This window comes from Sorangium sp. So ce204, from assembly GCF_051526795.1.
Taxonomy (GTDB): Bacteria; Myxococcota_A; Polyangia; order Polyangiales; family Polyangiaceae; genus Sorangium; species Sorangium cellulosum_B.
Genome location: NZ_CP150317.1, coordinates 9005425 through 9062097, shown reverse-complemented (window position 1 = coordinate 9062097; position 56673 = coordinate 9005425). Strand labels below are relative to the sequence as shown.

Genomic DNA, 56673 nt, shown 5'->3' with positions numbered 1-56673 from the left:
TAGGCCACCGCGCTCGCGCTCGCGTCCGACGCGAGGAGCCGCGCCTTGGCGGCCTCGATGAGGGCTCGGTGGATGTGGTCGCGCGCGCTCGTTCCCGTCTCCGCGCGGAGGAGATCGCTCAGGTAGTCGGGCGAGTACCCGAGCGCGCGCGCGCAGGATCGAACCGTGGGGAGCCCGCCTTCGACCTGCGCGGCCGACGCGAAGCACGCGTCGAGGTGGCGGTCGAGCCGCTCCGCCACGCCGCCCGCCCGCGCTCGGATCTCGAGCTGGCGCGCGTAGGCGCGCTGGCAGTACGTGAAGAGGAGCTGGAGCTGCGCCGAGAGCACGTCCGGCGCGAACGCGTCGGGAGGGACCGAGGACTCGCGCTCGATCTGCCGGACGAGGCCCGTGAACGTCTCTCGCTCCGGCCGTGTGAGGTGGAGCGCCTCGTGCGTCGCGTAGCCGAAGAACCGGTACTGGTGCATCGCGTCCGAGAGCGGCGTGTCGCGCAGCACGTCGGGGTGGAAGACGACGGTCCAGCCCTCCCCCTCGTGGGCGAGCTCGCTCTCGCCGCCGATCGGCGTGATCACCTGGCCCGGCGACGCGAAGACGATGATGCCCGCCTGCCCGTCGTGCACCTGCCGCCCGAACTCGGCGTGGCATTCGTCCCCGCGCTTCAGGCTGATCACGTAGAGCCCGGACTCGATGGGGCGCCCGAGGATCGGGATCTCGATGCGCAGCGGCTCCTGCCACGACGCGGCGATCACGGAGATCAGCGGATGCGCGGGCGGCGGGCGCCCGATGAGCCCGTGAATCTGCGCGATCGATTCGAGCCTCAGCGCGTCGCGTGTGCCCACGCGAATCGGGGTATCACGCGCCTACCTCGATCACAACGTTGCCCCGCTTGCGCCCCGTCTCGACGTACCTGTGCGCATCCGCGATGGCCTCGAGCGCGTAGCGCCTGTCGATGACCGGCCGGAGCGCGCCGCGCGCGACGAGCTCCGAGACCTCGGGGAGCGCTGTCTTCTTGTCGACGGACATCCCGAAGACGAGCTTCCTGCTCCCGAAGAGCCGGCTCCACGCGTCGCGCAGGTAGAGCTCGGCGCCCCCGACCGTGATCAGGTACCGGCCTCCCCGCGCGAGGCAGCGCCGCGCGCGCGCGAACGAGCTCGCGCCGACCGTGTCGAACACGACGTCGAACGCGTCGGCGCGCGCCGCGTAGTCGTCTCGCGTGTAGTCGACGACGTGGTGCGCGCCGAGCGAGCGCACGAGCTCGGCGTTTCGCCCGCTGCAGACCGCCGTCACCTCCGCGCCGAGGTGCCGCGCGACCTGGACGGCCGCCGTGCCGATGCTCCCGGACGCGCCGACGATCGCGATCCGCTCGGCGGTCCGGAGCCGCGCCCGGTCGCGGAGGAAGTAGAGCGCGGTGGTCGGTCCGTCGACGAGCGAGCACGCTTCTTCGTGGCTCAGGCCGGCGGGGGCGTGCGCGATCGACGCATCCTCGGACAGGCACACGTACTGCGCGTACCCGCCGGACCCGAACCCGGTGAAGCCGAACACGCGATCTCCGGGGCGGAACCGCGTGACGCGCCGGCCGGCGCGCTCCACGGTGCCGGCGACCTCGATCCCGAGCACCCGGAAGCGCCGCCGCGGCCGGAAGAAGCCGAGCACGACCCGCGCCATGAGCGTGTCGCCTCGCCGCATCATCTGGCACGCCGCCGTCGCCGTTGTCGCGTGCACCCGGATGCGCACCTGATCGTCCCGCGGCTCCGGCGCGGGCATCTCGCGCAGCTCGAGGACCGAGGGAGAACCGTATCGCTCGTAGACGGCTGCCTTCATCTGCATGAGGAGCAGAGTAAGGACGCGGCGGGAGTGCCCGAAAGCATCGGATCCGGGAAAAATGGATCCCTTTCCGGGATGTGCTCGGCGCGGGCGCGCCGGCGCGCTCCGAGAGCCGAGGCTGGTGCCCCCGCCTCACCCATGGTATCAGCCTCTGCGCAGCGCTCCGTCATGGTGTGTCCCATCGAGCTGGCGCTGCGCGAAAGGTCGTAGATGCGAAGAATTCACATCGCTCTGGGCGTGCGTTCACTGACAGATTCCATTGCGGATTACACGCGGCGCCTGGCGGCTCAGCCGCACGTGATCGTGCCTGACCAGTACGCGCTCTGGCGCACCGACACGGTGAACTTCTCCATCCGTCAGATCCCCGCGGGCGAAGCTCCGGCGTTGCGTCATCTGGGCTGGGAGGACGACGCCGCCAGCGCCTTCTCCGAGGCGCGGGATTGCAACGGGATCGTCTGGGAGGAGTTCGGTCCAGAGCAGCAGTTGCAAGAGATCCTCGGGCTCTGGCCTGACGCCCAGATCAAACGCTGACTTCGAGCTGACAACCAATCTTCCGGAAGGACCTCGACGGCTGGCGTCCTGAAGGACCCGCCTCGGCGGCCTGAGACCCCCCTCAGCGGCGCGCTCCTCGCTGGCCCCCCTCGCGCTGACACGCGGAGATGACGCCTGTCATGGGAGCGTGACAGCGAGGGTGTCATGAGCGCGTGACGGCGACGCGCAGCAACCCGGCCGCCGGTCGCGGCCGGCGTGCCGCGATCACGGCCTGATTGCGCCCGATCCGGCGTCTCGCCCCCGGAACAGGAGGCAGCGCCATCGCTGGACGCGCCGGGTGGCCGCGCGCGGCATGCGCGTTGCAAACGCCTTGTCAACGCCTTCAACGCCTTGTCAACGCCTTGTCGCGGTCGCGTCGGGGCAGCGATGGCCGTCATCCAACATCGAACTCGTGGAAAGGAAGCATGTCATGAAGAGCAATGCACTGCTGCTGGGATCGCTCGTCGTCGGTATCATGGGCGCAGGTTGCGCCGTGGGGTACGAGGCCGAGGAGGGCGAGGTGGGCGACGCCCAGCAAGCGTTCGTTTCCCGTGAGTGGGCGTATGCGTGGGCGCACCAGGCGACGGGCTCGTTCACCGCGAGCTCGAGCTACTCGCGGAACTCCTCCGGAGACGTGTCCGGGCAGGGCGTGAACAACACCGTCACGCAGCTCGGTGCGGGCCAGTACCGCGTGCGGTTTCCGGACGTGGGCGCGGCGCCGGGCGGTCATGTCCAGGTCACGGCCTACGGCGCGGGCGCCGAGCGCTGCAAGGTCAATTCCTGGGTCAGGAGCGGCGATGACGTGGATGTCCATGTCAACTGCTTCACCGCCGGCGGCGCGCCGGTCAACACCCTGTTCAGCGTCGCCTATGTCCACAAGTCGGGCACCGGATCCTCGGACGAGGCGTACGTCTGGGCGAACGACCCGACGGCGGCGGCGTACACGCCCAACGCGACGTACCAGTTCAACTCGAGCGGCGCGAACAACACGATAGCGCGCGAGGGGGTGGGTTACTATGCAGTGACCCTGCCGGGGCAGACCGCGGGCGGCGCGACGGTCGAGGTGACGGCCTACGGCCCGGGCAGCGATCACTGCAAGGTCGGCAGCTGGGGGCAGTCCGGCGACGACGCGGTGGTCCGCGTGCGCTGCTTCGACAGCTCGGGCGCCCCGTCGGATAGCCAGTTCACCCTCAACTTCGCGCGCTCGAGGCAGGTGAACGGCGGGCTCTCCTACAGCTACGCCTGGGCGAACAACGCCACGGCGGCGTCGTACACGCCGAGCCTCTCCTATCAGGAAGGCTACATCGCGGGGGACCTGGGCGAGGTGGAGGCCGACATCACCGCGGGGCGCACGTCCGCAGGCCGCTACTCCGTCAGCCTGCCCGGCATGTCGGCGACGGGCTCGAACGTGCAGATCACGGCGTACGGCTCCGGATCGGAGTACTGCAAGGTCGTCGGCTGGTCCGGCACCGAGACGAACACGAACGTCAACGTCGCCTGCTTCGATGCCAGCGGCGCGCCGACGGACACGCGCTTCGTGCTCGTGTACACGGACGACAAGTTCATCGTCCTGTGAGCTGCAGGGCGGGGGGCCTGCTCCGGCCCGCCTTGCCTCGCCGTCCCGCCCCGGGCAGGCTTGGCCCATGGGGCAGCCCGCCGAGAAGCAGCGCCGCGCCACGTACGCCGACCTCGAGGCCGTCCCGCCGAACAAGGTGGCGGAGCTCATTCGCGGCACCCTGCACGTGTTCCCCCGTCCGGCGCCGCGGCACGCGCGCGCCAGCTCGGGCCTGGGGGCCGAGCTGACCGGCCCGTTCGACCATGGCAAGGGCGGCCCGGGCGGGTGGTGGATGCTGGACGAGCCCGAGCTGCACTTCCCCGACCCGATGGCGCCTGGCGAGATCGACGCGCTCGTGCCCGACCTCGCCGGCTGGCGCCGCGAGCGCATGCCCGAGCTGCCCGAGACGGCGTACTTCGCGCTCGCCCCGGACTGGATCTGCGAGGTCCTGAGCCCGTCGACCGAGGACGTCGACCGCAAGGAGAAGATGCCGATCTACGCGCGCGAGGGCGTGCGGTACGCGTGGCTGGTCGACCCCATCGCGCGCACGCTCGAGGTGTTCTCTCTCGTGTCCGATCGAAGCTGGGAGCGCGGTCCGATCCACCGCGACGCCGCCCGCGTCCGCGTCGCCCCCTTCGAGGCGATCGGGCTCGACCTCTCGGTCCTCTGGGCGAAGTAGTAGCTCCTCGGTTGCCTGGCGACGGGAGGTTCCGTTCGACGCTCTCGGTACCGGCTCTCGTCGTGGTCGGTCAGCTGGGGCGGCGGCTCGGCGCCGACGTGGCGAAGGCCCCGGGCTCAGCGGCACCGAGACATCTCGGCCAGGAAACTGACTAAAATTAGACGTAATCCAAAGGATCAGCTCTGTATTCTGGCTAAATGAAGGCTCCGCTCAGAATTGAATCTCTCGGATCCAGGTGATCGAAAGCCATATCGAGAGAATCAACGCTGGGAACCAGTTCAACCTGCCCAGGATCCAGAGAGAACGCTCAGGAATCGAGCGAAACGGCCCGCCCGGGCCCTGTCGGGTCGGTGAGCCGTGGACGGACGGCACCGGATCCGGCCATGCCGCGCGGGAGGACCGGGGGCTCAGCGCTTCAGCTCAGGGCGCCGCCGCTCCCTGCTCGGCCGGCGCAGCCTGCTGCTCGGGGGCGGGCGGCTGCGCGGCGGCGCCCTCCTGCGCCGGCGCATCCATGGCGCAGCGGAAGCCGATCCAGGCGTGCGCCGTCACGGGCGCCGCGGCGGTGCGGTAGGTGGCGGAGAGCTTCTCGGGGCCGTCCAGGAAGCTGCCGCCGCGCACGACCTTGAGCGGGAAGGTCGGGTCGCCCTGCGGGTTCTCGCCGCCGGGCGGCGGGAAGACGAGGCCGTCCGAGACCCACTCGGACACGTTGCCGGCGAGATCGTAGACGCCCTCCGGGGTGCGATCGCTCGGGTGGGCGCCGGACGCGCAGGTCGCGACGTCGGCGCCGCGCGCGAGGCAGCCCTCGTTGCGATCGTAGCAGGCGCGCTCGCAGGCCGGCGCCTCGTCGCCCCACACGAACGCCCGGCCGGCGGCGCCGCGCGCGGCGACCTCCCACTCCGCCTCGGTGGGCAGCCGCCGGCCGCGGAAGCGGCAGTAGCTCTCGGCCTGGGAGTAGTCGACGCAGTTGATCGGGTGCCCGGTCGCGTTGCGGGGCTCGTTGCAGCGCCGCGTCCAGAGCTCGGCCTCCCGCTGCTCCTCGGGCGCCGCCGGCGCCTGCGCGCCGGGCAGGAGCTCGGGCGTCAGCGAGACGTGATCCGCGGTCGAGCACATGCGCTGCTGCATGCAGGCCCGGTAGGCGCGGACGGTCACCTCGTTGCGATCGATGTAAAACCCGCGGGTGAGCGTCACCTGGCGCGCCTCGCCCGCGGCGCCGATCGTGGTCGAGATGGGCCCGATGAAGACCATGTCCGCCGGCGGCGCCGCGGGCGCGGCGGGCTCGGCGGAAGGCGCCGCGGCGGAGGCGCTCGCGGTCGGCGCCGCGCTGGCGGGCGCCGGCACGCCCGCCGCGGCCGTCGCGGCGCGCCCGGCGGACGACGTCGCGGTGGCGCGCGCGGCCGGCGCCTTCGCCGGCTTCTTGTCGGGCGCCCGCGTCAGGACGTACGCCGTCGCGCCGGCGCCGCCGAGCACGAGCGCCGCCACGAACCAGGGAAGCGCCGCGCGCGCGGCGCTGCGGCGCTGCGGCGGCGCTGCGACCGGCGGCGCGGCGTGCAGCGGTCCGCCCGCCGCGGCCTGGGGGTGCGGGGCCGCGCCGGGGTGCGGGGCCGCGCCGGCCGCAGGGGGGCTGGCGGGCGCGACCGTCTCGATCATGGAGTCCTCGACCTGCGCGGTCCTGGAGCCCCCCGTCGCCAGCGCGCCGCCCCCGTCTCTCGCCCGAGGCGCCGCGCCGCCCGTCGCGCCGGCGGCCTGCGGCCCGCTCGCGCCGTGGCTCACCTTGACGATGGCAGGCCGCGCCGGGGCGGGCGCGTGCGCGTCGGCGAGCATCGTCGGCTCGCTCGGCCCGACGGCCACGCCGAGCCCCTGCGCGGCCGCGTACTCCGCGGTCGACTGCCCCGCCGCGTGCTCCCCGGAGGGACCGCCGCGACCCGCGAAGGACCCCGCGCGCTCGCCGTGCGCCGCGGCCGAGAGCGCGTCCCAGAACTCGCCTGCGCTCGTGAAGCGGTGCTTGGGCTCGATCGCGAGCGCCTTGTCGAGCACGCGCTCGATCGCCTCGGGCGCGTCCGGGAGCCCGCGCGCGCGCAGCGTGGGGCGCACCGCCGGATCGGCGGAGGCGACGTAGAGCTGCGTGGGGTCGTCCCCCTCGAGCGCGCGCCTGCCGCTCACGAGCTCGACGAAGATGAGCCCGAGCGCGAACACGTCGGTCCACGGGCCCGTCGCGCCGCGCGCCTTGTTGAACTGCTCGGGCGCGCCGTAGCGCGGCGTGAACGCGCTCGGCCCCTGCCGGGTCGCGGCGAGCGCCTCGGTGAACGTCGGGTGATCGGACAGCACCTTGGCGATGCCGAAATCGAGCACCTTCAGCGTCCGCGCCCCGCCGACGTGGGTGAGGAACAGGTTCGCCGGCTTCACGTCCCGGTGCGCGACCTTGTGCGCGTGCGCGACGGCGAGCGCGCGCGCGGCCGGGGTGAGCAGCTGGATCGCCTCGGCGATCGACATGCCGGCCTCGCCCCGCTCGCGCCGCTCCCGGAGGTATTGCCCGAGCGTCTGGCCCTCCAGCCACTCCAGCACCAGGTAGGGCACCCACACGCCGGCCTGGGTGGTGAACGCGCCGACGTCGAGCGCCTGCACGATGCCCGAGGTGGCCCGCGACAGCCGGTGCAGGATCCGCCCCTCGCCTCGCAGCGTCTCGAGCAGCGCGTCGCGCTCCGAGGCGTCGAGCGAGGCCGGCAGCTTCAGGCACTTGATCGCGATGAGCTCGCCGAAGCCCTCGTGCATCCCCCGGTAGACGACGCCGAACCCGCCGTCGCCGATGACGGCGGCGACGCGGTACTTCCCCTCGATGGTCTGCCCCGAGAGGCCAAACGGATCGTCGGACGGCTCCGCCATGCCCCGCTCCTAGCGCGTCGCCGTGCCCAGGCAAAGGGGCTTCCGCGCCGCCCGCCCCCGCAAGCTCGCGCGCGCTTGCATCGGCTCGCATCTGCTTGCATCTGCTTGCATCTGCTCGCATCTGCTTGCACCTGCTCGCATCTGCTTGCATCGGCTTGCATATGCTTGCATGCGCTCGCTCAGCCTGCGCCCGCGCAGCGCTCGGTTTCTACGCGGTTCACCTCCGGCTCGCGTCCGGCTTGCATCCGGCGGCCCGCGGCCCCATGCCGGCGCTCATGAAGACGCCGCGAGCGCTCGTGATCCTTGCCGAGGGAGCCGAGGAGATGGAAACGACGATCATCGTCGATGTCCTGCGCCGCGCCGAGGTCGAGGTCGTCCTCGCCGGGCTCGATGGCCCGGGCCCGGTGCGCTGCAGCCGAGGCGTGCGCCTCGTGCCGGACGCGGATCTCTCGGCGGTGACGGGCGACTTCGACGTGGTGGTCCTCCCGGGCGGCAAGGGCGGGGCCGACCGGCTGGCCAGCTCGCCGGCCGTCGGGGAGCGCCTTCACGCGCAGGCGCAGGCGGGCCGCATCGTCGCGGCGATCTGCGCCGCGCCGATCGCGCTCGCGGCGCACGGGCTCTTCCAGGGCCGCAGGATGGCGTGCCACCCGTCCGTGAACGACGTGGTGTCGGCGCACGGCGAGCTCCTCACGAGCCCGGTCGTCGAGGACGGGCTGCTCGTCACGAGCCAGGGGCCGGGCACAGCCATGGCGTTCGCGCTCGCGCTCGTCGCGCGGCTCCGGGGCGAGGAGATCGCCGCGAAGGTGCGCGCGCCGATGATGCTGACGGCCTGAGCGAGATCGGCGCTCGGCTGGCCGAGTTTCCTCTAGGCTACCCAGGACGTCGGATCTGCTTTCCGCGTTCACGGAGGTCGAGATGAAGCTTATTTCCAGGAGCGCAATTGTCACCGGGGGTGGTCAGGGGATCGGTCGCGAGATCGCGAGAGACCTCATGAGTCGCGGCAGCAACGTGCTGCTCTTCGGCCGGACGGCGGCGAAGGTCGAGGCGGCGGCCGAGGAGCTGAACCGCGCGGCCGACGGCGCGGCGCGCGCGCTGCCCTTCCTGGGCGACGCGTCCCGCGCCGAGGACGTGTCGCGCGCCGTCGAGGCGGCGACGTCGGCGTTCGGATTGCCGGGGATCCTCGTGAACAACGCGGGGATCGCCACGCTCGCGCTCCTGACGGACCTGCCGGAGGAGGATTTCGACAGCGTCCTCGACACCAACCTGAAGGGCCCCTTCCTCTTCATGAAGGCGGTCGCCCGCGGCCTCATCGCCGCGAAGCAGCCGGGCGCCTTCGTCAACATCAGCTCCATCAACCAGGTGCTGGCGACCGACGGCATGTCGCATTACTGCGCCTCCAAGGCGGCCCTCGCGCAGCTCACCAAGGTGGCCGCGTCCGAGCTCGGGCGCCACGGCATCCGGGTGAACGTGGTGGCGCCGGGGCTCATCCGGACGCCGCTCGTCGACGGCATCGGATTCACGGCGGGGCTCAGCGCCCAGAGGTTCCTCGAGCGCACGCCGCTCGGTCGGATCGGGGAGACGACCGACGTGGCGCCCGTGGTCTCGTTCCTCTGCAGCGAGGAGGCGCGCTGGATCACCGGCGATACGGTGTTCGTCGACGGCGGGAACAACCTCCACGGCCTGCACAGCTACTGGGACACGATGAACGCCAGCCGCTGAGACCCGCGCGTCTCCGAAGGGGGCTTCTCCGGACCGGCACCCTCGGGCTCTGGCGCCGTGATGGGCGGGGGCCTGCGCCCGTCCGGCGACCTACCGCCGCCCTTCCCCTTCGTTTGCCGGATCACTGTCGCCCGCGGATGGCCTTATACTCCGCCGCGTGCTGCCGCTGCTCGCCCTGACCGTCATCGTCGTGCTGTGCCTTGGCTACCGTTTTTACGGGCGGATCGTCGCGCGCAACTACGCGCTCGACGACGGCGCCGTGACGCCCGCGGTGAAGGTGAACGACGGCGAGGACTACGTCCCCACGAAGCCGTTCTACCTCTTCGGGCAGCACTTCAGCGCCATCGCCGCCGCCGGGCCGATCGCGGGCCCCATCCTCGCCGGCCAGGCGTTCGGGTGGCTCCCGTGCATCCTCTGGATCGCCATCGGCGTCGTGTTCATCGGCGCGGTGCACGACTTCTCCGCGCTCATCGCGAGCGTCCGCCACGAGGCGGAGAGCGTCGCCGAGATCGCGAAGCGGCACATCGGCCGGCGCGCCTGGCTGTCGATGATGATCTTCATCTGGCTCGCGCTGTCCTACGTGATCGTCGCCTTCACGGACATCACGGCGAGCACCTTCGTCGGCAAGACCGAGGAGTTCGAGGGCGGTACGTTCCAGTTCAACCCCGGCGGCGCCGTCGCCGCGGCGAGCGCCGCCTACCTCGGCCTCTCCATCGTCATGGGCGTCGTCGAGCGGTACCTCAAGCCGCCGCTCTGGCTCACCACGCTCCTCTTCGTGCCCGCAACGCTCGGCGTCGTCTGGCTCGGCACGAAGATCTCGACGGCGTTCGTCCTGCCGCTCGACAACCCGCAGCGCGCGTTCGGCCTCATCATCCTCGTCTACTGCCTCATCGCCTCGCTCCTGCCGGTCTGGCTGCTCCTCCAGCCGCGCGGCTACCTGGGTGGGTTCGTCCTCTACATCGCGCTCGCGGTCGGCGTGATCGGGATCTTCTTCGGGAACCTCCGTTACCCGGGGGAGTTCGAGCTGCGCCAGCCCGCGTTCACCACGTTCAACGCCGGCGGCGCGACCGGCATGCTCTTCCCGTTCCTGTTCGTCACCATCGCCTGCGGCGCCTGCTCGGGCTTCCACGGGCTCGTCTGCTCGGGGACGACGTCGAAGCAGATCTCGAAGGAGACGCACACCCACCCGGTGGGCTACGGCGCGATGCTGGCCGAGGCGTTCGTCGCGCTGATCGCGCTCGCGACGCTCGTCATCGTGGCGCAGGGGACGAAGCTGGGCGGGCCGGGCAAGATCTACGGCGACGGGATCGGCAAGTTCCTCACCGTCATCATCGGCAAGGAGCACTTCCTGTTCGCCGCGACGTTCGGCGCCATGGCGTTCTCCACCTTCGTGTTCGACACGCTCGACGTCTCGACGCGCCTCAGCCGCTACATCCTCCAGGAGCTCTTCAACTGGAAGGGGCGCGTGGTGTCCGCGGCCGCGACGGCGATCTCGCTGGCGCCGCCCACGCTGTTCATCATGACCGCGCGCCCGCCCGCGCCCGGCGTGCGGCCCGCGTACCTCGACTTCTGGACGCTGTTCGGCACGAGCAACCAGCTGCTCGCGGCGCTGACGCTCCTCGCGGTCACCGTCTGGCTGCACCGCGAGAAGCGGCGCATCTGGTACACGGCGATCCCGATGGTGTTCGTCATGACGATCACGGTGTGGGCCCTCATCCTCCAGGTGCGGACCGCGTTCGCCGCCGTGCGGACCGAGGGGCTCGCGCTGAACGCGACGACGCTGAACGGCGTCGTGGGGCTCGCGCTGATCGGGCTCGCGGTGTCGCTGATGGTCGAGGCGGTGAAGGCGCTGAAGAACGGCCCCGCCGCCGAGCCGGCGCCCGGGCCAGGGGCGCTGACGCGGTAGCGCTCACCCCGCCGCGGCGCGCTCCCGCAGGCGCGACTCGGCAAGCCGCTCGGCGGCGAGCTGGGGCGAGACGCCGTCGCTCGCCGCCATCTCGAGGACCCTGAGGACCGTGTCGTAGATCGCCTGGACGCGCCGGTGGACCTCGGCGCGGGACCAGCCGAAGAGATCCGCGCCGCCGCTCAGCACGCCGCCTGCGTTGGCCACGACGTCGGGGACGTAGACGACGCCGCGCGCGGCGAGCGCGTCGCCGTGGCGCGGCTCGAGGAGCTGGTTGTTGGCCGCGCCCGCGACGATCTCGGCCCTCAGCTCCTGCACGGCGCGGTCGTCGAGGACGCCGCCGAGCGCGCACGGGGCGAAGATGTCGGCCTGGGCCGAGGTGATCGCGCCCGGCGGCACCACCGTGGCGCCGAGCGCGGCGGCGACGTGGCGGGCGCGATCCGGGTCGACGTCCGCGACGAGCAGCCGCGCGCCCAACCGGTGGAGCTCGGCCGCGAGCCGGCCGCCGACGCTGCCGCAGCCCTGGAGCGCGACGGTCCGGCCCGCGAGCTCGTCGCTGCCCCACCGGTGGCGGGCCCCGGCCTGGATCGCGCGGAGCACGCCCCGCGCGGTCCACGGCGACGGGTCGCCGCCCTCGCCGGCGAGGCCCTTCACGTGGCGCGTCTCGCGCCGGATGAGCTCCATGTCCGCGGGGGTGGTGCCCACGTCCTCGCCCGTGATGAACCTGCCGCCGAGGCGCTCGATGAAGCGCCCGTGCGCGCGGAACAGCCGCTCCCGGTCGAGCGGCTCCGCGCCGCCGCGGAGGACGACCGCCTTGCCGCCGCCGACGTCCATCCCGGCGAGCGCGTTCTTGTAGGTCATGCCGCGCGACAGGCGCAGCGCGTCCACGAGCGCCTCCTCGTCGCTCGCGTACCCGAGGAGCCGCGTCCCGCCGAGCGCCGGGCCCAGCGCGGTGCTGTGGATCGCGATGATCGCGCGGTATCCGGCGGGCTCGTCCGCGCAGAACAGCACCTGCTCGTGCCCCATGGCGGCGATCGTCTCGAAAAAATTCATACTTCGCGCTGAGCTTACCAGGTGGAGCAGGCGAGCCCGCCACGCGCACGGCCGTGTCAGGCTGACGATCGAGATGAGCCGGACCGTGACGCTCGCGTCCGCGAGCACAGCCATCGCTCTCAGTGATCGTAAATTCGTACCGTGACCGCTAGCCCGTCATGGGCACGACCGAGATCGCTCTCGACGCCCCTCGGGTTCTCGAACGACCCGTTCTCGTCGAATACGAGACATACGAGATGTCGCACGTCTGTGTGCTTCTTGTACTTGTTTGCATCCACGATGAGTTGCTCTCCGAGGTCCTTGGTAGAGAGCGATTTGCCGGCGTGCTTTAGCTCGATTGCCAGCCGATAGCGAGGTAATACGAAGTCGATTCGTGAAGCGCTTCCCGCATAGCTGGGGGTCCACTCTTCTCTGCGTACGTCGTCGAAGAATAAGCGCAGTAGCGAGTGGATCAGATCCTGGGCGTCGTACTCGTCGTTGACCTCCAGTGTGTGTCGGTTGCCGTGACGGCGTTTCAGCTGCCGACGCACCTCGCGAAAGCGCTCCCCGACGGTGAGCACGACCTTGACGGAGTCCAGGCTGGAACCTGCGAAGTCTAACCTCTGGCCGGAGTGCTTGGTCTCCAGCGTTCCATCCAGCAAGAGCCGCGTGAGCCGCGCGATGAGCGACGTCTTCTCCGTTACAGATCTTCGAATGTCACCGTGCAAATCTTTCTTGAACCGATCGGCCTCCTCCGCCCCCGTTAGAAAGTGGCGAAAGTGGAATCCGTTCAGGAGGCCGATGCTCTTGAGCTTCGGATGATCGGCAAAGTCGTGGCCGTAGCCGAGCGTAACGACGTCATCGAGATCGATCTTCCGATGATCGGAGTGGTGCGACGGAGCTTCTTCGCTAAAGAGGTAGGCATAGCGGTTGGCGAGTGCACGGAAGCCGAAGTCGGCGGAATTCATGTTCCAGTGGACTAGCCTGGCGTCGGCATGTTTCTGCAAAAAGGAGAAATAGTTGTTTAGTACGTATTTCTCTCGTTCTGTGCTTTCGGAGGAGCGGTCTATTACAGAGTAGACGATGACTTCGCCGGAATTCACGCCTTCAAGTGCGATCGCGGATATGCTCGGCGGCTTGTCGCGAACCTCGTAAAAATCCTCGCAGGCGTAGTGGATCGCGTAGATGAGCGATCCTGTGTCTCGCAGGCTCCTCAGCTCGTTGATGATTGAGTCGAACGTGCGATCCATCGTTGTTTCCTGCGCTCTTACACTGCGATGAAGGTGCGCTCCGGTAGAAGGAGCGCCGTTAGCGGACCATCGGCCATGCCGCAGCCCGTATCGATGCAGATTAGATTGGTGCTTTGATAGGGCTCGCCGCGCGCCTGGGGGTAGTGCCCACATACGACGAGCGGCCTTGGAAATCTCTCGGCCATGAAGATGCGTGAGCCGGCGCCATGGGCGAGCGCATCTCGCGAACGGATTTCTGGGCGCTCCGGATCGAAGCCGGCGTGAGCAATCAAGACCTCCTCCTCTTCCCAGCACGCATTCAGTCGCTCAAAGAAATCTCTGTGCTCGGGCGGAAATGCGCGAATGAACGCATGGTGTACGTCGCCTCGCGTTTCGCCCAGATAGGAGTGCAGCGTCGAGACGCCGCCCAGCTTTGCGAAAGCCGCAAAGTCCCCGCCGCGGAGGTACCTCAACAGAGCGAGATCGTGATTGCCGGCCAAGAAGTGGTACCGCCTCGGCTCGCGCTTCGATCGACAGATGAGCTCCTCGACGACCTCGGCGCTGTGCGGAGCCCCGTCGACGTAGTCGCCGACAAATACCATGGTGCGCTCGGACGGCTCCAGCCGATCGAGCATCTCCCGAAGCCTGCGCGCGTCGCCATGCACGTCACCGATCACGGCCAGCGGCTTCACGGCGCGACCCAGTCTGAAGGCGCAAGAGCGTACTCGATCGTCCCGCCATCCATGAGCAGACGGACGGCGAGGTCGGACGCCATCGGGAAGCGACGGTGCCAGCTCACGGCCAGGGCCTCGAGGCTCCCGAAGGCGTTCTTCGCACGGCCGCCGAGATGTTCGTCGAGCAGGACGAGCGCCTGCTTCCAGCGCATCTCCGCTGTCGTAGGGGATTGAGAGCGCTCGAAGAGCGCGGGGATCCGTCCGTCGCCGAGTATTGACGCAACCTGCCGCATGGCGAACGCTGGGCGTCCCTGCGACGCGCAGCGCAAATAGAGCAGCGAGCGCAGGATGAAGAGCGCAACGCGCAGGAACGCCGTCGGGCAGCGGGCCCGCTGCTCCTGCGGGACGTCGAGCACGGCAGAAGCCGCGCGCACGCCCTCCAGCACTCGGGCATAGTCAGGCTCATGCCACGCTCCGAGAGCGCTCCGTAAGGCTCCGGTGCGATCTCGGAGCACACGCCCCTCCGTGCGCAAATGGAGAACGAACAAGCTGCCACGTGTGGCCAGCTCGCGCAGGTGCTCCTCGGTATACACCGTCACCGACAACCTGCCGCTCTCGATCGCGGCGCGCGGGCGCTCATCGAGAGCCAAGAGGTCAACATCGGAGACGCCCCCGGCGTCGCCTCGCGCGACGCTGCCATAGAGCATGACTGCGGGGAACGACTCACACAGTGCCCGCACGTCCGGCAGATCGTCGAGGGAGGAGAACGACGCGGAGCTCAGGGTAGCAGCTTGCATGCGGGCATGCTCCAAACGCGACTACGATACCCTTGGGCCTCTCGGCGCGCAAAGCCTTCGCGGGTCGGGCCTCTCCCTCCGGGCCTGTGCTGGATGGCCGGGCGACCGCGTCCGAAAATGGCCAGCCGCGCGCCGGTCGCCGGGCTAGTTCCCACGGAGCATGCAGCTCGACGACGACGTCTGCTACCGAGCGCTCCGCACCCGCGATGCGCGCTTCGACGGCCGATTCTTCACGGGGGTGCGATCGACGGGCATCTACTGCCGCCCCGTCTGCCCGGCGCGGACGCCGATGCGGGCGAGCTGCCGGTTCTTCGCGACCGCGGCCGCGGCGCAGGAAGCTGGCTTCCGTCCGTGCCTGCGCTGCCGCCCCGAGGCGTCACCGGGGACGCCGGCCTGGCTGGGCGCCTCGGCTACGGTCTCCCGCGCGCTCCGCCTCATCGCGGAGGGCGCGCTCGACGAGGCCGATGCTTCGGCCCTCGGGGCGCGCCTCGGCGTGGGGGAGCGCCACCTGCGGCGGCTCTTCCAACGGTACGTCGGCGCCTCCCCGCTCGCGGTGGCTCAGACCCGGCGCCTTCTGTTCGCGAAGAAGCTCCTCGACGAGACCGCGCTCTCCATGACGGAGGTGGCGCTCTCGTCGGGATTCTCGAGCGTCCGCCGCTTCAACGATGCGATCCGCGCGGCGTACGAGCGTGCGCCGCGTGAACTGCGCGCCGTGGCGACGCGGCGGGGTGGGGGAGCGGCGCGAGCGGATCGCAGCGTCCCGGAGATCGCGCTGCGCCTCCCGTTCCGCCCACCGTTCGACTGGGACGCCCTCGCGGGCTTCCTTGGTGCGCGCGCGATCCCCGGCGTGGAGGCGGCCGAGCACGGCGCATACCGCCGCACGGTGCGCGTCGCCGGCGGGCACGGCGTCGTCGAGGTGCGGCCTGCGCCCGGCGAGGCTTGCCTGGTCGCCCGGCTGTGGTTGCCTTGCACGGAGGGGCTCATCCGTGTGGTGGAGCGCCTGCGGCGGCTCTTCGATCTCGGCGCCGATCCGCAGGCGATCGCAGCGCGGTTGGGCGTTGATCCGCGGCTCGCCCCCCGGGTCCTCGCGATGCCGGGCGTGCGCGTGCCGGGCGCGTGGGACGGCTTCGAGCTCGCGGTGCGGGCGATCCTGGGCCAGCAGGTGAGCGTCCGCGCCGCGACGCAGCTCGCGGGGCGCCTCGTCGAGCGGCACGGCGAGCCGCTCGCTGTCCGCGGAGGCCTGCCCGAGGGCGCCGAGGGGCTCCGCTTCGTCTTCCCGGCGCCCGAGGCGCTCGCCGCGGCCGATCTGACGGATCTCGGCCTGCCGCGCGCCCGCGCCGCGACGATCACGGCGCTCGCGGCGCGCGTGGCCTCCGGCGAGGTCGCGCTCGACGCCTCGCGCGGCCTGGAGGAGACGGTGCGCGCGCTCTGCGCGGTCCCGGGCGTCGGCGCGTGGACCGCGCACTACATCGCGATGCGCGCGCTGCGCGAGCCGGACGCGTTCCCAGCCACGGATCTCGGCCTGCGGCGCGCGCTCGGCGGCGTCTCCGGCGCGGATCTCGCGGCCATGGCGGAGGCGTGGCGCCCGTGGCGGGCCTACGCCGCGGTGCTGTTGTGGACGGCGGACGCGCAGGGCGCGCGGCCCGCGGAGACGGAGGTGTCGAATGGATCTCTTGCTGGATGAGGTCGAGTCGCCGGTCGGGGTCATGCTGCTCGCGGCCGGCGGCGGCGCGGTCCACGGGCTCGATTTCGCGGACTGCGCGCCCCGCCTTCGCATGTTGCTGGAGGCGCGCTACGGCGCGGTCACGCTGCGCAGCGCCGCGGATCCGTACGGCCTGTCCGGCCGGCTGAGGGCCTACTGGCGCGGCGATCTCGGCGCGCTCTCAGGCATCCCGGTCGAGCCCGGCGGCACGCCGTTCCAGCGCCGCGTCTGGGCGGAGGTCCAGCGCATTCCTCCCGGCGCGACGCGCTCCTACGGCGAGGTCGCGGCGTCCCTCGGGCAGCCGTCGGCGTCCCGCGCGGTGGGCCTGGCGAACGGCAGGAACCCGGTCTGCCTGATCATCCCCTGCCACCGCGTCGTGGGCGCCCGCGGCGACCTCACGGGCTACGCGGGCGGCATCGAGCGCAAGCGGTGGCTGCTCGCGCACGAGGGCGCCTCAGGGGAAGCAGGAGAGCGGCTCGTCCGCCACTAGGAAGAAGCCGCACTCCGTCGTGTCGGAGCAGTCATAAAACGCGTCGAGCTCCTCGCCGCATTGGTCCTCGCACACTTTGTCGATGACCCCGCGGCAGCGCTCCACGACGCAGCAAGACGCCACGGCCAGGCTCCGCTGGCACATCCGCGACGTGCAGGCCTGGATCTGATGGTCGACGCAGCCGGCGCAGTCGAACGACACACCGCGGTACGAGCGGGGAGCCGTGGTGTCCGCATCGAAGCAGTCGTCGACACACGAGCTCACCGTGCACGCGTCGATGCACGGCTCCGTGTCGGCCGAGCACCGCGGGAGGTGGGTGTCCGGCAGCGCCTCGATCGGCTCCGCGCACGCCTTCACGGCGCACGTGCCGTCCTCCCCGCACTCGCTGAGGACGTCCCGGCAGCTCGCGCCGTCGCAGCAGGGCTCGCCGACCCCGCCGCACGCCGTGCAGACGCCGTCGATGCAGTCCCCCTCGCCGCAGGCCTCGCCGCACGCGCCGCAGTGGCGCTCGTCCTCGGCGAGGTCGACGCACGTGGACCCGCACAGCGCGAGGCCGTCCGCGCACGTGCACTGCCCGCCCACGCAGGTCGTGTCCGCGGGGCACGACGCCCCGCAGGCGCCGCAGTTCTCCGGATCGGACTGCACGTCGATGCAGTGGAACCCCGTGGCGGACTCGAGCGGACAGTAGCCCTGCCCGGCCGGGCACTCGCAGCGCCCGCTGACGCAGCGCGCGCCGTCGGCGCCGCAGAGGGCGCGGCCCTCGCCCTCGTCGGCCGTGCCGTCGCAGTTGTTGTCGGCGCCGTCGCACAGCTCGGCGAGCGTCGGGGCGTTGCGCGGATCGTCGTCGTCGCAGTCCGCGCCGCCGCAGATCAAGGGCAGCGCGTCGTCCCCGTCGCCGTCCAGCCCCTCGAAGACGCACTGCCGGAGCGACTCGTTGCAGCGCTCTTCCTGGGTGCACGGATCCGTGTCCGCGCAGTCGGCCGGCGTCGCGCACGCCTTGTCGTTGACGCAGGCGCCCCTCGCCCGATCACAGCGCCCGCCCGGACAGCGGGTGTCGTCCGCCTCCGACGCGCACCGGCCGCTGACGCAGCGGTCGATCGTACAGGGGACGCCGTCCGCGCAGTCCTGCGCGCTCTCGCAGGGATCGCCCGACCCTGGCCGCGGGGCGCCGCCGTCGCCGCCGTTGCAGCTCGCGAAGAGGAGCGCCGTCGACGCGACAAGCGAGGACAGACGAAAGAGGAAGGCGAACCGGCGTCTCAGCAGGGAGGTTTTCACGAGGGCGCTCCCGCGACGATAGGTTCGACCGCGACCTCCACTCAAGCCGAGCGCCGCTTTGCGACGGCGCGCCTCGAGGAGCGCCCCCGCCTACGGCTTCTTCGACCCCAGGAGCGCCGCGATCGTCGGATAGTCGCTGTCCTCGACGGCGCCCTGGATCACGCACGTCACCTGCCCGCTCGGCGCCGCGATGGCGTGGATCGGCAGCTCGGTCGTCTCCTTCACGCCGAGCGCCCGCAGCCACCCGGCCCGCTGGGGCCCGTCGGGCAGCCAGTACGAGGCGCGCACCCCCGTGCCCGGCTGCGCCTCCAGGAACCGCGACAGCTGCCGCTCGTCGTCGTCGATCGAGATGAACGCCAGGTCGACGAGCACGCCGGCCGCCCGCAGCTTCTGCTGCCACCCGAGCAGCCGAGGCATCTCCTCCAGGCACGGCTTGCACCACGCCGCCCAGAAGTTCACCCACACCCACTTGCCGACGCCGAACCCGATGTTCGCCGGCAGCTTCTCCGCGCCGCTGGCGGCGACCGCCGTGAGCCCGCCCGCCGAGGGCGCAGGCCGCGGAGACTGCCCCGCGCACAGGAGCCGCGGCGCGGCCGGCGCCGCCGCCGTGGCGCTCGCCGGCGCCGTGGCGCTCGCGGGCGCCGCGGCCCCCGGCGCCGTCACCGCGTTGCTCCGCCCCTGGCCGGGCGTCGGGGGCGGCGGCAGATCGGCCTTCCTGTCCGCGTCGCACCCGCCCGCGAGCCCCGCGGCCACGGCGAGGGCCGCGAAGGCGCCCCGGAGGGCGCCGCTCTTCCTCGCGGGGCTCACAGCTGACAGTCCACCCACGAGACGAACGCGCTCCGGTTGATGGCCTCGGCCGTACATGCCTTGTTCTTGCGCGAGACGTTCCATTGGCAGTATTCCGCGCCGAGCTGCGCGAACTCGTTCCCGAGCCACAGCATCCCGACCTTCTTGTCCAGGTCCTGCTCCTTGAACTTGTCGGAGATGTCGAAGAACGCGCTGTTCGCGCGCTTGTGCGACAGCGTCCGGTTGAACTCCGGCGTCCCCGTCTTCGACGCGCGAGCGACGATGAAGAAATAGCGGGCGCCGCGCCGATCGAGCCACATCTCCTCGATCATCTTCTTGGCGTCGTCGTCGAGCTTCTCCGAGCCGTCGTCGAACATCACGACCCCGCCGCGCTGCCTCAGCGGCGTGAAGAGCGCGTTGAAGTCGTCGTCGCTGATCGACGCGAGCGTCTTCACGTCGGCCGGCTGGCACCCGCGCCGCGCCTCCGCACCGACGAGGCCGCACGCGTTGAGCACCCGCTGCAGCACCGTCTTGAACGCGGGCGTGCAATACGGCGCCTCGGCGTCGTTGGCGATGGCCACGGCCGGCTTCACCGCCGCGGCCACACCCGTCTTCAGGCGCTGCGACGCGGCCTGCACCTCGCTGTGCACCGTCACCCCGGACGCGACAAGAAGCGCGCACCCGGCCACGATCCCGATGATCCCTGCGCCTCTCATGATCTCCTCACTTCGTCCGGAGCGCCGGCGCGAGCTGCCTTATCGCGTACGACATCCCGATGTCCGTATCTTCGTCGCAGAGCCGCGTCGTGCCCAGGAACATCTGTGGCGTCGAGACAGGGAGCTTGTTGTCCACGATGTAGCGGAGCATACGGTTCAGCCGCAGCGCCGTCTCCTTCGAGTCCATGCACGCGTCGAGCCCCGGCCAGCGCTGCCGGATCGCCGCCTGCACGTTGGCGGTGCCCGCGCCCGCCTTCGCGCCCTCGAGCAGCGTCTCCTGGTTGTCGTAGGCCCACTCGAGCACATCCATCGCCCGGTGATCGCTGCACAGGATGGCCTTCGAGAGGAGGCACGAGCCCGGGTGCACCGGCCGGTCGAGCATCCAGTTGCACTCGCTGTCCAGCGGGAAGAGCACCAGCGTCGTGTCGAGCTTCTCCCACACCCCCTCGGACACGAGCCGCTGGTGGAACGCCTTGCAGGTCGGGCAGAGCGGATCGACGAAGAGGGTCGCCGGCTGCACCGCGCCCGGGCGCGTCACGTGGAGCAGCGCCCCGTTCGGCTCGGTCGGCTTCTCGAGCTTGCCGCAGCCGGTCATGTAGCTCGCGTAGCTCGGCAGCGCGCTCGCGTAGAGCAGCGCCGGCGTCACCGTGCACACGGCGAGCGCGACGAGCCACCCCGGCAGGAGCAGCAGCGAGCCCACCCGGCGCGGGGGGCCGGCGGGCGCCGCGGCGGCGCCGCCCGGCCCGTCGACCCCGAGGGGCGCCCCGGGCACGGTGGGCCCCACCCCGACCGCGCCTGCCGACGAGGGCGCGCGCGGCGCCGCGCTGGACCAGGCCGCGGCGCGGGCCGCCCTGCGGTCCTCGAGGAACGCCCAGACGCCGCCGGCCGCGAGCAGCGCCGACGAGACGTACATGCCGACGCACGTCTTGCAGAACACCCCGAGGCGCACCGCCGAGATGGTCGCCATCAGGAGCGACACGGCGAGCGGCGTGAGGCCCGCGACGAACAGGAAGTGCGCCGCGCGCCGCGGCGCGTGCTGGGCCGAGAGCAGCACATAGAGCGCGAACGCCGCGAAGAACGCGAAAGCCCCGAGGGCGAACAGCGAGATGGGGATACCGCCCCAGAAGCTCTCGCGGAACAGGGCGGAGTAGGGGCTGTACATGGCCACGCGGCACGCGGTGTCGGCGCCCGCCTGCGCGCCGAGGCCCGGGACGAAGCTGCAGTGCAGGTCGTGGACCTGCCGGTCGAGGTGCCGGATGTAATCGAACGTCGATGAGGCGCTGAACGCGAGCCCCAGGAGCGACCCGCTGAGCGCGAGCGCCGCAGGCCCGCGAGGTCCACGACTGCCTGACATGGTCGAGTGGATTACGCGACGTCGGGCAACGCGTCAAATAAGGACGCCTGTGCGCGCGGGCGTCGCGCACGGGCGTCGCGCACGCGCACGCGCACGCGCACGTACACGAGCACGAGCACGAGCACGAGCACGAGCACGTGCTGCGCTGCGCTGAGCCCGCCGGCGGGCTTTGCCGAGCCCGCCGGCCCAGCGGCGCGCGGCACGAGGCGCTGGTCGGCGTTGCCCACGCGATCGGCCGCTGCTAGGAGCCGGCCCGGGGGATTCGGGATCCCAGAGCCAACCGATGACGACCTCTGCACCCGGCGCGGCGAGCGGCGGGCCCCTTCCTGTGAAGCTCGGTCCGTTCGATGCCGAGTTCCTCGCGGACCTCCCTTACGACCCCTCGGTGCTCTTCTTCGACGAGCTCCTCGAGGTGGACGCCGAGAAGAGCCTCGTGCGCTGTCGTATGCCGACCGACAGGCCGATGCCGCTCGTCGACGCGCAGCGGGCGCATCCGTTGCTGCACCCGCGCCACATTGCCGGCGGCATCATGGTGCACGCGACGGGGATGCTCGGCTTCGTGCACGCCTACCACCTGCTCGGGCTGCGCCACCGCGAGGGCTGGATCGGTTATGGCACCAACATTCACCGGGTGGTCTTTCGCAAGCTGGTCCAGCCGGGCGCGCCCATCGAGGCGACGTGCGTGGCGACGCGCTCCCGGCTCGGCGTCAAGCGGCACATGATCCGCTATTCGTTCGAGTTCCGTCACGAAGGCAGCGTCTGCTACGAGGGCGATCAGACCGCCGTGTGGATGCGCGTGCAGGACGTCCCAGCCACGGATTCCCGACCCGCGCTCGAGGACCCAGAGCGATCCCTTGCTTGACCCGCGCGTTCGTCTCGTCTACCGGCCCTCCCCATGCAGGATTTCGATGCAGGATCGATCGTCCCGTCCACACGCGATCTTCTCCAGGTGATCTCCACCCGCAGGAAGAACATGGCTCTTGTCGGGCTCGTTGGCTCGGAGGCGCCCGCGGAGGACGCGGCGCGGCTGCATGAGCTCAACATCTCCGCGCTCGCGTTCGCCGAGGCGGGGCCCGCCATGCAGGGGGCCGCGCGGGCGACGAGGACGGTGCCGTCGCTCTGCCTGTCGCGGGTGGGCGATCGCGACGGCGCGCTCGCGGCGCGCTACCACGAGGCGGACGGGGTCTGCATCGACGCGACGCTGCCGCTCGACGACTGGGACCGCCTCGCGAAGGGGGCGAGGACGATGCGTATGCTCCCGCTCGCGCTGGCGGAGAGCAAGGAGGGGGCCGAGGCCGCCGCGAAGGTCGGCGCGCGCGCGGTCCTGCTCCGGTGCGCGTCGGCGGACGCGGTGATCGAGGCCGTGGCGTCGCTCCCGAGGGCGCTCACCGTCGTCGCCGAGGTGCCCTCGGCCGACGCCGACGCGCTCCGCCGCCTCGTGGGCCACGTCGACGCGGCGATCGTCCCGCCGGGCGTCCACAAGTCGGCCGAGTTCCCGGCGCTCGTCGCCGAGGTCGATCCCTGAGCGCTGAAAGTTCGGGCCGCCCCTCGACGGCGCGGGCTCCCTCCTCCACGATCCGGCCTCGATGAGCAACGCTCACGGACTGGAAGAGCGGCGGCGCGCGCTCCGCGAAGGGGCGCTCGTGCAGGCCATGCCCGAGCTCGGGACGCTGATCGTCACCGGCTCGGACCGGCAGACCTGGTTGAACGGCCTGGTCACCTGCGATCTCGCGCCGCAGAAGCCGCTGCCCGCCGGGGCGAAGGCCGCGCCTCCCGCGGGCGGCGCGTACGGGCTCAACGTGGGGAAGACCGGGAAGATCTTCGCCGAGGTGTGGATCGTGATCGCGGCCGATCGCATCTACGTCGGCGCGCTGCGGGAGCGCGTCGAGCAGCTCCGCGAGCTCTTCGACCGCCACCTCATCATGGAGGACGCCGAGGTCCAGGACGCCTCCGGCGAGCACGCCTGGGTCTTCGCCCACGGCCCGCGGTCCGCCGATCTCGCGGCGGCCGGGCGCGCGGCCGGCGCCGAGGCCGCGATCGTCGACTGGACCGGCCTCGGGGGCGCGCTGCTCGTGGCGCCCCGGCAGGCCGAGGGCGCCGTCCTCGAGGCGCTCCTCGCCGGGGGCGAGGCCCGCGCTGTCCTGCCGGTGACGGCGGCGGCGTGGGAGGTGCTCCGGGTCGAGAACAACGTGCCGCGGTTCGGGGTCGACTTCGACGACCAGAACTTCCCGCAGGAGGCCTCGATCGAGGAGCGCGCCGTCTCGTTCAGCAAGGGGTGCTACCTGGGGCAGGAGACGGTGTTCATGCTCCAGGCGCGCGGCCACGCCAAGAAGCGGCTCGTGCAGCTCGCCGTCGAGGGGGAGGGCGGCGTGCCCGCGGGCGCGGAGATCGCGCTGCCCGACGGCGCGGCCGTCGGCGCCGTCACGAGCCAGGTCGAGGATCCGCGCGGGACAGGGCTGCTCGCGCTCGGCTACGTCAAATACAAACACGCCGTCCAGGGCACCGCGCTCCGCGTCGCCGGCCGGGCGGCCGAGATCACGCGCGCGCCGAGGGCGGGGGGCGGGGCAGGGGTGGGGGGCGGGGCAGGGGTGGGGGGCGGGGCAGGTCGGGCCAAGATCTAGTGCCCCGCCGTCGCGGACGGACGGCGGGCCAGAGGAGCGCGGATAAGCGATCTCACGGGAAGATCTCGCGCTCGCCATACACAGCGGCGAGCCGCTGCAGCGCCACGGCATAGGCGGCGAGGCGCAGCGTGCACTTCTTCTGCCGCGCCAGCTCGGTCACCTCGCGGTAAGCACGCTTCATGGCCTTCTCGAGGCGGGAGTCGACCTCCTCGAGCGTCCATGTCTCCGAGCGCTTGTTCTGCACCCACTCGTAGTAGCTCACCGTGACGCCGCCCGAGTTGGCGAGGATGTCGGGCAGGATATGGATCCCGCGCTCCAGGAGGATCTTCTCCCCCTCGGGCGTGCACGGCCCGTTCGCGCCCTCGGCCACGAGGCGGACCTGCAGCCAGCTCGCCTCCTCCACGCCGACCTGGTTCTCCAGGGCCGCCGGGATGAAGATGTCCGCCTTGAGCCGGAAGAACTCCTCTCGGCTGATCGGCTTGCCGGCAGGGTAGCCCGCGATCGAGCGGTTCTTCTTCACGTAATCCTGCAGCTTGTGCGGATTGAACCCTTCCGGATTGTAGAGATACCCCGTGTGATCGCCGACGGCGACGGTCGAGGCGCCGAGCTTCGACAGGAGCACGGCCGTGTTCGAGCCGACGTTGCCGAAGCCCTGCACGAGCAGCGTCGCGCCGCCGAGGTTCACGTCGTTGTCCTCGGCCCACTCGGTGATGCAGTGGACGACCCCCTGGCCCGTCGCCTTCTCGCGGCCGTACGTGCCGCCCGACGCCACCGGCTTGCCCGTCACGACGCCCTTCACAGCCTGCTTGAAGAGCTGGCCGACGGTGTTCATGTACGTGTCCATGGCCCAGGCCATGGTCTTCGCGTCGGTGCCCATGTCGGGAGCCGGGATGTCCGTCTCCGGGCCGATGTTTCCGCCGAGCGCATGGAAGAAGCGGCGGGTGATCCGCTGGAGCTCGGCGCGCGACACCTCGTTCGGGTTGAACTTGATTCCCCCCTTTCCGCCGCCGAGCGGCAGGTTCATGAGCGCGCACTTCCACGTCATCATCGCGGCCAGCGCCTTGAGGTCATCGAGCGATACCGTCTCATGGTATCGAATGCCCCCCTTGAACGGCCCGAGGAGGTTGTTGTGCTGGATCCTGTAACCCTTGAAGAGCCGGATGCTGCCGTCATCCATCCGTACAGGGAAATTGACGATGATCTCGTTCTTCGGCTGGCTCAGGATCGTGGTGATGTAACCCGGCAGCTCGATCAGCCGGGCAGCCTCGTCGAGATAACCCTGGACGACTTTGAAGAACTCGTATTTGTGCCTGTGGCTCGGAGCAGCAGGGACGCCCACAGGCGAAGTCGTGGTCTTGGTGCTGAGCTGTTCTTCCATGGCTATGTAACTTTCTAGTGCGCTGAGCCGTTCCGTTCAACGTCGGGCGCAACCATGCGATGCGTCATCGCGGCTCCGGACGGGCGGGGCGATGCGTCAGGCTGCCAGTGTGCGAGGAGGCGCCGCGTTGACGGCAGGAGAGCCGCGTCGGGGGCGAGGCCGCGGCGCGTGCGTGCGATGTGGGTGTCGCGCATCGATGGATGCGCGGTTCTTGGATGACGCACGGCGCACGGCGCGCCGCGCGCGACGCCGTTCAGGGCCTCGACCACAGGACATACAGATACGTGATGGTCCCGGTCACGAGCAGGGCATCGACGCGGTCGAGGATGCCGCCGTGGCCGGGCACGATCCCGCCAGAGTCCTTGATCCCGAAGGAGCGCTTGAACAGGGACTCCCCGAGGTCTCCCGCCTGACCGAGGCCGCCCGCGACGATCGCGAGCGCGAGCGCGTCCACGAGCGGCAGCGACCGGAGGAACCAGAAGTGAGCAAGGAGCGCGCCGATCACGGCGAAGAGCAGGCCGCCGAGCGCGCCCTCGACGGTCTTCTTCGGGCTCACGGCCTCGTAGAGCTTGCGCCGGCCGAGGAAGCGGCCTGCGAAATAGGCGCCGGTGTCGGAGAACCAGGAGAGCAGCATCGCCAGCACGACGAACGAGGGGCCGTCGGCGCCCCCGTCGCGGCGGAGGAGCGCCAGCGCGCCGAGCCCGCCGCCCACGTAGAGCGGGCCGAAGGTCATCGCCAGCACGCGCAGCGCCGCGGTGCGCATCTCGCCGAGGCGCACCAGCGTGACGAGCATCGCGACGAACGGGAGCAGGAAGATCAGCGCGAGGAGCGCGCCCGGCGAGCCGCTGAACCGCCAGATCACGCCGAGGACGGCGAGGGTGAGCGCGACGCCGATGGCCCGCGCGACGCGGTCGTCCGCGTGTGTCATCGCGAAGAACTCGAGCGCGCCGACGGCGGAGGCGACCGCGACGAGCGCCGCCCAGCCCCAGCTCGGGCCGAGGTAGAGGAGCGAGAGGAGCAGGGGAGCGGCCACGAGCGCGGTGAGGACCCGCATCGTGAGGTTGGAAGCAGCCAATCTCAGACCCCCGTCCGTGAGCCGTCGTGGGACCCGTGCGCGGCATGCGAGGCGGGCGCGGCGATCTCGCGCGCGCGCCACGGCCGCTCCGCGTCGAGCGCGCCCCGCGCGCTGGCCGGCTCCCCCCCGGCGCCGCCCTGCGCGCCGTGCGCGGGCGGCGGCGCGCCGTCGCGCCGCTGGTAGGCCGCGATGGCGGCGAACAGGTCGTCCTCGGTGAAGTCGGGCCACAGCCGCTCGGTGAACGACAGCTCGGCGTACGCGGCCCCGTAGAGCAGGAAGTTGGAGAGCCGCTGCTCGCCGCCGGTGCGGATGATGAGATCCGGCTCGCCGACGCTCAGGCTCGGCAGCCGCGCGGCGAGCAGCGCGCCGTCGATCGACTCCGGGTCGAGCCTGCCCGCGACCGCCTCCATCGCGAGCTCGCGCGCCGCGGCGGCGATCTCCTCGCGCGCGCCGTAGGACAGCGCCAGCGCGAGCGTCATCTGGCGGTTCGTCGCGGACGCCTTCCGGAGCGGGTCCAGCACGTCGCGCACGCCCTCGGGGAGCCGGCTGATGTCGCCGATCGCGACCAGGCGGATGTCGTTCTCGAGGATCTCGCAGCGCTCGCTCATCAGGTACTCGCGCAGCAGCCCCATCAGCGCGTCGACCTCGTTCCGGGGCCGCGCCCAGTTCTGCTCGCTGAACGCGTACAGCGTCAGCGCCTCGACGCCGAGCCTCCGGCAGACGCGCACGATCCGCCGCACGGCGGCGCTGCCGGCCTTGTGCCCGGCCTCGCGCGGCTCGCCGCGCAGCTCCGCCCAGCGACCGTTGCCATCCATGATGATTCCGACGTGGCGCGGGAGATTTCTGGCTTCTACGAGGTTCATCGGCGGGGGCAGTTTCCTCTGTTGACTACCGACTGTCGACTGTTGAGTCTTCACGCCCATGAGCACAGGGGTTGGTCTCACGGTCACGCTGCGCGTCAGGATGGGCGCGCACGACGCACATTACGCGGGCGAGCTGTGCGATGGAGCGCGTATTCTCGCGCTCTTCGGCGACGTCGCCACCGAGCTCCTGATCCGTCTCGACGGCGACGAGGGGCTCTTCCGCGCGTACGAGGCGGTCGAGTTCCTCGCCCCGGTCCGAGCAGGCGATTTCATCGAGGCGACCGGGGTGGTCACCAAGGTCGGCGCCACGTCGCGCACGATGGCGTTCGAGGCGCGCAAGGTCGTCGCCAGCGTCCGCGAAGCCGGGGTGGCGCCCTCGGCGGCCGACGCGCTGGCCGAGCCGCTCATCGTCTGCCGGGCGCTCGGCACCTGTGTCGTCCCGAAGGAGCTCCAGCGTCGGCCGCGCCTCGTCCTGCCGGCGCTGTCGGCGCCGCCCCCGGACCACGCGCAGCTCCCGGAGCCGCGGCCGATCATCACGCCGCCCCCCCGGATCCTCGTCACGCCGCCGCAGAGCGCCCTCATCCTGACGGCCGCGATCGTCGGCGCGGAGACGACCCGGGCGCAGACGCCGCACCTGCCCATCACGGCGCGCGAGCTCGCCGACGAGGCCGCCCGCTGCCGCGACGCGGGCGCCTCGGTGGTCCACCTGCACGTCAGGAACCCGGACGGGTCGCCGAGCCAGTCGCGGGCGCTGTTCGCCGAGGCGATCGCCGCGATCCACGAGAAGACGGACGTCATCGTCCAGACGTCGACCGGGGGGGCCGTCGGGATGGGCGTCGACGAGCGCGCCCAGCCGCTGCTCTGCAGCCCCGAGATGGCCACCCTGAACTGCGGCACGATCAACTTCGGCGACGGGATCTTCGACAACACCCGGCCCCTCATCCGGGACATGGCGGCCCGCATCCGCGCCGGGGGGAGCGTCGCCGAGCTCGAGTGCTATGAGGTCGGCCATATCCATGAGGCGCTCAGCCTTGTCGCCGAGGGGCTCCTCGCGGAGCCGCTCCACTTCCAGTTCGTCCTGGGGGTGCCCGGCGGCATCGCGGCGCGCGAGGACGTGCTCCGGTTCATGATCACCCAGATCCCGCAAGGCGCCACGTGGGGCGTCGCCGCCGTCGGCCGCCACCAGCGCCCGATGACGGAGCTCGCCATGCAGCTCGGCGGGCACGCGCGGGTCGGGCTGGAGGACAACATCTACCTGGACAAGGGCGTTCTCGCCGAGGGGAGCGCGCCGCTCGTCGCGCGCGCCGCCGCCTTCGCGCGGAGCGCCGGCCGCGAGGTGGTCGAGCCGGACCGCGCGCGCCAGCTGCTCGGGATCCGCCCGCGCGCCGCGGCGGCCCAGGCCGGCGGGGCCTCCGGAGGGAGCGCGCGCGCGCAGGGATGACGGACCGACCGCTCTCGCCGTGGATCGATCACCTGCGCGGTCGGCTCCCGATCGCGCTCGGCGTCGCTCTCCTCGGGGCCGTCGCGCGGCTCTCGACCCCGCCCCCGCCAGCGCGGACCGCGGACGCCATCGCCGGGATGCTCGGGGAGGCGATCGGCGGCGCCGTCAGCCCGGACGACTTCGTCTGGGAGGAGCGCGGCGGGTTCTTCTCCGACGCGCTCCTGGGCCGCCGGGTGCTGTTCCTTGGTGTTCCGCGTGTCCCGCGCGTCCCGCGCGTCCCGGGTCCGAGCGCCGCGGAGCGCGGGCCCGACGCGGAGCGCGCGCCCGAGGGGCGCGGCGCCGCCGACCTGTACCGGGCGCGCGTGCGGCTCACCCGCTCCGGCCGGCCGGTGAGCCTGGACGGCGTGCGCAACCTGACCGGGACGCCCCTCGGCGACGATCGCGGCCTCGTCGCCCGCGGCAGCCGCGTCGCGGTGACCACCACCGCCTTCGGCGTCGTGCAGGGGATCACGCAGCTCGATCTGGGCGGCGATGGGCGCGCAGGAGCGCGGCCCGTCGGCGAGCGGCTCCGCGCGGCGATCGACGGCTGGCTCGAGACAGGGAGCGTGGACGGCGCGTCGCGCACCGAGATCTCGTTCGACAACCCGCCCGCGTCCGCGCGGCTCGACCTCGTGGACGAGGGCCTCGTGATGGCGCTCGGGCCGGAGGCGGTCCCGGCGGCCCTCAACGCCGGCACCGGCGAGGTCGACACGGGCGGGCGTGATCCGTTCGTCGCCCGCGCGCACCACCTCCCGCGCCGCGTGCCCTCGCTCGGCGAGCTCGCCGGGCCGTCCGCCGAGCGCCTGCTCGGTCCGACGGCGGCGGCCGCGGTCGAGCGGCTCGCGCTCGCCGCGGATCGCGCGGCGGCGAGGCTGCGCGCCGCGCCGGCCGCCGCGTACGTGACCCGCGGCCCCGCGTCTGCCGAGCCCGCGCCGGAGGGGTGGCCTTCGCTCTGGCCGCCGCCGCCGGTCGCGCCGGCGGTCGATCCCCCGCTCCCGGGGGAGGGCGCCTGGGAGCTGGTGGCTCCCTCGCTCCCGCGCGCGCTCCCCGGCGTCGAGGAGGATCCGCAGCGCCCCTCCAGCCCGTTCGCCGCGACGACCCTCCGGCCCGATCCGCGGCGGCCAGAGCTGCGCGTCCACCTGCTCGCGATCGACACGCGGCACATCCGGTTCACCTTGCAGGCGGGCTACGAGGCCCCCAGGCCGACCGTCGGCCCGCGCGGCACGGGGCAGCTCCCCCACGCGTCGACGCTCCGCGGCGCCATCGGCCTCGGCGCCTCCACGCGCGAGCCGGGCGCGCCCCACGCGGGGACGGAGGCGCTCGGCATGGTCGTCGGCGGCCGCGCGCTCGTGCCCCCGCGCGACGGCGCGGCGGCGCTCGGGGTCGACCTCTCGGGCCGGCCGTACTTCGGCGCGTGGCCGTCCGGCGGGGACGTCGAGCGCGTCCCCTGGGCGCTCTGGCAGCGCCCGGCGGCGAGCCCCGGCGCGCCCCGCGCGGAGGGATCCACGCGCTTCCCCTGGGCGCTCTGGCAGGGCCCTTCGCTCTTCGAGGCGGGGAGCGCCGCGGCCCCGCTCGCCCTCCTCGCCGCCCCTCCCGCGGAGCGCGCCCCGGCCAGCGCGACGCTCTCTCCCGGCGACGGCGACGACCTCGTCGTCGAGCGCGCGGCGCTGTGCATGACCGACCGCGGCTTCGTGGTCCACGCGTGGGGCAGCGCCCTCGACGCGGCCGCGCTCCGGGCGGCGCTCGAGCGCGCCGGGTGCCTCGCCGGCGTCTCGCTGGGCAGGGCGCCGGACCCCCTCGGCGTCGCCTTCCTGAGCCCCCAGCAGGACGGCGTCTTGACCGCCGAGCGCCTCTCGTCCGCGATGTCGATCGCGCCGCCGGAGCACGCGGCGGCCGTGTCGCCGCGCCCCTTTCTCTTCTTCGAGTCGCGCTGGACGGACGCTCCCCCGGCGCCGGACCTGTCGCTGCCGGGCGACAGCGTGGGCTGGGCCGCGGACGGCGGCGCGCAGCCGCCCCCAGCGTGGAGCCCGGCCGTGTACGCCGCCGCCACCGTGCACCTCGGCGCGCAGGTCCGCGTCCACGCCTTCGCTCCGGACCGGTTCCTGTTCCGGCTCCGCGCCGGCTCGCGCGAGATCTCGCCGCGGAGCGCGCCGAAGCTCGACGCCGAGGTGCCGGCCGACGAGCGGCGGCGGGTCCTCGCGGCGATCGGCGTCGGCACCGGCCGGCGGCGGGGCCCGCGCGGGCTCGCCGTGGGCGGCACCGTCGGCCTTCGCTTCCGCGGCGAGGGGGGCTTGCTGCTGGTCCGGGAGGGCCGCGTCGAGATCCGCCCGGCGGGCGGCGCCCCGCTCGCGCCGGGCGCGGACGCGACCGAGCTGCCGCTCACCGCCGATGACGGCAGGCTGCGGCCGGAGGCGCGCGAGATCGGGACCATGCGCCGGCGCAGCGCTGCCTGCGTTCTCGACGACGGCACGCTGCTCGTGGCCACGACCTCCTTCGACAGCGACGAGGCGACGACCGAGGCGCTGCTCGACCTCGGCTGCGCCCGCGTCGTCGCGCTCGATCGCGGCGCGCACCGCAACGCGTTCGTGCACCGGGCCTCCGGGGACCCCGCCCTCCAGCAGACCTACGAGGAGACCGCGCTCTTCGCGGTCGGCGTCGCGATGCCCGGCCGGGCGCGCCGGCTCGCCCCCTGAGCGCGGCCTTGGCCGCGCGAAGCGACGTAGAGGGAGCGCGGGCGGCGGTCAGGCGTGGGACAGCATGCCTCGCAGCATGCCGAGCGCGCGCGTGTGCAGCTGCGAGACGCGCGGCTCGCCGATCCCGAGCTCTGCGCCGATGTCCTTCAGCTTCGCCCCTTCGAAGTAGTACATGCCGATCACGCGCCGCTCCCGCTCCGGGAGCTGCGCGATCGCGAAGGACAGCGCCCGCCGGGTCGCCTGCGCCGAGATCGCCTCGATCGGGTCGTCTTCGCCGGACATGTGCACCGACTCCTCGGTCGGGGTCACCTCGCTCAGGCTCACGAAGACCGTCGCGCCGCCGGCCCTGCTGGCGGCCTCCGCCTCGACCGCCTCGCGCGCTCGCCGCGAGAGCCAGTCCTGCGCGCGGAGCTCATCGACGATCGCGCCGCGGATCCGGAGCTTCGCGTAGCCGGCGAACGTCTCGCCGTCGCTCCCGCCGTTCTTGCGGAGCGAGTCGACGAGCCCGAGCATCCCTGCGCTGAGCAGGTCGTCGCGCTGCACGTTGGGCGGCAGGTGGCGCGACACCTGCCGCACCAGCTTGCGGACGAGCGGGAAGTACCCCTCTAGCACCTCCGGGCGGAGCGGCGCGCACGTCGGCTCGTTGTCGCGCGGCCCGCCCGCGCAGGCCGCCTCGGTACAGCGCGGCGGGCTGCGCGGGCCGCCGTCCGGCGCGATACCCGGCTCGCTGTCTGGCTCCAGCAGCTGCCACGGGCCCTCGTAGGTGCACGCCGACGTGACCTCCACGGATTCCCAAATTTCGTGCGCGCACCTTGACGCGGCCTCCGCGGACTCCCAAAGCTCGCGAGAGAGCGACGCGCCCGGCTCCTGCGCCGCGACGCTCGGCGATCCATCGAGGCCGAGCGCAGAAGGCGCCTCGATCAGCGCGTGCTCACACGGAACGACCGGACACGTCGCGCCAAAGGCGACCGGCTGGACGAACCCGCCCCCGTCACAGCACGCGGGGAGCGACATGGGAGGAGCGAGCCCCTCCCGCTGCAGTCGGGTCGATTGCTGCACGTGAGGTGGATTGGTGCCACAACTCTCGCAGCGTGCAAGGCAGAGCCGTGCAATTGTGTCTGGTGCGGATGTTCAGTGTGTGGATTATAGCCAGCGGCCGGGACAGCTCACCTCTTCGCGGGCGAAGTTTCAGGAGCAGGGGTGGGTGAACCTGACCCCAGGACCTTCTCCTTCTCGCTGCCGCTGCGCGCCGTATCCGAGTTTGTCCCTGTAGTATTCATGGGTTGCGGCTGAGCGGCACGGGGCTCGCCTGACCCATAGACCTCTTCTTCTGCGGACACGGGGACATCGCGCGCCGCTTCATCGGCCGCGACAGAGCCCTTCGCTCCCGCGTAGCGCGGCGGCTCTCCAGGCCCCGAGTAATCCACCCAGTACACTTTATCTGATCTGACGTCCAGGTGAACGAACGTCGAGTTGGGATAATATCCGACACCTGCGTTGCGGAAACCTCGGCAGAAATCGCGGACCACGGTGTTGGGCACGCCCTCGACCATGAAATCGACGGCGCGGCCGTGGTTGTGGTTGGAGTGCGGGGTGTACTGGGTGGGTGAGTAGGGGCGATAACCGCTGACGACGCGGAGGGGCCTGCCGCCGAAGTGGTCGCTCACCATGCCAATCAGCGTGGCGAGCCGGGGATCGATGGGAATCGAGGCGGTGGGGGACGCGCGCATCAGCCGGCTGAGCTTGGGGAGGGCCTTGGGCACGAGCCGCCCCTTCGGCGTGAGCAGCTGGACGTCCAGCCGCTCGGCGCCTCGCACCAGGCGGACCCACCCGCGGCGCTTGGGTCGCTGCGCATAGCGCTTGTTGGGCGGCATCGAACGGGGATCGGCCTTCGCCGCGTCCCTCTTCGTCGACCCCTTCCCCCGGGGACGAGCCCCCGCGTCGCGCTCCTTCGCGCTGGCGCCGCGGCTCCGCTCCCGCTCGTCGCGCAGCGCGGCGGCCCGGCCCTTGGCTCGCGCGGCGGGCTCACCCCGCTCCGGGATCACGAGGACGAGGCCCGGATGGATCCGCTGGCCACGCTTGAGCCCGTTCGCCTCGCGGAGCGCGTCGACCGTGATGCGGTACCGCTTCGCGATCTTGCCGAGCGTCTGGCCGGCGTAGACCGTGTGCTGGCCGTCCTCGGCGACCGCCGTGCCGGGCGCGGCGCTCAGGAGAAAGGCCGCCGCGAGGGCGGCGAGCGCACATCGCAGCCGCGATGGCCGCGATGGCGAAGAGGTGGGCTCCATCGCGGCCCCGGCGCGGGGGCCGATGCCGCAGAAACGGGAGAACTCCGGATGCATGAGGGGACTCTGACCTGTCGTCATCCGTGCCCGACGACCGAGCCCCGGACGGTGCTACCCTGGGCTAGCGCGCGCTCGCCGGCCCGAGCCGGCGGCGCCGCACCGCATATCGAACTTCGATAGGCGGGCGGGAGGCGAGCGTAAAGCGGTTTTTTGCCCAGCGATCGTCGGTGGTGCGAAGCTTCGCCAGAAGCGACCAGAGGCGATCACAGGGGATCGGGCGCCCGGGAGCCGGGCAACGCAGCCCGGGCTTCCCTTGCTTCACCACGGCGGGCGCGGAGCAGGACGGACGGGATGTCGGAAGGCAAGAACTTGATCGGGGTCGATATCGGGTCGAGCGCGATCAAGATCGCTCAGATCAAGGAAGGCCGCAGGGGCTATGGCCTCGTGCGGCTCGGTTACGCGCCGCTCGCGCCGCAGGCCATCGTCGACGGCCACGTCATGAACGCGCAGGCCATCGTCGAGGCGCTCGGCCGCGCCTTCTCCGAGGCCAAGATCCGCCAGCGCGAGATCGCGCTCAGCATCAGCGGCCAGGCGGTCATCATCCGCAAGATCACGGTGCCGCTCATGACCGCCGCCGAGCTGGACGAGCAGATCCAGTGGGAGGCCGAGCAGCACATCCCCTTCGACATCAAGGACGTCCACGTCGACTACGAGGTGCTGCGCCGGCGCCCCGAGGCCGGGCAGATGGACCTCCTGCTCGTCGCCGCGAAGCGCGACGAGATCAACGACTACACCCAGATCGCCAGGACGGCGAAGCTCAAGCCCATGGTGGTCGACATCGACGCGTTCACCGTCCAGAACCTGTTCGAGGTGAACCGCGGCATCCCGCCGGACCAGACGTTCGCCATCATCAACGTCGGCGCGAGCCTCGCGTCGATCAACATCGTGTCGCGCGGCGCGAGCGCCTTCACCCGCGACATCGGCAACGGCGGCAACTACATCACCGAGCAGATCCAGCGGAAGCTCGGCATCAGCTTCGAGCAGGCCGAGGAGTTCAAGTGCGCCAGCGTGACCTCGGGGCCGGGCGGCGTGCCCGCGCAGGTCATCGAGACCATCGAGCAGGTGTGCGACTCGATCGCGGGGGAGATCCAGCGCTCGCTCGACTTCTTCCTGGCGACGAGCGGTGAGGGCGACATGCACCGCATCTACCTGACCGGCGGCTCGTCCAACCTGCCGGCGCTGCCCGCCGCGATCGGGCGGCGCGCCCGGGTGGCCGTCGAGCTGATCCAGCCGATGGAGCGCATCACCGTGGAAGCGAAGGAAGTCAACCAGGAGCTGCTCCGGCTCCGGGCGGCGCAGTTCTGCGTCTCGCTCGGGCTGGCGATGCGCAAGGACCGGGAGAAGCGCTCGTGATTCGCGTCAACCTCCTCCCGCAGCGGCGCGGCACGCGCGGGGCCGCGCCCCAGGCGAGCCAGCGGTGGCTGCTCGTCACGCTCGGCGTCGTGATCCTCGAGATCGTCGCCCTCTTCCTCTTCCACCAGACGAAGGTCGAGGAGCTCGACGAGCAGAACCGGAAGAACTCGCTGCTGCAGAGCCAGATCCAGGACATCCGCACGCTCGTGGCGAACCACGAGGAGATCAAGAAGGCGCTCGAGGTGCTGCGCGCGCGCGAGGACGCGATCGCGAAGCTCCAGGCCGCGCGCAGCGGGCCGACCGCGGTGCTCCTCGAGCTCGCGCAGCTGCTCACGAACGGCAAGGGGCCGACCGCCGATCCGGACAAGCTCGCGCAGCTCCGCAAGGAGAACCCGCTCGCCGTCTACAACCCGTCCTGGGACAGCCGCCGGCTGTGGCTCACGAGCTACGTCGAGTCCGAGCGGACCGTGCGCGTCGAGGGGCTCGCGCGCGACGGCACCGACGTCTACGAGCTCGCCCAGCGGCTGAAGCTGTCCTCGTACTTCTACGACGTGCAGCTGCTCCCGGGGAAGAAGGAGAACGAGAAGGCGTCGCGGCTCGAGCTCGTCTCGTTCGCGCTGCAGCTGAAGGTGAGGTACTGATGGCCACGAAGCCCATGCCCGTGCAGGCCGGCTCGGCGCTCGACCGGCTGCCGCCGCTCGCCAAGCTCGGCGTCGGCGCGCTCTTCGCGGCGCTGGTCGGCATCCTGTACTTCGTCGGCTTCTACGCCGACGTCGACTCGCAGATCGAGAGCGCCGTGCAGAAGCAGGGCGTGCTCCAGGCGGAGCTCACCAAGGCGCAGGCGTCGAAGGCCGCCTACCAGAAGGACCTCGACGAGAAGACCCGCCGCGAGCAGATGAGCCGCGAGCAGAAGAAGATCCTCCCGGACGAGTCCGAGACGCCGGCCTTCCTCTCCGCCATCCAGGGCGTCGCGACCGTCTCCGGCGTCAACCTGACGTCATGGAGCCCCACCGAGGAGATCCCGCAGGAGTTCTTCTCCAAGGTGCCGATGCAGCTCACGCTCTCCGGCAAGTTCCACCAGGTGGCGAAGTTCTTCCACGGCGTGGGTCAGCTCGATCGCATCATCAACCTCGAGGAGGTCCAGATCAAGGATCCGAAGGTCGTGGGGAGCGACGTGGAGGTCAAGGTGGAGTGCCTCGCGACCGCGTTCCGCGCCGTGCGCGCCGGGGAGACCGCGACGAGCGGCGTGAAGCGTCGCAGCGGCGGAGGTGTCCGGTGAAGGCCGGCCGGATGATGCTGCTCGCCCTCGGGGCGACCACCGCCGCGGCCCTCGCGCTCGCGGGGTGCGAGGAGGACGTGCCGGTGACCTCCTCCACCAAGCCGCGCCCGCCCGGGGCGCAGGCCTCCGCCTCGCCGCAGCGCGCGTCCGCGGCCGGCGCCGGGTCCGCGGCCGCGGACGCCGGCGCGCCAGAGCTGCCGCCGCTGCCGCTCCGGGAGTTCCAGGAGGCCGACTTCTCCGAGAGCGACCGGAGCCGCGACCCGTTCCGGAGCTTCGAGTCGCTGTTCGCGACGCAGGCCCGGGGTCGGGTGACGATCCAGCGCCAGGTCCTCGTGGATCGCTTTGCGCTCGACGAGCTCAGGCTGGTCGGCGTCGTCTCGCGCGCGCCCGCCCGCGCGCTGCTCACCGACCCCACGGGGCTCGGGTGGGTGGTGAAGGTGGGCGATTTCGTCGGCAAGGCCGAGATCGTGCACGCGGGCGGCCCCACGGGCGTCGACGTGGCCGTCAACTGGCGCATCGATCGGATCCGCGACTCGGACGTCGTCTTCATCCGCGAGGACCCGTCGCACCCGGAGATCCCGCCGACCACGCGCGTGATCGCGCTGAGGCCGCTCGGCGAGGAGAGCGAGGCGGCCCTCGGCGGCCCGTGACCGCCACGAATTGGGCCCGCGCCGGGCACCCGAAGTAGCCTCCCGGCAGCGTGACGCAGATCTCGCGTCACCGCGAAGCGGGAGTGCAATGAAGAGCAATCGAGACTATCGCCCGAGGCGGGGCGCGCTTCGCCGTGCTGCGGCACTCGGGGTGATGTTGATCCTCGGCGCTCCTGCGGGAGACGCAGACGCCGCCGCCCCGATCAAGGTCAGCGACGTCAGGCTCACGGCACCGGACGAGGGCAAGGCCGAGATCGTGGTCGCGACGACCGGCGAGCCGCGCTTCTCGGCGCGGGTCGCGGACGGCGGCAAGCGGCTCCTCATCGACCTCGAGGGCGCCGAGGCAGGCGGGGCTTCCGGCGCGATCACGAGCGGCAACGCGATCGTGGCCGGGGTGATGACGCAGGGGTTCGGCAAGGCGACCCAGCGGACGACGCGGGTGCTCGTGCAGCTCGCGCGCCCGGCTGCCTACCGGATCCGCGCCGAGCAGGGCGCGCTCGTGATCGAGCTCGCCGCCGCCGACGCGACGGCGCCCATGGCGGCGCGGGCCCCGGCCGGCCCCGCGGCGGCGGCGCCGGAGCGCGAGCCGGCGGCGATCACCGACGTGCGCTTCGAGCACCAGGCGACGCTCGATCGGGTCGTCATCGAGCTCTCGTCGATCCCGAGCTACCGCGAGTCGACCGGCAAGGGGGGGCGCCGCGTCATCGAGCTCAGCGGCGTCCGGCTCCCCGACGCCCTCCAGCGCAAGCTCGACGTCGGCGCCTTCGGCGGCCCGGTGCGGGCCATCTCGACGTTCCGGCGCAACAGCGACGGCTCCAGGGTCGTCGTCGAGGTCGAGCAGGTCGAGGGCGCCTCGGGCGTGGTCGCGCGCGAGGGCAACGCGCTCGTGCTGAGCGTCGCGAAGGGCGCGCTGCCCACGGCGCTCTCGGGGATCGCCGCCGACGGCGGCGCGGCGAGGCGGACCCGCACGGTGGCGCGCGAGGCGCTCCTCGACGACGGGGCGCCGAAGGTGGAGACCTCGTTCGAGGGCGCGGACGGGGGGGTGGGGGCAGAGCCCGGCGTAGCCGGGCGTAGCCCCCACCATCCGACGGAGAGCCAGGAGTCGCTCGTCGAGCCCGACCAGGCCGGCGCCTTCATGCCCGCGATCGCCGGGCAGCAGCGGCGGTTCACGGGGCGGCGCATCGACCTCGACCTGAAGGACGCGGACATCCACAACGTCCTCCGGCTGATCTCCGACGTGGGGCGGGTCAACATCGTGACCGCCGACAACGTGAGCGGCACGGTCACCATCCGGATGCGCAACGTCCCGTGGGACCAGGCGCTCGAGACGGTGCTCCAGGCCAAGGGCCTCGGCGTGGTCCGGCAGGGCAACATGATCCGCGTCGCCCCGATCGCCGATCTCAACAAGGAGCGGGAGCTCGCGATCGCGCGGCGCAAGAGCGAGCTCCAGCTCGCGCCGATCGAGACGCGGCTCATCCCGATCAACTACGCGGACGCGAAGGACCTCCAGGATCGCTCGAAGGACATGCTCTCGCCGCGCGGCTCGCTCGCGGTCGACGAGCGGACGAACGTGCTCATCGCGCGCGACGTCGCGGGGAACCTGAACCAGATCGAGGAGCTGGTCCGCTCGCTCGACACGCAGACGCCGCAGGTGCTGATCGAGGCGCGCATTGTGGAGGCGACGAGCCGCTACGTGCGCGACATCGGCATCCAGTGGGGCGGCGACGGGACGTTCAGCGCGGCGACCGGCAACCCGACGGGGCTCGTCTTCCCCTCGGCGATCGGCGTCGCCGGCGGCGCGACCGACTCGAACAGCCCGACCGGCGGCCTCTCGCCGTTCGCGAGCCAGGTGTCGAACCCGAACTTCGCGGTGAACCTGCCGGCCGTCGTCGGCGCCGGCTCTGGCGGCGCGCTCGGCTTCACGCTCGGCTCGATCAACAACACCGTCAACCTCGGCGTCCGGCTCTCCGCGGCCGAGGCGAGCGGCATGCTGCGGATCGTCTCGAGCCCGCGCATCCTCACGCTCGACAACCGGGAGGCGCGGATCAGCCAGGGGACGCTGATCCCGTTCTCGCAGATCAGCGCCCAGGGCGTGCAGACGACCTTCCAGGAGGCCAAGCTCCAGCTGCTCGTCAAGCCGCACGTCACGTCGGACGGCAGCGTCGCGATGCACGTGAAGATCAACCGCGACGACCCCGACTTCAACCAGACGTCGGCCCGCGGCGACCCCACCATCCTGAAGCGCGAGGCGGAGACCGACCTCCTGATCATGGACGGGCACACGGCGGTGATCGGCGGGATCTTCACCCGCAACACCGGCCGGAACCTCGATCAGGTGCCGTTCTTCGGGGACATCCCGGTCCTCGGCCTCCTCTTCCAGCGGCGCCGCGCGAGCGACACGCGGAACGAGCTCGTCATCTTCCTCACGCCGCGCATCGTGAACCGCGCCGAGGCGCTCGGCCGGTAGCCCCCGGGCGCGGCGCGCCTCGCCGCGCCCCGAACCCCCTCAGGCGCGCTTGCGCCGGGCCGCCTCCCGCGGGCTCGGGGCGGTGTCCGTCACGACGCCGCGCAGCCACGCCCGCGCGGGATCGCGCTCGGTCCGGCTGTTCCACGCCATCGCGATCTCGATGGGCGGCAGCTCGAACGGCAGGTCGAAGGTGCGGAGCGGCACCAGGCTGGAGAACGCCCTGCCCAGGCGTGTGGCCACGGTGGCCACGAGATCCGACGCGGTGATGGCGTGCGGCACGAGGAGCACGTGCGGCACCGTCATGGCCTCATGGCGCGCGATCCCGCGCGCCGTGATGAGATCGTCCGCGACCCCGTCGTGGGCGCCGCGCCTGGGGACGACGACGTGCGGGAGGGCCGCGTAGGTCTGGAGATCGACCTGCCCGCGCGCCGTGGGGTGGCTCATGCGCGCGAGCCCCGCGAAGCGATCGTCGAAGAGGGGCGCGCGGCGCAGGTCGGGGGGGAGGCTCTCCTGCGGGAAGACGCCGATCGCGAGATCGATCTCGCCGCTCCGGAGCGCGTCGGCGGCGCGGCCGTCGAGCGGGAGCAGGTGGAGCGCGAGCCTCGGTCCGCCCTGCTCGAGCGCCGCGTTGAGCCGCGGCAGGAGGACGAGCTCCACGTACTCCGTGGCGGCGATCCGGAAGGTGCGATCGCTCGTCGCCGGGTCGAACGCCGGCGTCGTCTCACCGAAGAGGCCCGCGAGATCGTGGACGATCGCGGTGACCTGCGGCGTCATCTCCTCGGCGCGCGAGGTGAGCGCCATCTGCCGGCCGACCCGGATGAGCAGCGGGTCGGAGAAGAGCTCACGCAGCCGCGTCAGCGCGTGGCTCATGGCGGGCTGGCTGAGGCCCACCCGGCGGGCCGCGAGCGTCACGCTGCGCTCCTGCAGCAAGGCGTCGAGCGCGATCACCAGGTTGACGTCGATCGCCGAAAGATTCACCCAAAGAATATACGATGAGTCATGTATCCATGGCATGGATACTTTCGTTTTCTTGCGCGGGCGCGCGGCGTGCGCGGCGAGGAGGCGTGATCCCGCGCCTGCGGGCGCTGTCGTGCGGCCCGCGTGGCTGCTAGGGTCGCGCGCGGCTCCCCCCTGATCGGCGGTGCCTTGCGGAGACCATGACATCGCCCGTTCTGCTCGGGGGGATCGACTTCTTCCACCTCATGAACGATCGCGCCATGCGATCGCGCGGCCAGGCGGGCAACCACTGCCTGTTCGTGATCGAGCTCGACGGCCGCGTCGATCTGGCGCGGCTCGCGGTGCGGCTCGAGCGCGCGACCCGGGCGCTCCCCGAGCTCCGGTTCCGGCTGGACAACAGCGTGCTCGGGCGGGCGGGGCGGCCCCGCTGGGTCGTCGATCACCACCGGCGCGCCCCCGGGCTGCGCCTCCATGAGGTGGAGGGCGAGCGCGAGCGCGCGGCGCGCATCGAGGCGCTGCTCGCGGACCGGACCTCCGCGGAGCGGCCGTGGGCGCTCGACGTCGTGCGCGAGGTGGGCGACGGCGATACGGTCGTGCTCCGCCACCACCATGCGTTGACGGATGGCAGGGGCGCGGATCGGCTCGTTGCCTGGCTGGGCTCCGGGAGCGGCGACGCGCCTGACGACCCGCCGCCGCGGCAGGAGCGGCACGACGCGCCGGAGCGCCTGCTGGCTGCCATGGACCGCGACGAGCGGGTCGCGCTGGCGCGCGCGTACAAGGCCCACGTGCTGTCGCTCGGCCGCGCGCCCATCCTGTCGCTCGCGCGCGCCTGTCCTCAGGTGCGGCCCTCGGCCTCCCGCGTCCTCCGGCTCACGCTCTCGGCGGAGGAGACCCGCGCCTTCGATCTCCGGGTGCGCCAGCGCGCGCGGCTCGCCGAGACGAGCCTCATGTTGATCGCGGCGACGCGGCTCGCCGACCGGGCGCTTGCGGGCCGCGGCTTCGCCCCGCCGCACCACGTGATCCCGCTGCCCCTCTCGCTCGACCCCAAGGGGGGGGCGCGGCGGCTCTTCGGCAATCACCTCACGATGGCCCTGCTCTCGCTCGGCCGCGACGAGCTCCACGACGACGCGCGCGCGGTGGCTCGCCTCGCCGAGCAGCAGCGGGCCGTGGTGCGCGACAGGCTCGATCTCGCCATGATCGCCGCGCTCGATCTGGCCCGCTGGCTCCCCGGCCCGATCTACCGCTGGCTGGGGGATCAGCCCTTCCAGGGTGAGCTCGCCTCGCTGATCGTCTCGAACCCCGGCGCGGTGACGGTGGAGCGGTTCGCGGGGCTCCCGGTGCGCTCGGCGTACCCGCTGCCCGCGGTCGTCGCGCCGCCCGGCTTCCAGGTGATCTTCAGCCGCTTCGGCGGTCGCCTCTCGGCGTCGATCATCCACGGCGACGGGCTGCTCCGCCCGGACGAGGCGGAGGTGATGCCGGGCGCGCTCCGCGCCGAGCTGCTCGGGGAGCCCGCGCCGCCGGGCGGGGGCGCGGTATAAGGGCGCTCGTCATGCGCACGTTCGATATCGTCATCATCGGCAGCGGCATCGCCGGCGGCTTCCTCGCGCGGCAGCTCCGCCTCGCGTGCCCCGACCTCGGGGTCCTCGTGCTCGAGGCCGCCGAGGCGATGGAGGACTACAAGGTCGGCGAGAGCACGGTGGAGGTCGCGGCGAACTACATGGTTCGCCGGCTGAACCTCGGCACGTACCTCTACCAGCACCAGCTGCCGAAGAACGGGCTCCGCTTCTTCTTCGACTCTCCGGGCAAGGATCTCCCGCTGCCCCGGATGAGCGAGATCGGCTCCGACCACATGCCGTTCCACCCGAGCTTCCAGCTCGAGCGCGCGCGGCTGGAGCGCGATCTCGTGACCATGAACCGCGCCGCGGGCGCCGAGGTCGAGCTCGGCGCCAAGGTGGTCGACGTCGCGATCGACGGGCGCGGGCGGCACACGGTCGTCTACGAGCAGGGCGGCGAGCGGCGCGAGGTCGCCTGCCGCTGGGTGTGCGACGCCTCCGGGCGGCGGCACGTGCTCTTCCGCAAGCTCGGCGTGAAGGTGCACAAGGAGGCGCGGCTCAACACGGCGGCCGCGTGGGGGCGTTACCGCGGCGTCGCGGGGCTCGATGCGGTCACCGACGCGGCGTGGCGGTCGCGCGCGCGGTACACGTCGCGCCACCTGTCGACGAACCACTTCATGTACGACGGGTACTGGATCTGGTTCATCCCGCTCGCAGGTGATCTGATGAGCGTGGGCGTCGTGTTCGACAAGGACCGGATCGGCGCGGGCAACGCGCCGGCCGGGGCGCTGCCCGGGCCGCGCACGCGCGCGGAGTTCGAGCGCTTCCTGGGCGCCCACCGCGCCGCGCGCGAGCTGCTCGAGGGGGCGGAGCTCGAGGATTTCCAGAGCTATGCCCACCTGCCGTACCACGCGGACCGGTACTTCTCGACCGACCGTTACGCCGTCACCGGCGAGGCCGGCGCGTTCACCGATCCCTTCTACAGCCCCGGCTCCGATTTCATCGCGACCGCGAACGAGTTCATCACGCAGATGATCCTCTCCGACGTCCGCGGCGATCGCGCCGGGTTCGAGGAGAGGGTCGCGGCCTACGACGCGTACTACCGGTTCAAGTACGACAGCACGCTCCGGCTCTATGAGCGCATGTATCCGGTGTTCGGCAGCTTCGAGCTCTATCGGCTGAAGTATCTCCTCGACTTCAACAACTACTACAACCTCGTCGTCTGGCCGTTCATGGCCGACCGGGTGACGGACGTGGGTTGGATCCGGGAGGAGCTCAGGTTCACCGATCTCGTGCTGCGCGCCCTCTCGACGATGGGCGAGCATTTCGCGTCGCTGGCGAGCGACCTGCGCGCGCGCGGGGAGTACTTCGCGCAGAACGAGGGGCGCTTCGCCAACGGGCTGAACGGCGTCGCGCAGCTGGAGACGCGGCTCGGCCCTGCCATCGACGAGCGGTTCCGGCGGGAGCAGGTCGACCGGGCGTACGGGAGCGTGTTCGCGGCGCTCGTCGAGAGGCGGCTCGGCGAGCGGGGCCTCTCCGACCGCGCTCGCCTCGTCTCGGAGCTCCCTCTGCCGCAGGTGCTCGTGTTCCGGGACATCACGCCCGAGCGGCTGGCGCGCCTCCTCCAGCGCATCGGCGAGCGGATGACGAAGGAGCTCCGGGAAGAGCTCCCGGACGCAGGCATCGAGCGGATCGAGCTCGGCGCGAGCGGCGTGATCTCCGTGACGGGGCCCGCCGAGGGGACCAGGGCGCATGCGGACGCCCTGTCCCGGGCGCGGGCGCTCTGGGACGCCTCGGCGGGATCGCTCGCTCACATCGCCCTCTGAGCCTGCTTTCGCGGGCTCCGGGACCGCGGTCGTCGCCGCCGCCGGCGAGCGCCTCGCGGCTACCTCGACAAACTCCCCGCGGTTTCTCCTGTACCCGCGCCCGTTCCGCAGTATCACAGCGCCCGATGCGGTGGAGAGCAGCAGGTGGGCGTCTGGGTCAGTGGGCCGTCTCCGTGGCGCTGTCGATGGGTGCTGTCGGCGCTTGCGTCGGCGCGGTCGCCGAGGGTGGTGCGCCGCCGCGGCAGGAGCCGCCGGAGCAGGGGTGGATCACGGCGTCGGCGCCCGACGCGGGCGGCGCTCCGCGCTGTCCGCACGGCGCGCTCGAGGATCCGCACCGTGGCTTCGTGCGTTGCCTCGAGCCGGGCGAGGCCGATGCCGGCTGGCTCCCGCCGTCGCCGCAGCCCGAGCCGCCCCCTCCCGACGGCGGCGCCCCCCCGCCAGACGGCGCCCCCCCGCCTGACGGCGGTGTTCCTGGCGACGCCGGCCCCATCGACGGCGGCGTGCCTGACGCATCGATCGTGTCGGCCCCGCTCCCTCTCGTGGAGATCAAGGAGCCCGAGTTCATGAACGGCGACGTCCCGAACGTGGCCAAGCGGCTCGAAAAGGTCGCCCCCGACCTGGCGAAGTGTGTTGCCGACCATGGCGGCCTCTCTGGCGCGTCGGGCAGCATCAAGATCCAGTTCCTCGTCCGGGTGCGTGGCCGTGCCGAGGGGGTCGAGATCCTCGACTCACGTGGCGTCACCTCCGACGCGCAGCGCTGCATCCGTCAGTTCCTCAAGAACAAGCCCATCGGCACGCCCAGCGCCGACCCCGTGGGCGTCACCGTCTCCCTCTCCCTTCGCGCCCCGAAATAACGACCCGTTACAAAGACCCAACCCGAGGCGTCCCACGCGCAACGCCCCTAGGATCACGATCCCCATCGGCCGCCCCCATCGCTTACAAAGATCACCTTACAAAGAGCCAGGGCGGGCGGGGGTGGTGCGCGAGCGGGCGGCGGGGGTGGGCCCCACGAACCCGAGGGCCGGCCTGCCCCGCAGCGTCCCCCTCTCTGACCGAGTCCCCCGTCCAGCGCGGCATTAGCCCCCCAAAAGGCCCGAGTTCGTGGGGGGACCCCCGCCGCCCGCTCGCGCACCACCCCCGCCCGCCCTGGCTCCGTCGCCCCCTGGGTTGACGCAGCCCCCACGGACTCTATCCTGCCGCGCCGCTGTGCCCGACCCGATGCTCACCCGCGAGATCGCCCGTCGAAAGACGTTCGCGATCATCTCCCACCCCGACGCTGGCAAAACCACCCTAACCGAGAAGCTCCTGCTTTACGGAGGCGCCATCCAGCTCGCCGGCGCCGTGAAGGCCAAGAAGGCGCGCGCCCATGCCGTCAGCGACTGGATGGAGATGGAGCGCGAGCGCGGCATCTCCATCTCGACCAGCGTTCTCCAGTTCCCGTACAAGGGCCGCCTCCTGAGCCTGGTCGACACCCCCGGCCATGCGGACTTCAGCGAGGACACCTACCGCGCGCTGATGGCGACCGACGCCGCCATCATGATCCTCGACTGCGCGAAGGGCGTCGAGACGCAGACGAAGAAGCTCTTCCGTGTCTGCAAGCTCCGGCAGATGCCGATCTTCACCTTCGTCAACAAGCTCGACCGCCCCGGGCGCGACCCGTTCGAGCTGATCGGCGAGGTCGAGGAGGTCCTCGGCATCGGCGTCTACCCGGTCACCTGGCCCATCTCGGCGGGCGGCAAGTTCCGCGGCGTCTATCACCGCGAGCGCAAGCAGGTCTTCCTCTTCGAGCTCGTCGCGCATGGCGCCGAGATCGCCCCGATGGAGGTCGTCTCGCTCGACGCGCCCGAGCTCGTCGAGGCGCTCGACGAGGAGGGCGCCCGCCAGCTGCGCGAGGACATCGAGCTGATCGACGCCGCCGGCGACGCGCTCGATCGCGACAAGCTCGCCCGCGGCGAGGTCACGCCCATGTTCTTCGGCAGCGCCATCACCAACTTCGGCCTGCCGCAGTTCCTGGACGCCTTCATCGAGCTCATGCCCCCGCCCGCGCCGCGCGGCAGCGACAAGGGCCCCATCGCCCCGGACGACGACCGCTTCACCGCGTTCGTCTTCAAGATCCAGGCGAACATGGACCGGGCCCACCGCGACAGGATCGCGTTCCTCCGCGTCTGCTCCGGCCGCTACGAGCGCGGGATGAAGGTGCACCACGTGCGCCTCGGCCGCGACATCCGGCTCACCAACCCGGTGCAGTTCATGGCCCAGGAGCGCACGCTCGTGGAGGACGGCTTCGCGGGCGACATCATCGGCGTCTTCGACCCGGGGCTCTTCCTCATCGGCGACTCGCTCTGCAGCGGCTCGCCCGTGAAGTACGCCGCGCTGCCGCAGTTCCCGCCGGAGCAGTTCGCCCGCGTCGTCATGATCGATCCCATGAAGCGCAAGCAGCTCAAGAAGGGGCTCGAGCAGCTCGCGCAGGAGGGCTCGGTCCAGCTCTTCCGGCCGCCCGAGGGCCGGGAGGGCGAGGCCATCCTGGGGGTCGTGGGCGAGCTCCAGTTCGACGTCGTGAAGCACCGCCTCTCGGCCGAGTACGGCGTCGACGCCCGGATCGAGCGGCTCTCGTTCAGCCTGGCCCGCTGGGTCGAGGGCGAGCCGGTGCCCCTCGCCGAGCTCGAGTCGAACCTCTACGGCTACGGCGCCCTCGACGTGCACGGGAACGCTGTCGTGCTCTTCAAGGGCGACTGGCAGCTCGATGCCTGCCAGAAGGCGTTCCCCAAGGCCCGCTTCGTCGAGCTCGGCGGCTCGATCTCCCCGGTGTGATCTTCGCCGCGCGCGGCCCTCTCGGCCGCGCGCGGATCGCCGCTATTCCGAAAGCAGCGCCGGGAGGTGCCGCACGGAGGGCGAGCCGTGGCTGAGCAGGCGGTCGTGGTAGGCGCGCTCGGTGAAGCCCGGCTTGCGCTCGTGCTCGGCGCGCAGGCGCATCATCTCGGTGAAGCCGTGGAAGTACGTGGTGAGCTGCGCGCTCGTGAGCCGGGCGCGCCGCCACTTGCCGACGGCCTCGCCTTCCTCCTGGAAGGCGTCCTTCGTCATGAGCGAGAGCGCCTCCTCCTCGCCCATCGCGCCCGCGTGCACCCCGTGGTCGAGGAGGGCGTTCACCGACATGCGCAGCACCATCTTCTGGCGCTGCATCCGCACCTTCGGGCCGCCGAAGCCGTGGTGCGCCATCAGCCACTCGGTGTAGACCGCCCACCCCTCGACGAACGGGCCGCTCGAGAAGACCGCGCGGACCTTCGAGGGGAACTCGTTGTTGTGCATGAGCTGCAGGAAGTGGCCCGGCATCGCCTCGTGGACGGTGAGGTCGGCGAGCATGCTCGAGTTGTACTCGCGGTAGAACGAGTCCACGCGCGCCTTCGGCCAGTCCTTCGGCGTCGGCGCGATCGCGAAGAACGTCTCCTGCTTCGCCTCGAGCGGGCCGGACGCGTCGCAGTAGGCGATCGCGACGCCGCGGCGGTACTCGGGCATCTCGATCACCCGGCAGGGCTCGTCCGGGATGCGCACGAGGTCGCGCGCGCGGACGAAGTCGGTCGCCTCCGCGAGGAGCTTCTCGGACGCCTTCACGATGGTCGCGTTCGTCGGGTGATCGGCCGCGAGCGCGTCGAGCACCTTCCTGATCACGGCCATCTTCTCGTCCTGCGCCTCGACCCTCGGGAAGGGCTGCTTCCCGAAGAGCGCCGGCCAGAGCTCCCTCGAGGTCTCGAGCATCTCGGCGTGCGTCGCCGCGAGCAGGGCGCGGGCGCTCGCGACCACGCCGTCGATGTCGATGGTCGCGTCGTCCAGCGTGAACCGGAGCTTCTTCTCGAAGCGCGCGCGGCCCAGCCGGAAGTCGCCGTTGCTCCTCGGGAGCAGGTCCTTCTCGAGGAACGCCTGGAAGCCCTCGAGCGCCGCCGCCGCCGCCCTCGCGGCCGCGTCGAGCTCGGCCTGCTGCGCCGGGGCCGACGCGAACAGCGCCGGGAGCTCGGACTTGCAGAGCGCGATGAGCCCCTTGTTCTGCGCGATCGCCGTCTCGGTGTGGATGCGCGGCGGCGCCGCCGTGAGGCGCTGCTCCGCGGCGCGCACGAGCGCGGGGATGCCCGAGAGGCGACCCCCGAGGCTCCGCAGGCGCTCCTCGAGCGGCGCGAAGCTCCTCGTGATCAGGGGATCGAGCCCGTCGCCGACGAGGCCCGTGTACACCATCGGGTTCCACGTCGCCTCGCGGAGCTCGTCGATCGCGAACAGCCAGGAGCGCAGCTGGTTCTCGATCATCGCCGCGTCGACGCGGCTCTGGACGCCGAGGCGCGCCGCGGGCAGCGCCCCGAGCTCGGCCAGCGCCGCCTCGATCGCGCGCCGGCGCGCGGCCTCGCCCTGCGCGGTGACGTCCGGCCACACGGCGTCGTACCGGTGGTCCCCCGCCTCGGTGGCGCGGACCGGCTCGTCGCGCAGGTACTCCTCGAGCACGCGCGCCGACAAGGCCGCGAGCGCCTGCTCGGCGCCGGCCTCTGCGCCGGCCTCCGCGCTGGATCGCGCGTCGGCCGGGCTCACCACGGCCGCCTTCGTGAGGGGTTGCGCGGGCGCGGCGCGCTCGGCCGGCCCGCACGCGCAGAGCAGCGCGACGAGCAGGGACAGGTGGCCGCGGAGCGATCTGCGGGAGAAAGAGAGCTCATGGGAGAGAACATGGTGTCGCACCTGCGCCTCCTAGCGCCAGCTCGCCGAGAAGGGAACGCGCCGAGCGGGGACATCGGCCTCAGTGCGCGCTGCCGAGCGAGGCCTTCGCGAGGCGGGAGATGCCGTCCACGTCGCCGTGCACCGCGTCGAGCAGCGGGCCGAGCGCAAGGCGGAGCGGCTTCGAGTTCGGGTGCCGGAGGATGCGCGCCATGCTCTCGGCCGCCAGCTCGCTCAGATCCTGCTCCGCGTAGCGATCGACGTGGGCGCTCGACAGCGCGAGGCCCGGGAAGGCGGTGCGGCAGAGCGCGTCGATCAGCTCCCCCGCGACGCCCGCCGCGATGTTCGCGGCGCCCAGCGCGGCCCGGGCCTTCTGCGCGCTGATCGCGCACGACTCCGTGCGCAGCTGGCTGATCACGGGCGAGCCGAGCACCGTGTGCCATCGGGAGAGCTCGGCGGCTCGGCTCGCCTCGAACTCACCCGGCGGCGCCTCGGAGACGGGCAGCAGCGCGGCCAGCTGATCGGCGGCGCCAGGATCGATCGCGACGCGGCGCACGATGATCAGATCGTGCGCCCGCAGGCATCCGAGGAGCAGCCGCGTGGACGCGTCGCGCAGGAGCGGCGCGAGCGCGGCCGCGATCACGGTGGGGGGCGAGCCGATGAGCCCCGGGCTCGACGCCCGCGCGGCGCCCGCTCCGGCGGCGCGGGCGCGCTGCGCGCCGGAGCTCGGCGGCGAGCGCACGCTGATGGGCGGCGGGATGCTCGACGGCGTGCTGCGACCGACGGTCGGCGGCGCGCCGGGAGCCTGCGCCAGGGCGCGGCTGCCGGCCGGCGGCACGCCGGTGGTCCGGCTCAGGCCGCCCGGAGAGGGCTTGTTCGATGGCGCGCGCGCGCCCGCGATCCGCGTGGGATCCTGGACGGGCGGCGTCGGTTCGCCGCGCCGCGACTGCGTGGTGCGCTCGGTCACGACGTGCAGCGCCGCGAGCTCGATCGCGCGGAGCCCCGGGAGGCCGCGCGGCGCGCGGGCCGCGATGGCCGCGGCGAGCTCCGCCTCCTTGCCGAGGAGCGCCTCGCGCTCCGCTGTCTCGCGCAGCAGGTCGCCGGCGATCTGCGCGCACCGCTCCGCGGCCCTGTCCGCGGCGCTCCGCGTCTGCGGCTCCTTGAAATAGAGCGTTAACTTTCCCCGCAGGGTCTCCCGATGCGTGCCCGCCGTGACAACCTGCGACGCGCTCTCGACGTTGGCAGGTTCACGCCCCCCGAAAGGCCAGAATCCCATGAGCCCATTGTCGCGCGATCCTGGGCCCGGGCGCGAGCGCTTCGAGCGCTCGCGCCCTCACGCCCGCTCAATGGCGAGGCGGAACGGAGACATAGCGATTGCCGCGTTCGTAGAATCGCCACGGCTTCTTCGCCCACGCACCTGCATAGTCGACGTTGATGCGAGGCGACCTGCCGATGGGCCCAGCAGCGCCGGGCAGCAGCGAGAGCTGCGCTCCGCAGACATCCATCCCGTACGCGGAGCGGTCGAGCCCCAGCGCCTTGCACAGCTTCCCCGGCCCGTTCGTGAGCTCGATCCGCCCAGGCGCGACGCCTCGCCGGCGGCTCATGAGCGGGAGGCCGATCATCGGCTCGATGGCGCGGATGAGGACAGCGTGCGGCTCTCCCTCCGAGGCCACGACGATGTTGAACGCCCAGTGCATGCCGTAGAGTTGGAACACATACGCATAACCCGCCGGGCCAAACATGACCTCCGTCCGTACGGTCCGTCGCCCGCCTGCGCTGTGCGCGGCGAGGTCTTCCGGGCCGCGGTACGCCTCGGTCTCGACGATGCGTCCGGCGGCGGTGCCCTCGGGCGTCGTGTGGACGAGCACCTTGCCGATGCACGCCCGCGCGACGACGAGCGCGGGGCGAGCGTAGAAGTCACGCGGTAGCGGCGCCGCTCCTTCGAGGAGCGCGGCGCCTTCGCTGGGCGCGCGGGGCTCGGGGGCGGGACGCACGGCGGGCTCCGCGCTCACCCCGCCGGGGGGCGCGCCGCCCGGAAGCGCTTGTCGATGAACGAGAGCACGTCGTCGCGGTGCTTCCTGGCCTGGAGCTCGTGGTGGAAGACCGCCGCGATCTCCAGGGCGGGCGTGACGACGTAGGTGATCCGCCGGGCGAGGCCGATGAGCGGCCAGAGGACGCCGTAGGCGCGGCACACGCTGCGATCGCGGTCGGCGATCATCGGGTAAGGGACCTTCTGCGCCTCGGCGAACCGGCACTGCGTCCTGTGGTCGTCGGTGCTGACGCCGACGATGCTGGCGCCCGCGAGCGCGATCTCGGCGTGGTTGTCGCGGAAGAGCTGGGCCTCGACGGTGCAGCTGGGCGTGAAGGCCTTCGGGAAGAAGTACACGACCGTGCAGAGCCCCCCCTGCGCCGACAGCACGAAGCGCTCGCCGTCGATGGCCAGCGTGTCGATCTCCGGCGCGCGCTCGCCGACCTTCAGCATGCCGACGCAATCTGCCGCAAGTCGCCCCCGTCGTCGACCGTCGTCACCCGTCGTCGACCGTCGTCACCCGTCGTCACCCGTCGTCACCCGTCGATTCCGAGCCGCTTCAGCCTGTAATAGAGGGTCGTGCGCTGCATGCCGAACTGCCGCGCGACCTCCGCCTTGTTCCCTCCGCAGCGTTCGAGGGCGGCGAGGAGCTCCCGCCGCTCGATGTCGTCGAGCTGGGAGCTCAGGTCGAGCCTTGGCCGCGCGCACGCCGGCGCGGCGGGCTCTCTTCCGGCCGGGTCCGCCTCCGGCTCCGCCGGCGCGGCGGCCCTCGGCGCGCGCGCGGGCGGTTCGGCCGGCTGCGCGCGCGCCGTGAACGCGAGGTGCTCGGGCAGGATCACGTCGCCGCGCGACAGGATGGCGGCGCGCTCGACCACGTTCTCCAGCTCCCGCGTGTTCCCTGGCCACGTGTACGCCGCGAGCTTCGCGATCGCCTCCTCCGACAGCGCGGTGGCCGCGCGGGCGTTGCGCCGCGCGACCTTGCGCAGGAAGTGCTCGGCGAGCGCGCGGATGTCCTCGCGCCGCTCCCGGAGCGGGGGCAGCCGGAGCGGGAACACCGAGAGCCGGGAGACGAGCTCGGGCAGCACGCCCGCGCGCGCCCAGGCCTCGTCGATGCCGGGCGTGAGCGACAGCACGACGCGCACGTCGACGCGCGTGGTCTCCGTCGACCCGAGCCGCTCGACCTCGCCGTCGGTGAGCACGCGGAGCAGCCTCGCCTGGAGCGAGGGCGTGAGCGGCGCCGGCTCGTCGAGGTAGATCGTCCCCCGGTGGGCGAGCTCGAGCCGGCCTGCGCGCTCGGCGAACGCGCCGTCGAAGGCGCCTCGCCGCCAGCCGAACAGCTCGCGCTCGAGCGTGTCGCCCCGGAACGCGGCGCAGGTCACCTTGACGAACGGCCGCTCTTCCCGCGGGGAGCCCACGTGGATCGCCCGGGCGACGACCTCCTTCTCCGCCCCTTCCTCGCCCTCGATCAGCACGTGCGTCGCCGCCTTCGCCACCTCGCCGATCCGGGCGGCGACCTCGCGCATGGCCTCGCTCTCGCCGGCGATCTCGCCGAAATCGATCGGATCCCGCTGCTCGCGCTCGAGGTAGCCCGCGTACTGCGCGAGCTGCTCGCGCAGCCGCCGGTTCTCCCGGAGGGTGGCGACCCCGGCGATCGCCTGCCGGAGGATGACGGCGAGCTCCTTCGAGTTCCAGGGCTTCTGGACGTACCGGTCGACCGCGCCCGAGTTCACCGCGTCGATGAGCACCGTCATGTCCGCGTAGGCGGTGAGCAGCACGCCCGCCGCGTCGGGCCGCCGCTCCTTCGCCTGCTTGAGGAACTCGATACCGCTCATCCCCGGCATTCGCTGGTCCGCCACGATCACCGCAGGATCGAGGCGATCGAGGAGCGAGAGGGCCTCGGCGCCGCCCAGCGCATAATGGATCTTGAACGACTTCCTGAAGGCGAACCGGAACGCGTCGAGGTTGTCCTGCTCGTCGTCGACGACGAGGACGTCGAAGCTGTTCCAGTCCAGATCGCGCATCGGGTCGCCCTGCCTCCCAGAGTTACTACAGCTCGGCACGATCGCGACAGTGGAGGTGGCGCGCTCGGCGGCCTTCGCCGCGCTCCCGCCGCGCGCGCCTTCCGCCTTCCGCGTTCCGCGCCTCCCGCGCTGGCCGGGGGGACGGCGCGGCGGCGCTCGGGCGCGTGCGTGTCCGCCTGCGCCCAGGCGGAGGCGAGCGCTCTTCCGACCGCGACGCCGGCGAGGTCGGGCGGATCGATTTCTCCGCCGGCCCGGAAATACGCGGTAAGCTCCGCCCCCGCCCGCGAAGAGGGCGGGCTGGGCGAGCCCCACACGGAGGAAGCCGGATCATGCTCGAGGACGTCATCAAGGAGCTGCGCGAAGGGATCGAGAAGGCCATCGAAGCTCTCCGGCGAGACCTGGCGAAGGTGCGCACCGGGCGCGCGAACGCGGCCATGCTCGACGGCATCCGCGTCGACTACTACGGCGTGCCGACGCCGATCGTGCAGATGGCCACGGTGTCCGTCCCGGAGCCGCGCCTCATCAGCGTCAAGCCCTGGGAGAAGAACCAGGTGAAAGCGATCGAGAAGGCGATCCGGGAGAGCGATCTCGGCCTGAATCCCCAGGTGGACGCGGACCTCATCCGACTCCCGATCCCGCCGCTGACGGAGGAGCGGCGCAGGGAGATGGTGAAGCTGACGAAGAAGAACGGAGAGGACTGTAAAGTTGCCATCCGGAAGCACCGCCGGGACGCGAACGAGATGATCGACTCGCTCGAGAAGGACGGCGACGTCAGCGGCGACGAGGCCGATCGGGCCAAGAAGAAGGTCGACGACGTGGTGGCCGAGGGGACGAAGCTCGTCGACACGGTGATCGCCGGCAAGGAAAAGGACATCCTGGACGTGTGAGCGGGCCCTCGGCCGGGCGGGTGTCGGCGACCGGGCTTGGTCGACCGGAGCGCCGTGCGGCCGCCCCTCCCCGCGGCCCGCGATCGAACCGGGCCCTTTACCGGGCCCTTTGAAGAGGGCGGCGCGGCGGCGTGCGCTGCGCGACATCGCCTGCCGCGCAGCGCCCCAGCCTGTCGTGACGCCGCGCGCGCCGAGCCCGGCCCGGCCTGGCGACGCTTCGCAGCCTCGTTGTCCTGCCCGCGCGCGACCCGCGGCTGCCGCGGGCGACCCCGGCTGCCGCCCGCGCCGGCGCCTGCGTCCGAGCACCTCGGGAGGCGTGCCCGGGACCAGCCCAGCTCACAATGAACCGTCCCGTGAAGCGAAGAAGTGAAAAAGAGGCTTGCGGTCCCCCCGGTCGGAGTCGGTAGGATCAGGAAGGTCGGCGGTTGGGCGTGCGCAGGCGCGACGTGAGAAGGCGTGAGAAGGCGTGAAAGGCGTGAGAAGACGCGCGAAGACTCTGAAGACGCTGAAGCTGAAGCTGAAGACCCCCATTAGGGGGCGAGAGGCCCTGCTTGACAGGTTTTCGCTAGCGTGAAATGGTTGGTGTTCGAAGCCGAAGGCCCGGAGCCGTCTCAAGGATTCCCGAGGTTATGCGAGCGATCGCTTCAGGAATGACGGACGTTGGTCTCCAACGCGACCACAACGAGGACAGCTACGCCGTCCTGTCGGAGTACGACCTGTTCATCGTCGCGGACGGCATGGGGGGCCACCGCGCGGGGGACGTAGCCAGCAAGCTGGCGACCGAGTCGATCGCCGACTTCTTCCGGTCCACGTCGCGGGAGGACGCCACCTGGCCATTCCACTTCGACACCAGCCTGTCGGAGGAGGAGAACCGGCTCCAGGCGGGCATCCGGGTCGCGAACCGCCAGATCTTCGAGCGCAGCATCCGGTCGCGCGACTGCGCCGGGATGGGCACGACGGTCGTGGGGGCGCTCTTCTCGAAGAAGAAGAACCGGATCTACGTCGGCCACGTCGGCGACAGCCGCGCGTACCGTGTCCGCAAGGGCTCGATCAGCCAGCTGACGCGCGATCACTCGCTGTTCAACGACTACATCATGGCGATGCCCGAGCTCACCGAGGAGCAGCGGGCCGAGCTTCCGCGCAACGTCATCACCCGCGCGCTCGGGATGCACGACAGCGTCTCCGTGGATCTGATCAGCGATGAGCCGCAGCCCGGCGATGTCTACCTGCTCTGCTCCGACGGCCTGAGCGGGATGCTCTCGGACGACCAGATCCTCCACATCGTGAGCTCGACCGAGGAGGTCCCGGAGATGTGCCGCCGCCTCATCGCCAAGGCGAACGAGAACGGCGGAGAGGACAACATCACGGCGCTCGTGATCCGGATCGACGAGCAGGACGACGTCGAGCTCCCGAACAGCGCGACGATCGGCCCGCCCGCCGACTCGCAGCAGGTCAGCATGGGCGATCGGTCGACGGTCCCGGCGGTGTCGGCCTCGCGCTCCGAGAAGAGCTGACGCGCGGGAAGAGCTGGCGCGCGGGGCGCCCCCCGCGCGCGCCCGCCTGTCAACAGCCAGCCGCCAGCGCCGCTCAGCCTCCGCAGCTGTCGAAGGCCAGGACGCCCAGCCTGAGCTGGCATGTCTCGCCTTCGTTCAGCATCGCCGGGCACTCGAAGCCGACCCAGATCTTGCCCGCGTCGACCCCCTGCTTGCCCTCGAACCAGAACTCACACGGGGCCGCCGTATCGGAGTAGAAGGTCTGGCCGCCCGTCCTCGCCGAGGAGAAGCTGATGCTGCCGGTGGCCGGCGCGTCGCGGGTCGCCGCGGGGGAGATGGCGTCGATCTTGACGTGGATCTCGGCCGCCTCGGCGGGGTTCTTGGCCATCGCCGAGACGGAGAAGGTGCCCGAGCCGGACACGGAGCAGTCGACCGAGGCGCTGTCCTCGCCGTCGGTGACCAGCCGGACCTTCTGGATGTCGGTCACCTCGCCGAGGGTCGCAATATGCCCCGGCGCGGCGCAGTCGATGCCCGGGTCGGCGAAGTTCATCTTGTATGCGCCGCGCGGGGTCGGCGGCTCCGCGCCGCTGCAGCCGAGGCCGAGGAGGGGGAGGAGGCCGAGCACGGGCACGAAGCTGAGGCGAGCGAGACGCATGGAAAGCTCCGGTGGTAGGTGGCGGCCCCGAGGCCGCTCTTCGCTTCTATCGTACTCGGGGGTCCGCGATCAAACGGCGGCAGCGCGCGCTCACGTGCCCGCCGCGCGCGCCTGCGCGTCGTCCAGCGCCTGGGCGACGTCGTTCCAGAGGTCCTCGGTGGCCTCCAGGCCCACCGAGAGCCGGAGGAGGCCGTCGGCGATGCCGAGCGCCTCCCTTGCCGCCGCGGGCACGGAGGCGTGGGTCATGAGGGCGGGGTGCTCGGCGAGCGACTCGACGCCGCCGAGGCTCTCGGCGCAGGCGAAGATCGCGAGCCGCTCGAGGAACCTCGAGGCGACGGGGAGGCCGCCGCGCACGACGAACGAGATCATCGCCCCGGGCGCGCGCATCTGCCGCGCGGCGAGCGCGTGGCCGGCGTGCGTGGGGAGGCCGGGGTAGTGCACCGCCTGGACGGCGGGGTGCCCGGCGAGCCTCCCGGCGATGAGCGCGGCCGACGCGCACTGCTGGCGCACGCGCACGCCGAGCGTCTTGATCCCGCGGAGCACGAGGTAGCAGTCGAACGGGCTCGGGACGGCGCCGATCGCGTTCTGCAGGAACCCGACCCGCTCCGCGAGCGCGTCCTCGGACGTGACGAGCGCGCCGCTGACGACGTCCGAGTGCCCGTTCAGGTACTTCGTGCTCGAGTGCGCCACGACGTGAGCGCCGAGGTCGAGCGGCCGCTGGAGCACCGGCGTGGCGAAGGTGTTGTCGACGACGAGCAGCGCCCCGTGCGCGCGCGCGATCTCGGCGAGCCCCGCGATGTCGAAGATCTTGAGCATCGGGTTCGTCGGGGTCTCGATCCAGATCATCCGCGTGGCCGGGGTGAGGGCCTTGCGGACGACGTCGAGGTCGCTCATGTCGACCGAGGTCGAGGCGAGGCCCATCGGCCGCATGACCTTGTCGAAGAGCCGGAAGGTGCCGCCGTAGACGTCATCGCCCGAGAGCACGTGATCTCCCGGGCGGAGCGTGTGGAGCAGGGTGGCGGTCGCCGCGGAGCCGCTGCCGAAGGCGAAGCCGTGGCGCCCCCCCTCGAGCGCGGCGATGCACTCCTCGAGCGCCTTGCGGGTGGGGTTGCCGCTGCGGGAGTACTCGAACCCCTTGTGGTGGCCCGGCCGCTCCTGAGCGAAGGTGCTCGAGAGGACGATCGGCGTCATGACCGCGCCGCTCGTCGGATCCGGCGGC

The 56673-nt window shown here is 71.9% G+C and carries 49 protein-coding genes (2 of these 49 cut by a window edge); 24 read left to right on the top strand and 25 right to left on the bottom strand.

Annotated features, from left to right (window positions below; all coding sequences use genetic code 11):
- Window positions 1–836, bottom strand: the 5' portion of a protein-coding gene (locus WMF22_RS33835) for a helix-turn-helix domain-containing protein (protein ID WP_438032458.1). It extends 124 nt beyond the left edge of the window; only the first 836 of its 960 coding nucleotides appear in the window; its start codon is at window positions 834–836; its stop codon lies off the left edge, out of view.
- Window positions 837–849: 13 nt separating this feature from the next.
- Window positions 850–1818: an NAD(P)-dependent alcohol dehydrogenase gene (locus WMF22_RS33830; protein WP_438037307.1), complete on the bottom strand. Its 969-nt coding sequence runs from the start codon at window positions 1816–1818 to the stop codon at window positions 850–852.
- 213 nt (window positions 1819–2031) lie between these two features.
- On the opposite strand from WMF22_RS33830, the gene WMF22_RS33825 reads away from it, so the two are divergent.
- From WMF22_RS33825 to WMF22_RS33815, 3 genes are all read left to right on the top strand, one after another.
- Window positions 2032–2352: a hypothetical protein gene (locus WMF22_RS33825; RefSeq protein ID WP_437294090.1), complete on the top strand. Its 321-nt coding sequence runs from the start codon at window positions 2032–2034 to the stop codon at window positions 2350–2352.
- 430 nt (window positions 2353–2782) lie between these two features.
- The gene (locus tag WMF22_RS33820; RefSeq protein ID WP_438032457.1) at window positions 2783–3928 is read left to right on the top strand and encodes a hypothetical protein; all 1146 of its coding nucleotides are present in this window, start codon (window positions 2783–2785) and stop codon (window positions 3926–3928) included.
- A 67-nt stretch (window positions 3929–3995) separates the two neighbouring features.
- Window positions 3996–4586 carry a Uma2 family endonuclease gene (locus tag WMF22_RS33815; protein ID WP_438032456.1) on the top strand — a complete coding sequence of 197 codons (591 nt, stop codon included), beginning with the start codon at window positions 3996–3998 and terminating at the stop codon, window positions 4584–4586.
- 420 nt (window positions 4587–5006) lie between these two features.
- On the opposite strand, the gene WMF22_RS33810 is transcribed toward WMF22_RS33815, so the two are convergent.
- Window positions 5007–7466, bottom strand: coding sequence for an SUMF1/EgtB/PvdO family nonheme iron enzyme (locus tag WMF22_RS33810; RefSeq protein WP_438032455.1), 2460 nt, complete (start codon window positions 7464–7466; stop codon window positions 5007–5009).
- Between the two features lie 275 nt (window positions 7467–7741).
- Between WMF22_RS33810 and WMF22_RS33805 the strand changes: the two genes are divergently transcribed.
- From WMF22_RS33805 to WMF22_RS33795, 3 genes are all read left to right on the top strand, one after another.
- A complete protein-coding gene (locus tag WMF22_RS33805) occupies window positions 7742–8299 on the top strand; it encodes a DJ-1 family glyoxalase III (protein ID WP_437294086.1) in 558 nt (185 codons plus the stop codon).
- An 82-nt stretch (window positions 8300–8381) separates the two neighbouring features.
- Window positions 8382–9185: an SDR family NAD(P)-dependent oxidoreductase gene (locus tag WMF22_RS33800; protein WP_437294085.1), complete on the top strand. Its 804-nt coding sequence runs from the start codon at window positions 8382–8384 to the stop codon at window positions 9183–9185.
- A gap of 157 nt (window positions 9186–9342) precedes the next feature.
- Window positions 9343–11091, top strand: coding sequence for a carbon starvation CstA family protein (locus WMF22_RS33795; protein WP_437294083.1), 1749 nt, complete (start codon window positions 9343–9345; stop codon window positions 11089–11091).
- A gap of 3 nt (window positions 11092–11094) precedes the next feature.
- Here the strand turns inward: WMF22_RS33795 and WMF22_RS33790 are convergent, their stop codons facing one another.
- The 4 genes from WMF22_RS33790 to WMF22_RS33775 form a co-directional block, all read right to left on the bottom strand.
- Window positions 11095–12141 (bottom strand): Glu/Leu/Phe/Val dehydrogenase dimerization domain-containing protein, encoded by a 1047-nt coding sequence (locus WMF22_RS33790; RefSeq protein ID WP_438032454.1) that lies wholly within the window; start codon window positions 12139–12141, stop codon window positions 11095–11097.
- A 119-nt stretch (window positions 12142–12260) separates the two neighbouring features.
- Window positions 12261–13370 (bottom strand): hypothetical protein, encoded by a 1110-nt coding sequence (locus tag WMF22_RS33785; RefSeq protein ID WP_438032453.1) that lies wholly within the window; start codon window positions 13368–13370, stop codon window positions 12261–12263.
- Window positions 13371–13387: 17 nt separating this feature from the next.
- A complete protein-coding gene (locus WMF22_RS33780) occupies window positions 13388–14041 on the bottom strand; it encodes a metallophosphoesterase family protein (RefSeq protein ID WP_437294080.1) in 654 nt (217 codons plus the stop codon).
- The gene (locus WMF22_RS33775) at window positions 14038–14820 is read right to left on the bottom strand and encodes a hypothetical protein (RefSeq protein ID WP_437294079.1); all 783 of its coding nucleotides are present in this window, start codon (window positions 14818–14820) and stop codon (window positions 14038–14040) included. Before WMF22_RS33775 ends, WMF22_RS33780 begins: the two co-directional genes overlap by 4 nt.
- A gap of 160 nt (window positions 14821–14980) precedes the next feature.
- On the opposite strand from WMF22_RS33775, the gene WMF22_RS33770 reads away from it, so the two are divergent.
- Both WMF22_RS33770 and WMF22_RS33765 read left to right on the top strand, forming a co-directional pair.
- A complete protein-coding gene (locus WMF22_RS33770; RefSeq protein ID WP_438032452.1) occupies window positions 14981–16504 on the top strand; it encodes an AlkA N-terminal domain-containing protein in 1524 nt (507 codons plus the stop codon).
- Window positions 16485–17012, top strand: a complete 528-nt coding sequence (locus tag WMF22_RS33765; protein ID WP_438032451.1) for a methylated-DNA--[protein]-cysteine S-methyltransferase — start codon at window positions 16485–16487, stop codon at window positions 17010–17012. Before WMF22_RS33770 ends, WMF22_RS33765 begins: the two co-directional genes overlap by 20 nt.
- Here the strand turns inward: WMF22_RS33765 and WMF22_RS33760 are convergent.
- The 5 genes from WMF22_RS33760 to WMF22_RS33740 all read right to left on the bottom strand — a co-directional run bounded on the left by WMF22_RS33760 (window position 16977) and on the right by WMF22_RS33740 (window position 21370).
- The gene (locus tag WMF22_RS33760; protein ID WP_438032450.1) at window positions 16977–18287 is read right to left on the bottom strand and encodes a MopE-related protein; all 1311 of its coding nucleotides are present in this window, start codon (window positions 18285–18287) and stop codon (window positions 16977–16979) included. The genes WMF22_RS33765 and WMF22_RS33760 overlap by 36 nt on opposite strands.
- Before the next feature lie 90 nt (window positions 18288–18377).
- A complete protein-coding gene (locus WMF22_RS33755) occupies window positions 18378–19094 on the bottom strand; it encodes a thioredoxin-like domain-containing protein (RefSeq protein ID WP_438032449.1) in 717 nt (238 codons plus the stop codon).
- Entirely contained in the window at window positions 19091–19789 is a 699-nt protein-coding gene (locus WMF22_RS33750) for a hypothetical protein (protein ID WP_437294074.1), read from the bottom strand. The genes WMF22_RS33755 and WMF22_RS33750 overlap by 4 nt, the downstream gene beginning before the upstream one ends.
- 7 nt (window positions 19790–19796) lie before the next feature.
- A complete protein-coding gene (locus tag WMF22_RS33745; protein WP_438032448.1) occupies window positions 19797–21143 on the bottom strand; it encodes a vitamin K epoxide reductase family protein in 1347 nt (448 codons plus the stop codon).
- 11 nt (window positions 21144–21154) lie between these two features.
- The gene (locus WMF22_RS33740; RefSeq protein ID WP_438032447.1) at window positions 21155–21370 is read right to left on the bottom strand and encodes a hypothetical protein; all 216 of its coding nucleotides are present in this window, start codon (window positions 21368–21370) and stop codon (window positions 21155–21157) included.
- 56 nt (window positions 21371–21426) lie between these two features.
- On the opposite strand from WMF22_RS33740, the gene WMF22_RS33735 reads away from it, so the two are divergent.
- The 3 genes from WMF22_RS33735 (at window position 21427) to ygfZ (ending at window position 23764) form a co-directional block, all read left to right on the top strand.
- Window positions 21427–22005: a hypothetical protein gene (locus WMF22_RS33735; RefSeq protein ID WP_437294072.1), complete on the top strand. Its 579-nt coding sequence runs from the start codon at window positions 21427–21429 to the stop codon at window positions 22003–22005.
- A gap of 111 nt (window positions 22006–22116) precedes the next feature.
- On the top strand, window positions 22117–22668 hold the full coding sequence (locus WMF22_RS33730) for a hypothetical protein (RefSeq protein WP_438032446.1): 552 nt from the start codon (window positions 22117–22119) through the stop codon (window positions 22666–22668).
- Window positions 22669–22729: 61 nt separating this feature from the next.
- Window positions 22730–23764 (top strand): CAF17-like 4Fe-4S cluster assembly/insertion protein YgfZ, encoded by a 1035-nt coding sequence (ygfZ, locus tag WMF22_RS33725; protein ID WP_438032445.1) that lies wholly within the window; start codon window positions 22730–22732, stop codon window positions 23762–23764.
- A gap of 52 nt (window positions 23765–23816) precedes the next feature.
- Here ygfZ and WMF22_RS33720 read toward each other — a convergent pair whose 3' ends face one another.
- The 3 genes from WMF22_RS33720 to uppS form a co-directional block, all read right to left on the bottom strand.
- On the bottom strand, window positions 23817–25142 hold the full coding sequence (locus WMF22_RS33720) for a Glu/Leu/Phe/Val family dehydrogenase (RefSeq protein WP_437294057.1): 1326 nt from the start codon (window positions 25140–25142) through the stop codon (window positions 23817–23819).
- A 253-nt stretch (window positions 25143–25395) separates the two neighbouring features.
- Complete coding sequence (locus tag WMF22_RS33715) at window positions 25396–26217, bottom strand: phosphatidate cytidylyltransferase (RefSeq protein ID WP_438032444.1); 822 nt, start codon at window positions 26215–26217, stop codon at window positions 25396–25398.
- A 2-nt stretch (window positions 26218–26219) separates the two neighbouring features.
- On the bottom strand, window positions 26220–27080 hold the full coding sequence (uppS, locus tag WMF22_RS33710; protein ID WP_437301644.1) for a polyprenyl diphosphate synthase: 861 nt from the start codon (window positions 27078–27080) through the stop codon (window positions 26220–26222).
- A 58-nt stretch (window positions 27081–27138) separates the two neighbouring features.
- On the opposite strand from uppS, the gene WMF22_RS33705 reads away from it, so the two are divergent.
- Together WMF22_RS33705 and WMF22_RS33700 are read left to right on the top strand one after the other, a co-directional pair.
- Entirely contained in the window at window positions 27139–28521 is a 1383-nt protein-coding gene (locus WMF22_RS33705; protein WP_438032443.1) for a 3-keto-5-aminohexanoate cleavage protein, read from the top strand.
- On the top strand, window positions 28518–31253 hold the full coding sequence (locus WMF22_RS33700) for a hypothetical protein (protein ID WP_438032442.1): 2736 nt from the start codon (window positions 28518–28520) through the stop codon (window positions 31251–31253). Before WMF22_RS33705 ends, WMF22_RS33700 begins: the two co-directional genes overlap by 4 nt.
- 48 nt (window positions 31254–31301) lie before the next feature.
- On the opposite strand, the gene WMF22_RS33695 is transcribed toward WMF22_RS33700, so the two are convergent.
- Window positions 31302–32039 carry a sigma-70 family RNA polymerase sigma factor gene (locus WMF22_RS33695; protein WP_438032441.1) on the bottom strand — a complete coding sequence of 246 codons (738 nt, stop codon included), beginning with the start codon at window positions 32037–32039 and terminating at the stop codon, window positions 31302–31304.
- Between the two features lie 380 nt (window positions 32040–32419).
- Window positions 32420–33592: a DUF882 domain-containing protein gene (locus tag WMF22_RS33690; protein WP_438032440.1), complete on the bottom strand. Its 1173-nt coding sequence runs from the start codon at window positions 33590–33592 to the stop codon at window positions 32420–32422.
- Between the two features lie 294 nt (window positions 33593–33886).
- Here WMF22_RS33690 and pilM point away from each other — a divergent pair, with 294 nt between their 5' ends.
- The 5 genes from pilM (at window position 33887) to WMF22_RS33665 (ending at window position 39344) form a co-directional block, all read left to right on the top strand.
- Window positions 33887–34948 carry a type IV pilus assembly protein PilM gene (gene pilM, locus WMF22_RS33685; protein WP_012238809.1) on the top strand — a complete coding sequence of 354 codons (1062 nt, stop codon included), beginning with the start codon at window positions 33887–33889 and terminating at the stop codon, window positions 34946–34948.
- Window positions 34945–35589 (top strand): PilN domain-containing protein, encoded by a 645-nt coding sequence (locus WMF22_RS33680; RefSeq protein WP_012238808.1) that lies wholly within the window; start codon window positions 34945–34947, stop codon window positions 35587–35589. Before pilM ends, WMF22_RS33680 begins: the two co-directional genes overlap by 4 nt.
- Window positions 35589–36227 carry a type 4a pilus biogenesis protein PilO gene (locus WMF22_RS33675; RefSeq protein WP_437294051.1) on the top strand — a complete coding sequence of 213 codons (639 nt, stop codon included), beginning with the start codon at window positions 35589–35591 and terminating at the stop codon, window positions 36225–36227. Before WMF22_RS33680 ends, WMF22_RS33675 begins: the two co-directional genes overlap by 1 nt.
- Window positions 36224–36877 carry a pilus assembly protein PilP gene (locus tag WMF22_RS33670; RefSeq protein WP_437294050.1) on the top strand — a complete coding sequence of 218 codons (654 nt, stop codon included), beginning with the start codon at window positions 36224–36226 and terminating at the stop codon, window positions 36875–36877. The genes WMF22_RS33675 and WMF22_RS33670 overlap by 4 nt, the downstream gene beginning before the upstream one ends.
- Window positions 36878–36965: 88 nt before the next feature.
- Window positions 36966–39344, top strand: coding sequence for a type IV pilus secretin PilQ (locus WMF22_RS33665; protein ID WP_438032439.1), 2379 nt, complete (start codon window positions 36966–36968; stop codon window positions 39342–39344).
- 39 nt (window positions 39345–39383) lie between these two features.
- Here the strand turns inward: WMF22_RS33665 and WMF22_RS33660 are convergent, their stop codons facing one another.
- Entirely contained in the window at window positions 39384–40322 is a 939-nt protein-coding gene (locus WMF22_RS33660) for a LysR family transcriptional regulator (protein WP_437294049.1), read from the bottom strand.
- A gap of 179 nt (window positions 40323–40501) precedes the next feature.
- On the opposite strand from WMF22_RS33660, the gene WMF22_RS33655 reads away from it, so the two are divergent.
- The 4 genes from WMF22_RS33655 to WMF22_RS33640 all read left to right on the top strand — a co-directional run bounded on the left by WMF22_RS33655 (window position 40502) and on the right by WMF22_RS33640 (window position 46491).
- The gene (locus WMF22_RS33655) at window positions 40502–41839 is read left to right on the top strand and encodes a wax ester/triacylglycerol synthase domain-containing protein (RefSeq protein ID WP_437294048.1); all 1338 of its coding nucleotides are present in this window, start codon (window positions 40502–40504) and stop codon (window positions 41837–41839) included.
- An 11-nt stretch (window positions 41840–41850) separates the two neighbouring features.
- Complete coding sequence (locus WMF22_RS33650) at window positions 41851–43680, top strand: NAD(P)/FAD-dependent oxidoreductase (protein WP_438032438.1); 1830 nt, start codon at window positions 41851–41853, stop codon at window positions 43678–43680.
- A 185-nt stretch (window positions 43681–43865) separates the two neighbouring features.
- Complete coding sequence (locus WMF22_RS33645; RefSeq protein ID WP_438032437.1) at window positions 43866–44534, top strand: hypothetical protein; 669 nt, start codon at window positions 43866–43868, stop codon at window positions 44532–44534.
- Between the two features lie 364 nt (window positions 44535–44898).
- A complete protein-coding gene (locus WMF22_RS33640; protein WP_437294045.1) occupies window positions 44899–46491 on the top strand; it encodes a peptide chain release factor 3 in 1593 nt (530 codons plus the stop codon).
- A gap of 42 nt (window positions 46492–46533) precedes the next feature.
- On the opposite strand, the gene WMF22_RS33635 is transcribed toward WMF22_RS33640, so the two are convergent.
- The 5 genes from WMF22_RS33635 to WMF22_RS33615 all read right to left on the bottom strand — a co-directional run bounded on the left by WMF22_RS33635 (window position 46534) and on the right by WMF22_RS33615 (window position 52419).
- Window positions 46534–48393, bottom strand: a complete 1860-nt coding sequence (locus WMF22_RS33635; protein ID WP_437294044.1) for a DUF885 domain-containing protein — start codon at window positions 48391–48393, stop codon at window positions 46534–46536.
- Between the two features lie 58 nt (window positions 48394–48451).
- Complete coding sequence (locus WMF22_RS33630) at window positions 48452–49645, bottom strand: hypothetical protein (RefSeq protein ID WP_437294043.1); 1194 nt, start codon at window positions 49643–49645, stop codon at window positions 48452–48454.
- 67 nt (window positions 49646–49712) lie between these two features.
- Entirely contained in the window at window positions 49713–50363 is a 651-nt protein-coding gene (locus tag WMF22_RS33625; protein WP_437294042.1) for a DNA-3-methyladenine glycosylase, read from the bottom strand.
- Window positions 50364–50377: 14 nt separating this feature from the next.
- The gene (locus tag WMF22_RS33620; RefSeq protein WP_437294041.1) at window positions 50378–50851 is read right to left on the bottom strand and encodes a peroxiredoxin; all 474 of its coding nucleotides are present in this window, start codon (window positions 50849–50851) and stop codon (window positions 50378–50380) included.
- 83 nt (window positions 50852–50934) lie between these two features.
- A complete protein-coding gene (locus tag WMF22_RS33615) occupies window positions 50935–52419 on the bottom strand; it encodes a sigma-54-dependent transcriptional regulator (protein ID WP_438032436.1) in 1485 nt (494 codons plus the stop codon).
- 329 nt (window positions 52420–52748) lie between these two features.
- Here WMF22_RS33615 and frr point away from each other — a divergent pair, with 329 nt between their 5' ends.
- Entirely contained in the window at window positions 52749–53306 is a 558-nt protein-coding gene (frr, locus tag WMF22_RS33610) for a ribosome recycling factor (protein ID WP_012238793.1), read from the top strand.
- A gap of 650 nt (window positions 53307–53956) precedes the next feature.
- The gene (locus WMF22_RS33605; RefSeq protein ID WP_437294039.1) at window positions 53957–54820 is read left to right on the top strand and encodes a Stp1/IreP family PP2C-type Ser/Thr phosphatase; all 864 of its coding nucleotides are present in this window, start codon (window positions 53957–53959) and stop codon (window positions 54818–54820) included.
- Between the two features lie 73 nt (window positions 54821–54893).
- Here the strand turns inward: WMF22_RS33605 and WMF22_RS33600 are convergent, their stop codons facing one another.
- Window positions 54894–55454 carry a hypothetical protein gene (locus WMF22_RS33600; protein ID WP_438032435.1) on the bottom strand — a complete coding sequence of 187 codons (561 nt, stop codon included), beginning with the start codon at window positions 55452–55454 and terminating at the stop codon, window positions 54894–54896.
- Between the two features lie 90 nt (window positions 55455–55544).
- Window positions 55545–56673: the 3' portion of a cystathionine gamma-synthase gene (locus WMF22_RS33595; protein ID WP_437294037.1), read on the bottom strand. 62 nt of this gene lie beyond the right edge of the window; the window shows 1129 of its 1191 coding nt (coding positions 63–1191); the start codon falls outside the window, past its right edge; its stop codon occupies window positions 55545–55547.

Coding starts and splice junctions, on each gene's coding strand:
- WMF22_RS33830 (WP_438037307.1), bottom strand. CDS start 1,818: ATGAAGGCAGCCGTCTACGAGCGATACGGTTCTCCCTCGGTCCTCGAG.
- WMF22_RS33825 (WP_437294090.1), top strand. CDS start 2,032: ATGCGAAGAATTCACATCGCTCTGGGCGTGCGTTCACTGACAGATTCC.
- WMF22_RS33820 (WP_438032457.1), top strand. CDS start 2,783: ATGAAGAGCAATGCACTGCTGCTGGGATCGCTCGTCGTCGGTATCATG.
- WMF22_RS33815 (WP_438032456.1), top strand. CDS start 3,996: ATGGGGCAGCCCGCCGAGAAGCAGCGCCGCGCCACGTACGCCGACCTC.
- WMF22_RS33810 (WP_438032455.1), bottom strand. CDS start 7,466: ATGGCGGAGCCGTCCGACGATCCGTTTGGCCTCTCGGGGCAGACCATC.
- WMF22_RS33805 (WP_437294086.1), top strand. CDS start 7,742: ATGAAGACGCCGCGAGCGCTCGTGATCCTTGCCGAGGGAGCCGAGGAG.
- WMF22_RS33800 (WP_437294085.1), top strand. CDS start 8,382: ATGAAGCTTATTTCCAGGAGCGCAATTGTCACCGGGGGTGGTCAGGGG.
- WMF22_RS33790 (WP_438032454.1), bottom strand. CDS start 12,141: ATGAATTTTTTCGAGACGATCGCCGCCATGGGGCACGAGCAGGTGCTG.
- WMF22_RS33785 (WP_438032453.1), bottom strand. CDS start 13,370: ATGGATCGCACGTTCGACTCAATCATCAACGAGCTGAGGAGCCTGCGA.
- WMF22_RS33775 (WP_437294079.1), bottom strand. CDS start 14,820: ATGCAAGCTGCTACCCTGAGCTCCGCGTCGTTCTCCTCCCTCGACGAT.
- WMF22_RS33770 (WP_438032452.1), top strand. CDS start 14,981: ATGCAGCTCGACGACGACGTCTGCTACCGAGCGCTCCGCACCCGCGAT.
- WMF22_RS33765 (WP_438032451.1), top strand. CDS start 16,485: ATGGATCTCTTGCTGGATGAGGTCGAGTCGCCGGTCGGGGTCATGCTG.
- WMF22_RS33750 (WP_437294074.1), bottom strand. CDS start 19,789: ATGAGAGGCGCAGGGATCATCGGGATCGTGGCCGGGTGCGCGCTTCTT.
- WMF22_RS33745 (WP_438032448.1), bottom strand. CDS start 21,143: ATGTCAGGCAGTCGTGGACCTCGCGGGCCTGCGGCGCTCGCGCTCAGC.
- WMF22_RS33735 (WP_437294072.1), top strand. CDS start 21,427: ATGACGACCTCTGCACCCGGCGCGGCGAGCGGCGGGCCCCTTCCTGTG.
- WMF22_RS33730 (WP_438032446.1), top strand. CDS start 22,117: ATGGCTCTTGTCGGGCTCGTTGGCTCGGAGGCGCCCGCGGAGGACGCG.
- ygfZ (WP_438032445.1), top strand. CDS start 22,730: ATGAGCAACGCTCACGGACTGGAAGAGCGGCGGCGCGCGCTCCGCGAA.
- WMF22_RS33720 (WP_437294057.1), bottom strand. CDS start 25,142: ATGGAAGAACAGCTCAGCACCAAGACCACGACTTCGCCTGTGGGCGTC.
- uppS (WP_437301644.1), bottom strand. CDS start 27,080: ATGAACCTCGTAGAAGCCAGAAATCTCCCGCGCCACGTCGGAATCATC.
- WMF22_RS33705 (WP_438032443.1), top strand. CDS start 27,139: ATGAGCACAGGGGTTGGTCTCACGGTCACGCTGCGCGTCAGGATGGGC.
- WMF22_RS33700 (WP_438032442.1), top strand. CDS start 28,518: ATGACGGACCGACCGCTCTCGCCGTGGATCGATCACCTGCGCGGTCGG.
- WMF22_RS33690 (WP_438032440.1), bottom strand. CDS start 33,592: ATGCATCCGGAGTTCTCCCGTTTCTGCGGCATCGGCCCCCGCGCCGGG.
- pilM (WP_012238809.1), top strand. CDS start 33,887: ATGTCGGAAGGCAAGAACTTGATCGGGGTCGATATCGGGTCGAGCGCG.
- WMF22_RS33675 (WP_437294051.1), top strand. CDS start 35,589: ATGGCCACGAAGCCCATGCCCGTGCAGGCCGGCTCGGCGCTCGACCGG.
- WMF22_RS33665 (WP_438032439.1), top strand. CDS start 36,966: ATGAAGAGCAATCGAGACTATCGCCCGAGGCGGGGCGCGCTTCGCCGT.
- WMF22_RS33655 (WP_437294048.1), top strand. CDS start 40,502: ATGACATCGCCCGTTCTGCTCGGGGGGATCGACTTCTTCCACCTCATG.
- WMF22_RS33650 (WP_438032438.1), top strand. CDS start 41,851: ATGCGCACGTTCGATATCGTCATCATCGGCAGCGGCATCGCCGGCGGC.
- WMF22_RS33645 (WP_438032437.1), top strand. CDS start 43,866: ATGGGTGCTGTCGGCGCTTGCGTCGGCGCGGTCGCCGAGGGTGGTGCG.
- WMF22_RS33640 (WP_437294045.1), top strand. CDS start 44,899: ATGCTCACCCGCGAGATCGCCCGTCGAAAGACGTTCGCGATCATCTCC.
- WMF22_RS33630 (WP_437294043.1), bottom strand. CDS start 49,645: ATGGGATTCTGGCCTTTCGGGGGGCGTGAACCTGCCAACGTCGAGAGC.
- WMF22_RS33620 (WP_437294041.1), bottom strand. CDS start 50,851: ATGCTGAAGGTCGGCGAGCGCGCGCCGGAGATCGACACGCTGGCCATC.
- WMF22_RS33615 (WP_438032436.1), bottom strand. CDS start 52,419: ATGCGCGATCTGGACTGGAACAGCTTCGACGTCCTCGTCGTCGACGAC.
- frr (WP_012238793.1), top strand. CDS start 52,749: ATGCTCGAGGACGTCATCAAGGAGCTGCGCGAAGGGATCGAGAAGGCC.
- WMF22_RS33605 (WP_437294039.1), top strand. CDS start 53,957: ATGACGGACGTTGGTCTCCAACGCGACCACAACGAGGACAGCTACGCC.
- WMF22_RS33600 (WP_438032435.1), bottom strand. CDS start 55,454: ATGCGTCTCGCTCGCCTCAGCTTCGTGCCCGTGCTCGGCCTCCTCCCC.